Annotated in this window: 50 protein-coding genes and 5 pseudogenes (2 of these 55 running past the window's edge); 41 read left to right on the top strand and 14 right to left on the bottom strand. The window is 39.4% G+C overall.

Annotation, left to right across the window (positions count from 1 at the left end):
* A protein-coding gene (locus HW278_RS06545) for a hypothetical protein (protein WP_178977324.1) crosses the window boundary here: on the top strand, positions 1-386 show its 3' portion. The gene continues 238 nt to the left of window position 1, outside the view; the window shows 386 of its 624 coding nt (coding positions 239-624); its start codon lies beyond the left edge, outside the window; its stop codon occupies positions 384-386.
* 975 nt (positions 387-1,361) lie between these two features.
* On the opposite strand, the gene HW278_RS06540 is transcribed toward HW278_RS06545, so the two are convergent.
* Complete coding sequence (locus tag HW278_RS06540; RefSeq protein ID WP_178977323.1) at positions 1,362-1,742, bottom strand: helix-turn-helix domain-containing protein; 381 nt, start codon at positions 1,740-1,742, stop codon at positions 1,362-1,364.
* Between the two features lie 179 nt (positions 1,743-1,921).
* Here HW278_RS06540 and HW278_RS06535 point away from each other — a divergent pair, with 179 nt between their 5' ends.
* The 25 genes and pseudogenes from HW278_RS06535 to HW278_RS06415 all read left to right on the top strand — a co-directional run bounded on the left by HW278_RS06535 (position 1,922) and on the right by HW278_RS06415 (position 22,235).
* Positions 1,922-2,554 carry a hypothetical protein gene (locus HW278_RS06535; RefSeq protein ID WP_178977322.1) on the top strand — a complete coding sequence of 211 codons (633 nt, stop codon included), beginning with the start codon at positions 1,922-1,924 and terminating at the stop codon, positions 2,552-2,554.
* Position 2,555: 1 nt separating this feature from the next.
* Positions 2,556-3,080: a TlpA family protein disulfide reductase gene (locus HW278_RS06530; RefSeq protein WP_178977321.1), complete on the top strand. Its 525-nt coding sequence runs from the start codon at positions 2,556-2,558 to the stop codon at positions 3,078-3,080.
* Positions 3,081-3,176: 96 nt separating this feature from the next.
* On the top strand, positions 3,177-3,416 hold the full coding sequence (locus HW278_RS06525) for a hypothetical protein (protein WP_178977320.1): 240 nt from the start codon (positions 3,177-3,179) through the stop codon (positions 3,414-3,416).
* Between the two features lie 43 nt (positions 3,417-3,459).
* Positions 3,460-3,657: a hypothetical protein gene (locus tag HW278_RS06520; RefSeq protein WP_106096071.1), complete on the top strand. Its 198-nt coding sequence runs from the start codon at positions 3,460-3,462 to the stop codon at positions 3,655-3,657.
* An 11-nt stretch (positions 3,658-3,668) separates the two neighbouring features.
* Positions 3,669-3,848, top strand: coding sequence for a hypothetical protein (locus HW278_RS06515; RefSeq protein ID WP_178977319.1), 180 nt, complete (start codon positions 3,669-3,671; stop codon positions 3,846-3,848).
* Positions 3,849-4,056: 208 nt separating this feature from the next.
* Positions 4,057-4,479, top strand: a complete 423-nt coding sequence (locus HW278_RS06510; RefSeq protein WP_255493535.1) for a hypothetical protein — start codon at positions 4,057-4,059, stop codon at positions 4,477-4,479.
* Complete coding sequence (locus HW278_RS06505) at positions 4,476-4,931, top strand: hypothetical protein (protein ID WP_178977317.1); 456 nt, start codon at positions 4,476-4,478, stop codon at positions 4,929-4,931. Before HW278_RS06510 ends, HW278_RS06505 begins: the two co-directional genes overlap by 4 nt.
* Positions 4,932-4,949: 18 nt before the next feature.
* Entirely contained in the window at positions 4,950-5,339 is a 390-nt protein-coding gene (locus tag HW278_RS06500; protein ID WP_178977316.1) for a hypothetical protein, read from the top strand.
* Positions 5,340-5,345: 6 nt separating this feature from the next.
* Positions 5,346-5,567, top strand: a complete 222-nt coding sequence (locus HW278_RS06495; protein WP_178977315.1) for a hypothetical protein — start codon at positions 5,346-5,348, stop codon at positions 5,565-5,567.
* 73 nt (positions 5,568-5,640) lie between these two features.
* On the top strand, positions 5,641-5,826 hold the full coding sequence (locus tag HW278_RS06490; RefSeq protein ID WP_009421428.1) for a hypothetical protein: 186 nt from the start codon (positions 5,641-5,643) through the stop codon (positions 5,824-5,826).
* Positions 5,827-5,851: 25 nt separating this feature from the next.
* Positions 5,852-8,017, top strand: a complete 2,166-nt coding sequence (locus HW278_RS06485) for a peptidase domain-containing ABC transporter (RefSeq protein ID WP_178977314.1) — start codon at positions 5,852-5,854, stop codon at positions 8,015-8,017.
* 980 nt (positions 8,018-8,997) lie between these two features.
* A complete protein-coding gene (locus HW278_RS06480) occupies positions 8,998-10,386 on the top strand; it encodes a hypothetical protein (RefSeq protein WP_178977313.1) in 1,389 nt (462 codons plus the stop codon).
* A 58-nt stretch (positions 10,387-10,444) separates the two neighbouring features.
* Positions 10,445-12,702 (top strand): annotated as a pseudogene (locus tag HW278_RS06475) (hypothetical protein).
* Between the two features lie 95 nt (positions 12,703-12,797).
* Positions 12,798-14,390, top strand: coding sequence for a DUF5018 domain-containing protein (locus HW278_RS06470; RefSeq protein ID WP_178977312.1), 1,593 nt, complete (start codon positions 12,798-12,800; stop codon positions 14,388-14,390).
* A gap of 495 nt (positions 14,391-14,885) precedes the next feature.
* Positions 14,886-15,875, top strand: a complete 990-nt coding sequence (locus HW278_RS06465) for a DUF4837 family protein (RefSeq protein ID WP_009411523.1) — start codon at positions 14,886-14,888, stop codon at positions 15,873-15,875.
* 132 nt (positions 15,876-16,007) lie between these two features.
* Positions 16,008-16,220, top strand: a complete 213-nt coding sequence (tatA, locus tag HW278_RS06460) for a twin-arginine translocase TatA/TatE family subunit (RefSeq protein ID WP_009421490.1) — start codon at positions 16,008-16,010, stop codon at positions 16,218-16,220.
* Positions 16,221-16,243: 23 nt separating this feature from the next.
* Positions 16,244-16,625: pseudogene (locus HW278_RS06455) on the top strand (IS1595 family transposase); the annotation flags it as partial.
* A gap of 87 nt (positions 16,626-16,712) precedes the next feature.
* The gene (locus HW278_RS06450) at positions 16,713-17,147 is read left to right on the top strand and encodes a DUF417 family protein (RefSeq protein WP_106096079.1); all 435 of its coding nucleotides are present in this window, start codon (positions 16,713-16,715) and stop codon (positions 17,145-17,147) included.
* A 258-nt stretch (positions 17,148-17,405) separates the two neighbouring features.
* Positions 17,406-17,504 (top strand): annotated as a pseudogene (locus HW278_RS12525) (IS1595 family transposase); the annotation flags it as partial.
* Entirely contained in the window at positions 17,501-17,818 is a 318-nt protein-coding gene (locus tag HW278_RS06440) for a heavy metal-binding domain-containing protein (protein WP_178977311.1), read from the top strand. The pseudogene HW278_RS12525 and the gene HW278_RS06440, both read left to right, overlap by 4 nt.
* Positions 17,819-17,834: 16 nt before the next feature.
* Positions 17,835-18,854 carry an A/G-specific adenine glycosylase gene (gene mutY / locus HW278_RS06435; RefSeq protein ID WP_178977310.1) on the top strand — a complete coding sequence of 340 codons (1,020 nt, stop codon included), beginning with the start codon at positions 17,835-17,837 and terminating at the stop codon, positions 18,852-18,854.
* Positions 18,855-18,916: 62 nt separating this feature from the next.
* Entirely contained in the window at positions 18,917-19,339 is a 423-nt protein-coding gene (locus HW278_RS06430) for a single-stranded DNA-binding protein (RefSeq protein WP_002674608.1), read from the top strand.
* Positions 19,340-19,395: 56 nt separating this feature from the next.
* Positions 19,396-20,691 carry a gliding motility-associated protein GldE gene (gene gldE, locus HW278_RS06425; RefSeq protein WP_178977989.1) on the top strand — a complete coding sequence of 432 codons (1,296 nt, stop codon included), beginning with the start codon at positions 19,396-19,398 and terminating at the stop codon, positions 20,689-20,691.
* Positions 20,692-20,697: 6 nt separating this feature from the next.
* Positions 20,698-21,612 (top strand): glutaminase, encoded by a 915-nt coding sequence (locus HW278_RS06420; RefSeq protein ID WP_015782198.1) that lies wholly within the window; start codon positions 20,698-20,700, stop codon positions 21,610-21,612.
* 11 nt (positions 21,613-21,623) lie between these two features.
* Complete coding sequence (locus HW278_RS06415) at positions 21,624-22,235, top strand: DUF502 domain-containing protein (protein ID WP_178977309.1); 612 nt, start codon at positions 21,624-21,626, stop codon at positions 22,233-22,235.
* Between the two features lie 50 nt (positions 22,236-22,285).
* Here HW278_RS06415 and HW278_RS06410 read toward each other — a convergent pair whose 3' ends face one another.
* A complete protein-coding gene (locus tag HW278_RS06410) occupies positions 22,286-23,230 on the bottom strand; it encodes a cation diffusion facilitator family transporter (RefSeq protein ID WP_178977308.1) in 945 nt (314 codons plus the stop codon).
* Between the two features lie 132 nt (positions 23,231-23,362).
* Positions 23,363-23,925: pseudogene (locus HW278_RS06405) on the bottom strand (hypothetical protein).
* 212 nt (positions 23,926-24,137) lie between these two features.
* Between HW278_RS06405 and HW278_RS06400 the strand changes: the two are divergent.
* Positions 24,138-24,287 carry a hypothetical protein gene (locus tag HW278_RS06400; protein WP_178977307.1) on the top strand — a complete coding sequence of 50 codons (150 nt, stop codon included), beginning with the start codon at positions 24,138-24,140 and terminating at the stop codon, positions 24,285-24,287.
* A 108-nt stretch (positions 24,288-24,395) separates the two neighbouring features.
* Here the strand turns inward: HW278_RS06400 and HW278_RS06395 are convergent, their stop codons facing one another.
* Positions 24,396-26,084, bottom strand: a complete 1,689-nt coding sequence (locus HW278_RS06395) for a leucine-rich repeat domain-containing protein (protein ID WP_178977306.1) — start codon at positions 26,082-26,084, stop codon at positions 24,396-24,398.
* A 203-nt stretch (positions 26,085-26,287) separates the two neighbouring features.
* A complete protein-coding gene (locus tag HW278_RS06390; RefSeq protein WP_178977305.1) occupies positions 26,288-26,827 on the bottom strand; it encodes a hypothetical protein in 540 nt (179 codons plus the stop codon).
* Positions 26,828-27,366: 539 nt separating this feature from the next.
* On the opposite strand from HW278_RS06390, the gene HW278_RS06385 reads away from it, so the two are divergent.
* Positions 27,367-28,617 carry a hypothetical protein gene (locus tag HW278_RS06385; RefSeq protein WP_178977304.1) on the top strand — a complete coding sequence of 417 codons (1,251 nt, stop codon included), beginning with the start codon at positions 27,367-27,369 and terminating at the stop codon, positions 28,615-28,617.
* Between the two features lie 242 nt (positions 28,618-28,859).
* On the opposite strand, the gene HW278_RS06380 is transcribed toward HW278_RS06385, so the two are convergent.
* The 5 genes from HW278_RS06380 to HW278_RS06360 all read right to left on the bottom strand — a co-directional run bounded on the left by HW278_RS06380 (position 28,860) and on the right by HW278_RS06360 (position 37,346).
* The gene (locus HW278_RS06380) at positions 28,860-30,605 is read right to left on the bottom strand and encodes a thiamine pyrophosphate-dependent enzyme (protein WP_178977303.1); all 1,746 of its coding nucleotides are present in this window, start codon (positions 30,603-30,605) and stop codon (positions 28,860-28,862) included.
* Between the two features lie 747 nt (positions 30,606-31,352).
* Positions 31,353-31,526 (bottom strand): hypothetical protein, encoded by a 174-nt coding sequence (locus HW278_RS06375; protein ID WP_178976534.1) that lies wholly within the window; start codon positions 31,524-31,526, stop codon positions 31,353-31,355.
* Between the two features lie 62 nt (positions 31,527-31,588).
* The gene (locus tag HW278_RS06370; RefSeq protein ID WP_178977302.1) at positions 31,589-33,856 is read right to left on the bottom strand and encodes an aconitate hydratase; all 2,268 of its coding nucleotides are present in this window, start codon (positions 33,854-33,856) and stop codon (positions 31,589-31,591) included.
* A complete protein-coding gene (locus tag HW278_RS06365; RefSeq protein ID WP_178977301.1) occupies positions 33,853-36,060 on the bottom strand; it encodes an NADP-dependent isocitrate dehydrogenase in 2,208 nt (735 codons plus the stop codon). The genes HW278_RS06370 and HW278_RS06365 overlap by 4 nt, the downstream gene beginning before the upstream one ends.
* 2 nt (positions 36,061-36,062) lie before the next feature.
* On the bottom strand, positions 36,063-37,346 hold the full coding sequence (locus HW278_RS06360) for a citrate synthase (protein ID WP_048745588.1): 1,284 nt from the start codon (positions 37,344-37,346) through the stop codon (positions 36,063-36,065).
* Positions 37,347-38,172: 826 nt separating this feature from the next.
* Between HW278_RS06360 and HW278_RS06355 the strand changes: the two genes are divergently transcribed.
* From HW278_RS06355 to HW278_RS06345, 3 genes are read left to right on the top strand one after another with little or no spacing between them, the layout of a single operon-like run.
* Positions 38,173-41,481, top strand: coding sequence for a DUF2723 domain-containing protein (locus tag HW278_RS06355; protein WP_178977300.1), 3,309 nt, complete (start codon positions 38,173-38,175; stop codon positions 41,479-41,481).
* Complete coding sequence (locus HW278_RS06350; protein ID WP_178977299.1) at positions 41,478-42,245, top strand: glycosyltransferase family 2 protein; 768 nt, start codon at positions 41,478-41,480, stop codon at positions 42,243-42,245. The genes HW278_RS06355 and HW278_RS06350 overlap by 4 nt, the downstream gene beginning before the upstream one ends.
* Positions 42,202-43,194: a hypothetical protein gene (locus tag HW278_RS06345; RefSeq protein WP_178977298.1), complete on the top strand. Its 993-nt coding sequence runs from the start codon at positions 42,202-42,204 to the stop codon at positions 43,192-43,194. The genes HW278_RS06350 and HW278_RS06345 overlap by 44 nt, the downstream gene beginning before the upstream one ends.
* On the opposite strand, the gene HW278_RS06340 is transcribed toward HW278_RS06345, so the two are convergent.
* Genes HW278_RS06340 through HW278_RS06325 form a run of 4 tightly spaced genes read right to left on the bottom strand, consistent with a single transcriptional unit; the run spans position 43,191 to position 47,593 of the window.
* Entirely contained in the window at positions 43,191-44,543 is a 1,353-nt protein-coding gene (locus tag HW278_RS06340) for a hypothetical protein (protein ID WP_178977297.1), read from the bottom strand. The genes HW278_RS06345 and HW278_RS06340 overlap by 4 nt on opposite strands.
* Complete coding sequence (locus HW278_RS06335; protein WP_178977296.1) at positions 44,543-45,706, bottom strand: glycosyltransferase family 4 protein; 1,164 nt, start codon at positions 45,704-45,706, stop codon at positions 44,543-44,545. The genes HW278_RS06340 and HW278_RS06335 overlap by 1 nt, the downstream gene beginning before the upstream one ends.
* Complete coding sequence (locus tag HW278_RS06330) at positions 45,663-46,637, bottom strand: beta-1,6-N-acetylglucosaminyltransferase (RefSeq protein ID WP_178977295.1); 975 nt, start codon at positions 46,635-46,637, stop codon at positions 45,663-45,665. The genes HW278_RS06335 and HW278_RS06330 overlap by 44 nt, the downstream gene beginning before the upstream one ends.
* 14 nt (positions 46,638-46,651) lie before the next feature.
* Complete coding sequence (locus tag HW278_RS06325; RefSeq protein ID WP_178977294.1) at positions 46,652-47,593, bottom strand: beta-1,6-N-acetylglucosaminyltransferase; 942 nt, start codon at positions 47,591-47,593, stop codon at positions 46,652-46,654.
* Between the two features lie 226 nt (positions 47,594-47,819).
* Between HW278_RS06325 and HW278_RS06320 the strand changes: the two genes are divergently transcribed.
* The 10 genes and pseudogenes from HW278_RS06320 to HW278_RS06275 form a co-directional block, all read left to right on the top strand.
* The gene (locus HW278_RS06320) at positions 47,820-48,746 is read left to right on the top strand and encodes a PfkB family carbohydrate kinase (protein WP_178977293.1); all 927 of its coding nucleotides are present in this window, start codon (positions 47,820-47,822) and stop codon (positions 48,744-48,746) included.
* A gap of 61 nt (positions 48,747-48,807) precedes the next feature.
* Positions 48,808-50,093 (top strand): annotated as a pseudogene (gene hemL, locus HW278_RS06315) (glutamate-1-semialdehyde 2,1-aminomutase).
* A 510-nt stretch (positions 50,094-50,603) separates the two neighbouring features.
* The gene (locus HW278_RS06310) at positions 50,604-51,314 is read left to right on the top strand and encodes a porin family protein (RefSeq protein ID WP_178977292.1); all 711 of its coding nucleotides are present in this window, start codon (positions 50,604-50,606) and stop codon (positions 51,312-51,314) included.
* A gap of 1,277 nt (positions 51,315-52,591) precedes the next feature.
* Positions 52,592-53,011, top strand: coding sequence for a SufE family protein (locus HW278_RS06305; RefSeq protein WP_178977291.1), 420 nt, complete (start codon positions 52,592-52,594; stop codon positions 53,009-53,011).
* A 297-nt stretch (positions 53,012-53,308) separates the two neighbouring features.
* On the top strand, positions 53,309-53,632 hold the full coding sequence (locus tag HW278_RS06300) for an iron-sulfur cluster assembly protein (RefSeq protein ID WP_002674499.1): 324 nt from the start codon (positions 53,309-53,311) through the stop codon (positions 53,630-53,632).
* Between the two features lie 20 nt (positions 53,633-53,652).
* Positions 53,653-54,555 (top strand): DUF3078 domain-containing protein, encoded by a 903-nt coding sequence (locus tag HW278_RS06295; protein ID WP_178977290.1) that lies wholly within the window; start codon positions 53,653-53,655, stop codon positions 54,553-54,555.
* Positions 54,556-54,762: 207 nt separating this feature from the next.
* Complete coding sequence (locus HW278_RS06290; protein ID WP_178977289.1) at positions 54,763-55,323, top strand: Crp/Fnr family transcriptional regulator; 561 nt, start codon at positions 54,763-54,765, stop codon at positions 55,321-55,323.
* 75 nt (positions 55,324-55,398) lie between these two features.
* Entirely contained in the window at positions 55,399-56,073 is a 675-nt protein-coding gene (locus tag HW278_RS06285; protein WP_178977288.1) for an L-2-amino-thiazoline-4-carboxylic acid hydrolase, read from the top strand.
* Complete coding sequence (locus HW278_RS06280) at positions 56,070-56,597, top strand: Crp/Fnr family transcriptional regulator (protein ID WP_178977287.1); 528 nt, start codon at positions 56,070-56,072, stop codon at positions 56,595-56,597. The genes HW278_RS06285 and HW278_RS06280 overlap by 4 nt, the downstream gene beginning before the upstream one ends.
* A 491-nt stretch (positions 56,598-57,088) precedes the next feature.
* Positions 57,089-57,671: the beginning of a SusC/RagA family TonB-linked outer membrane protein gene (locus tag HW278_RS06275; protein WP_178977286.1), read on the top strand. It continues 2,456 nt past the right edge of the window; only the first 583 of its 3,039 coding nucleotides appear in the window; it begins with the start codon at positions 57,089-57,091; its stop codon lies beyond the right edge, outside the window.

Raw genomic sequence — 57,671 nt, 5'->3', positions numbered from 1 at the left:
TCTTGTACGGCTATATAGCAATGCTCTTAGGGGTAGCTTTTGGCATCACCCCCATCGACCCCTATCCTATCCTCTACTTCTACGTGATGAACTTAGCCATCAGCTGTTTTATAATTTTGTTTTTACATTTTCTGCGATTGCAAGTCAATATGTTTGCTATGGGAATGGGCGCGCTTACTACCTTCTCAGTATTGCTCAGTATTGCCGTAGAAAAAGATATGACCTACATAGTAGCCTTTTTCTTATTCCTCAGCGGAGCCTGTATTTCAGCACAAGCTTACCTCAACCAGAAGTCCTTATGGCTAATGTTTTTAAGTTGGCTCATTGGGGTTTTACCACAGCTCTCGCTACTGTTATTGTTCAGAAATCTAATTTTCGCAATGTAGCAAATTAGCTATTTAAGTCTTTAAACAAATTATCCCTATTATTCATTGCCTACCAATTACCTAAGTAGCACCATTTACCTCCTTAATAATTTACATATTATTCACGGATTTCCACCCCACCCCTCTTTTTCCCCCATCATCACATTCCCCCTTTGAAGGTAGCCAGCAATAGCTGGATATGTGTAAAGGGGGGGTGTCAGCTTTTCCAGCTTGTCCCCCTTCGGGGGTTCGGGGGCTTACCCAATAAATGACTCGCCACAGTTTCCCTCTTTTGGAGGTAGCCAGCGACAGCTGGGTATGTGAGAAGGGGGAAAGGTTTCCTTCACTTTTTTCGTCACTACATTCCCCCTTTTGAAGGGGGCTAGGGGGATGTTTCTATTACACGTTCCCATTTACTAATTTTCTAATTTGCTAATTCCCTAATTATCCCTTCTCCTTTCCGTCATACTCCCCCTAGTGCCTATGGCCTAAGACCTAGTGCCTCTTCCTCTTTCTTTCGCCTCGAAACCCCGTTTTTAACATTTTTAGCCTTGTTATATTATGCTATGAATCAACTATTTATATACCCTTCCTATACCAATCGTCCAAGATTCGTATAAGCTTCCTATAAGCTCTCTATAAGCTAACCCCACCCATCTTATACCCTTTTTTCATCAAAAATCCTTCCTCCACTCTTCCGAACTTCTCCGTTTCCTTCCGAATTCTCCTAACAGTCCCAACTATCGCTTTTTCATCTCAAACTTTGCCCAAGTTAATCGCCCGTCGTGCTACGACTGCCTGTACGGCTCGCACCTTTGCCAAAGTTGAACAAACTAACAATCCCTCTGCTGGTTTACAAGGCGTAGCCTTGATTTTGTTTAATTTTTTTTTGATTTCTGAGGCACAGCCTCATTCCTCTAATACAACCTCACACCCCATTTCCTCATTCTCTCATTTCCTCATTTCCTCATTTTCCTCGCCCGTCGTGCTACCGACCTACTTCTTCAAAAACCCTTTTAAAAAGGCTATTTGTTCGTCCTTTTCTTTCAGCCTTGCCTCATACGAAGCGATAAGTCTCTCTATCGTCTCTTTATTCTCTTGATAAAAGTGCTCTATTTTTTGAGCAGAAATATTAGAATCTTTATTATAGCTGTTATGTTGCACCCAACTCTCCCCTATGTCTAAAAGTTCACTTACAGGAATGCCCAAAACAGTGGAGATTTGGAACATTCTCTCCACCGAAAGTTTAGTCTCGCCTGTTTCTATTTTTCTATAAGCAGGAGGAGTAACCCCTAAATCATCAGCCATATTTTCATACGTATAGCCTTTTTTGCTTCTTTCTTTAGCAATTCTTTCTAATATTTTGTTTATTTCCATACCAAATATATACTATTAGTTTTCTTGGCAAAGGTAGGAAAAATACACTAATGCGCAATTTTTTTTAACTAAAAGTATATTTTTCATAAACCAATAGTTTATTTTTTCTTCTTAAAAGTATTGCGGAATTCAAAAAATACAGTATACCTTTGTAATGTGATTTAAAACCAATGCATTTTATGAAATGGAATAACAGCACTATCTTTATTGCTTTATCAGCTACTTATATAGCGCTTTCTTATATCTCATCGGCAGTGCTAAACCTAAACGGGGTAATGGCACATTCCTTATCCGAACAACTCACCGCCGAACAGATTAACGAAGTACTCTCATTTAAAGATAAATGGCAATGGGTAGGCTATGTGTTCGTTCCTATACTACTACTGATAAAAATAAGCGTTACCGCCCTGCTGATAGACATAGGTTGTCTGTTTTACAATGAGAAACTACCTTATAAACAGCTTTTTCGTATGTCGCTATTAGGCGAATGTATCTTTTTAGCCGTCCCTATTGTTAAGTTGTGTTGGTTTGCGTTCTTTCAGCCCAATTTTACTTTGGACGACGTGCAGTATTTCTATCCGCTTTCAGCACTGAATATCACAGGGTATAAAGGTATTGCTGTTTGGTTTATCTATCCTTTGCAAGTGCTGAATTTATTCGAAATAGCCTATTGGTTTTTTATGGCAGTACAACTGAATAAAGCTATCGGTAGCACCACCGGCAAAGGAATTAACATTATGGCAAGCGGTTATGGGGTAGGCTTACTCTTATGGGTAGTATGTGTGATGTTCTTTACCTTAAATATTTCGTAATATGAAGAAATCAGTCATAAAGAAACTCATTATAGCAGTCGTACTACTATTTCTAAGTTTTATGGGCTTTCAAATTGTACAAAAGCTACAATACAAAAAGCAAGTACAGCAAAAACTCAGCACTTTGCCCGAGTTTAGCTTTCAAACCTTAGAAGGGAGTGTTTTTACGAAAGCGAACCTTCCTAAAAATAACAAAGCAGTTTTTATCTATTTCAATACCGAATGTGGCTATTGTTTCTATGAAACCAAAGACATTAGCGAGCAGTTAGAACATTTTAAAGCAACCACATTACTACTCGTCTCAAACGAGAGCAAAGAAGCCATTAAAGCCTTTGCCATAAAGCAAAACTTACTGGGTAAAGACAAGGTAATATGCTTGCAAGACAGTGCTTATACTTTTGCCAAACAATTCGAAGCCAATAGTATACCCTATATATTGGCGTACGATGCGCAAGGCAAATTACTACTCAGGCATAAAGGACAACTAAGAGCCGAAAAACTATTACAGCTCTTAGGCGAAAAATAAAATCATCTGTTAAGGAGAGGAGCAAAAAAGCTAGCGTTTGTGGATACTTCTTTTAGATGATACTCACCAATTTATTAATTTAATACTTTTTAAGCTATGAAAAAGTTAGAAATCAAACAAATGGAAGAAATTCAAGGAGGAATTGACTGTACTCCTGAAGGAAAACTTTCTTATGTTGGAGGTGCTGCCCTTGGAGGAGCAATTTTCTTTGGAGGGTTAGGAGGGGCTGTTCTCTGTGCTTTTGGTATGATTGTATATGCAGAAACAAAGTGTAGAAATATCAGTCAAACATATTTGGTGCCCCAAAAGATAGAATTAATAGATTTAGAAAGTTAATTCTACTTTACTTTTGTTTAACTATAATTAAATATTTCATATTATGAAAAAATTAAATCTAATTGAAATGGAAAGCATAAAAGGAGGCGATCGTATCGAACAATTTTGTGCTGGTTTTGCAGGTGTAGCTGCTATTTATGAGATAGCTGTTATAGCAAATCTTTGGAACCCAGTGGGATGGGGAGCACAAATTGCAGGAGCTGCAATAGGATTAGGTTGTGCTGGTTATGCTTTAAGATAGATGTTAAAGCTATGAAAAAATCAGTACGTTATACCTTGCTTGTTATAACACTTATAGCAGCTGTTCCTGTTTTTATGAGACTTTTCACCGATTATGAAATAAACAAATGGGTGATAGCTTCATCATATGTAATAATATTTGGTAGTGGGTTAATTACTACCTATTTATTAAAAAAGAAAAAAGAGCATTAGCTTGCTTTAGTGTATATTTTTAACCTTAACAACCCTCATTTAGGGTTTCTTAAATGAGGGTTGTTAAAACCTTTTGTTTTTGAGGCACAAGCTAAAAAAATAATTACAGCTTATTATGCGCATTTTTGGCAATTTATTTAGGCTTTTTATAGTAGCTATTACTATCGTATTATTCTATCTTGTAGATAAGACAGAAGGGAATATCGTTTTGTACAACATTGTATTAAATATTTTTTCTTTATCTATTTTTATTCCTTTAGATAACTTTAAAGAAAATAAATACATTACTTTCAAAGAGCAAAGTTTATATATCCCTAATTGGGTAGTATTGTTGTTGCCTTTACTAATGGGGCTCTTTTATAAAATAGAAAACACTTTTTCTATCCTTGAAACAGTAGTATTAGTTGTAGCTTTGCTTATCTTGGCAACAGTTATTGTTAAACTAAGTTTATATCTTTTAAAATTCAAGAGGTATTACTATATTTATATATGTATTATGGGGATACTTCTCCAAAACTATATAGCTTTTTTTAGCGATACATTTTTTAAAAATATATCCTTTATCTTAGCCTTAAGTGTAGCAGGAGCAGGCTTCTTGTATGAAGAAAAGAGAAAAGAACAATCTGTATGAAAAGAGAAGATTTATCTAAAATATTTATAGCTTTATACGCTGTATTATTAACCCTCTACATAATAGTCATTGTATTTGCTTTTGAGAAAGAACATTTCACCGAAGCCTTTTTAATGGACTCAGTAGTGTTCATCTCCTTGCATTTGGTTATCCCTTTCATATATCCCGAAAAGTATAAAGAAGGGAAGGTGCTGGCTAATGTAGGTCAGTTGCTCAAAAATCCTTTCTTTATAGGGTATTTTGTATTAAGCAGTGTATATCTTTGCAAAAATATCATAGGCTATCAGTGGTACGAAGTGCTTTTAGCACATATAGTAACTGTTCTTGTAGTGCTTCTTGTTTTAGAGGCTTTAAGGCAGTACATAGCTAAACACTATAAAAAGGAATATTATATTCCTATTTGTTATTTTATACTATTTCTTATCATTCTCGCCAAACTCATTTGGTTTTAAAGTAAAGAAACATTTTTTATGGTTCTCAAAAGAAGTATATTCCCGTTATGCAATATCACAGTGGCTATAAATGGTGAAAAGGTGAAACTTTCTCCAGCAAAAAAGGTAGTAATACCCCTTAAAGAAGCTGAAAGCTACTGTATAGGAGTAACAATGCCTCTCCTTTTCAAAAAGGATCTTAAAACAGTATCTCATTTGTCAGAAAATACCGTTATAAACATCAAAAGTCGTCTTTCTGATAAATATTATTTATTAGCAGGAAGTTTTACTTTAATAGTTTGTTTCTTGCTTTTCTTTGGAAAGATACCTATGTTATTTTTTAGTGTAGTTTTACTTTTGTACATTATCCCTATATCGTATTATAGTTTTCTTAAAACAGATAGGTATTTTGTAATTGAAATTAATTGATACTATATGAAACCTTACTTAAGAAAGGATTTAAGAAGCGTTATATTTGTAGTTGCTTTTCTTACTGCAGGAGTTAGCATTGCTTACGTTGTAGTAACGAATCCTGAACCTAGAATATTTTGGTCTATGATGATCAATGTTTTTGTATGTGTATCCACTGGTATATCTGTTGGTATAGACATTTACAAAATACGAAAAGAAGAAGAAAAAGAACAACAAGAGCGTTAGCTTGCTTTATAAAATTTAACCTTAACAACCCCATTTAGGGTTTCTTAAATGAGGGGAGTAAAAATACTTAGTTATGAATCCCAGAAACCCTATTGTTATTATAGCAATGATACTCCTCGCTTTGGGTAATACTATCTATGCTGTAGTGGAATATTTCCATAATGAAGGAGGTATTGCCCAAATAGTATCGGGCATTCTATTCGTTATTACTTTTTTAGTAGTATATTTTGAGACCAAAAGGAAAAAAACTAAAAGCTAACTAACTTTATCAGCTCTTCTGTTATATGCCTCTCTCCCAAAAACTTATTCACAAAACCTTTGTACTTCAGCACGACCAAAGCGATTGCGGAGTGGCTTGCTTGTTGTCTCTTGTCCAATATTACAGTGGCGCGCACACCTTAGAAGAACTCCGCTCCCTTAGTGGTACTACCGTGCAAGGCACTACCCTATTAGGGCTTTACCAAGCCGCCAATTCCATAGGTTTTGAGGCAGAAGGCAACGAGGCTGATATAGAAGTTCTCAAAGCCTATAACGCTCCGCTTATACTGCATTTAACTATGGGCAACTTAGAGCATTATGTAGTGTGCTATGGCTTTGAAAAGGGTGTATTTATCATCGGAGACCCCGCCAAAGGTATTATAAAACTATCTCCCGAAGAATTAAACAGCCTTTGGCGCTCTAAAACTTGTCTAACACTCACCCCTACTCCGCAGTTTAAAAAGAAAACAACACAGCAAAAAGCACAGTTTAAATGGTTTTTAAACCTCATTCAAAAAGACGTACGCCTGCTTCTCATCAGCGGACTCTTAGGCACGGTTATAGCTGTTTTAGGTTTAGCTATGGCTATCTTCTCTCAAAAACTCATCGATAATATCCTCCCCTCAAAAGACGTCGGCAAACTCATTCAAGGCGTGCTATTGCTCACTTTCTTGTTATTGGCACGCATTGGTATTTCAGTAGTGAGAGAATATTTCTTACTCTTGCAAGCCAAAGACTTCAATACGCGTATCAATGAGCAGTTTTTTAGCAAACTCCTCTACTTGCCCAAATTCTTTTTCGATACACGCAAAATAGGCGAATTAGTAGCTCGCCTAAACGATACCCAGCGTATTCAACGGGTGATAAAAATGCTCGTGAGTGCTACGTTCATTGATATTTTGGTAGTGTTTATCACCTCTGCATTCTTGTTTTACTACTCTTGGCAAGTGGGCGTATTCACTTTGCTTTCCATTCCCATTTACTTTTTCGTCATTCATAAAAACAATGCTAAAATCGTTGCCTTACAACGCGAAGTAATGCAGAGTTACGCTTTGGTCGAAAGTCATTATATCAATACCTTTCAAGGCATTACCGATATAAAGATAGGTAATAAACAAGGGGTCTTTTCAAAAGTAAACAAGACTATTTTTCTATCTTCACAAGAGAAAGCTTTTCAGTTAGGTAAAGTAAATATCAAACTCTCTTGGATTTCAGGGGCGATAAGCGTCATTTTCTTAGTGAGCATACTCGTTTACAATGCCATACAAGTGCTAAACGGAACATTACTATTAGGCGAACTGATGGCTATCCTCTCAATGGTAGGTTCTTTATTGCCCTCTGTTCTCAATTTAGCCCTGATAAGCATTCCTATCAACGAAGCTAAAGTGGCTTTTGCTCGTATGTACAATTTCACAGCCATACCTCCTGAGCAAGAAGAAGGTGAAAATATCCACACTATCAATAGGATAACCATAGAAAACGTATCGTTTCGCTTTATAGGTAGAAAACCTATCTTGCACCATCTTTCTTTACAAATAAACAAAGGCGAAATAGTGGCTGTTATAGGTGAAAATGGTTGTGGTAAGAGTACGCTTGCCAATCTGTTATTACAGTTTTACCCTCCCGATGAAGGTGTTATTTACATCAATCAGCAATACCCTTTAAACACTATTGCTACAAAGAGCTATCGCAGTAAAGTAGCCTATATTCCTCAAGAAGTAGCTATTTTCAACGGAAATGTATTGGATAATATTTTATTAGGAACTCCTTGTAAAGCAGAAGACCTCTTGGCTTTTCTTAGTGAATATGGTTTTGACACTTACTTCAATCAGTTTCCACAAGGCTTAGCTACTCAGCTAGGAGAGAAAGGTGTAAATATCTCAGGCGGACAAAAACAACTTATTGCCTTTGCGCGAGCGCTGTTTAAGAAACCTCAATTGCTCATTTTAGACGAAGCTACCTCAGCAATGGATAGGCATACCGAAGCTTTTGTACATAGGATACTCAATCAAATTAAACGCGATAATCTTACACTCTTTATTTCTCATCGTTTGCATTCCTTGCAACACTTCGCCGACCGTATTTGTATTTTAGAAAACGGCACCGTAAGACATTCAGGCACTCACAACCACCTTATGCAAACCCAAAACTTCTACAGCGATTTCTTTCTAAGTAGTAAGCCTACCTATTAATCTCAGTTCAATATAATATATAACACTATTTTTCACCCGCCCGTCTTACTACGACCTTACATCCCCTTCGTCATTCGTCATTCGTCCCTCGTCATTTCTTCCCTTTTCCGTCATACTCACTCCTAGTGCCTATTGCCTAAGGCCTATCACCTATTCCCTTTTCTTTCGCCTCGAAACCCTCTTTTTGCCATTTTTAGCCTTGTTGTATTATATTATTAATCAACTTTTTACATACCCTTTCTATACCAATCGTCCAAGATTCGTATAAGCTTCCTATAAGCGCTCTATAAGCTAACCCCACCCTTCTTACAGCCTTTTTTCATCAAAAATCCTCCCTCCACTCTTCCGAATCTCTCCGATATCTTTCTATCTCCTTAGCTCTTCCCAATAAAGCCTTTAATCTCGTCTTGCTTCTGTCCGACAAATCTGAATCGTCCGAGAACTCCATTACTGCCCGTCGTGCTACGACTGCCTGTCGCTTCTCCCGCATTTCACAGGGCGCAGCCTTGATTTTGTTTAAATTTTGTTTGATTTCTGAGGCACAGCCTCATTCCTCTAGCTCGCATCCCATTTTCTCATTTCCTAATTTGCTAATTTTTTTCCTGCCCGTGTGGCTCACACTGCCTGTACGGCTCGCACCTTTGCCAAAGTTAATTATCAGTATTTCTGGTATTATTGACATTTACCCCATTTTCTAATTCTCTCATTTTCTCATTTCCTAATTTCCCCGCTTGTCGTGCTACAACCTCACACCGTCACTACATTCCCCCTTTGAACGGAAGTCCGCGATAGCGGAGTATGTAACAAGAGAATGTTTCTTTTCAACCAAGTAACCCTATTTGTGGCTTGTCCCCCTTCGGGGGTTCGGGGACTTTATACTAGCACAATAATCTTTTTTATCCACATTTCCGGCATCATTGCACTAATTTGGCACTATTTTCGTATACTTTCTCTTAGAAACACAAAAACTATATCCCAAAATGAAAAACATATCTTATTTTTTATTGTTATGCCTCGCCCTACTCATAGGAGCTTGTGGCAACCGAAACGCTTATAAACCCGTTGATCGTGGAAGCAGTACCACCGAATACCCATATGAAAGCTCTGCCACCGATTACCGAGAAGAAAACCGAGAAGAAAGTAGTGGCGAATTAGCCGAGATAGCCGTAGTTGGCTACGGCGAAAAGAGCGCTAAGAGAAAATCTTCTAAAATAACAGGCGATGTTAGCAGAAGTGACGAAAGTACGATGTCAGCTAAAATGTCGGTAGCAAAAGATGTAGCAACCAGCAAACCAGCGAAACGCACTGAACCTAAGCACCGCAAACATCGTCCCGAAAGCGACCCCCAACCTCAGTCCGGCTTGGTAACTGCCGGCGAGTGGAACGACCTCAATAGTTGGGATTTCTACCAAAAAACGCTCAATAAAAATGAATTTGCTTCTTTCCCCGAACATTGGCAAATGTACACCAATCACCGTATAGCGGTACTTGTAACCGCTAATGGTAAGCCTGCTGTGAATGTTACCGTTGCGCTCTATCGCAACAATACCCTGCTATGGACAGCTAAAACCGATAACACGGGTAAAGCTGAACTATGGGTGAGTGCCTTCCAAAAAGAAAAAGAGCTTAACACCGAGCATTTGCGCCTAAAAGTAAACGACCAATGGGTGAACACAGAAAAAGCAATTAGCGAAAGCACACTTAACCGTATTGCGCTTAAAAATGAAGTAAAAAAAGCATCAAACGAAGTACAAATTGCCTTTATGGTAGATGCTACGGGCTCAATGAGTGATGAGTTAGAGTTCCTAAAAATGGACTTGAAGAACGTAATCAGTAAGGTAGAAGAAGGAAATAAAAACCTCAAAATAAGTACAGCTACGGTCTTTTATCGCGACGAAGGCGATGAGTATGTAGTCAAACATTCTGATTTTACTAAGGATATCAATAAAACCATTCAGTTTATTAATAACCAAAAAGCTGATGGTGGAGGCGACTTCCCCGAAGCAGTACACTCAGCCCTCAACCAGCTCAACAAACTCCAATGGGACAACGAGGCACGCACACGTATTGCCTTTTTAGTACTCGATGCTCCTCCACATCACGAAGATAAGATACTCAAAAGCGTACAAGCATCAGTTAAAACCGCTGCCGAGAAAGGTATCAAACTCATTCCTATCGTAGCCAGTGGTATCGATAAGCCCACCGAGTTCTTAATGCGTTTTATGGCAATATATACCAATGGTACCTATGTCTTTATCACCGACGACAGCGGTATAGGTAACGCCCATTTAGAACCCAGTGTAGGGGAGTATCAAGTCGAAAAACTCAGCGACTTAATGATTCGCCTTATCAAAAAGTATACTGAATGATCTGGCTCACTTTTTGCTACACAAGTCTCAGCTTTTTAACTTTTAATTTTTTATTCAAATGAAAGCACTTCCCCTATTAGCACTATTTCCGCTATCTCTTATAGCCCAAAACCCTATTCCTGCTGGCTCTTACAAAGCCAGCTCTCTTGGCAATGCTTTGGAGCTTAGGATAGGTAATAACAACACTTACGAATTGGTAGGCGCTTCGGGCAACTATACCTTAAAGGACAAAAAATAGAGTTCTCTTCCGATGCGTCGTCTTTTTTGGTTGAGAAGAAACAGAGCAATAGCTCTCAGTTGCAAATTACCTTTAAAATAGGAACGGGACTCTTTGGCGACCCACATTTCTTATATGTAGGCTACGAAAACAACAAAGGTGAAGTGGAATATGTGTGTGTACATAACAAAATCACGTCATTAGAAAATGTAGAAAAAACAAAAGACAGCAATGGAGTTGGTTATTACGTATTAGAAAGTTTTGAAGTGCCACGTACTGAAAACCTTTACTTAGTGAATGCCCATTCAGTAGCTTTCAACAATAAATCCAAAGAAGTAATTATTGAGAAATATCCTATCGGAAAGACAACCAATGCCGTGGAAGTAGAATTTTTAGGAACCAATAATATGCTTAATTTAAAAGGCACTTACAACCCCGATAAAGGAACAATTTCTCTTACCGAAGGCGATTCCGATAACGCAATTCTGTTCAGTAACAAGGCAAGCACTCCTAATCCAGCAAAAGTAGCCCGTAGCAATAAGGAAAATGTAAAGAATTGGAAATATCTCATCGCTTTTGAGGAAGAACAGGATATCCCCGAATATAATCCTGAAAAAAGAGCTAAGCAGAAAAACCAAGCAGATATTTCACTACCCAAGAACTTGAAAACTGCCCTTGCTTCAGCCGATAAATATAGCCGTTTGGTAATAGTCTTCCAACAACCCGATAACAAAGAGGCTCAACAACAATTCGCTGCCCTTTTTGCCAAATATAAAGAAGAAGGCGGTAGCAATGGCTATCCGTATGAACTCTATTTGGCTACTACCAAAGATATGAAAACCCTCAAAGCCAAAGGCGTACCTACAGGTAACCAAATGGCTGTGCTTGACGTAGCCGGTAATCTGCTCTACAATCAGCCCTCTACTATCGAAGAGGTTGCCAATGACGAAATAGTAACAAGTGATACTTACGGACAGCAGTTCGGTACAATAGCAATGGCTCGTGCGCTCGACAAAGCTTTGGGTAACCCTAAACTCTCTGTAAAAGACCTACAAGCTATTTTTACCACTTTCCTCAAAAAGGACAGCCAGCGTGTGTATTTGTTAGCTAAAAATCGTCCCGTGCAAAAAACAGGCGATGCTAATGAGGAAGAAGCCTTCGACTATATAGCGCAAGAGCAAGAAGATTACTTCTCCGATTTCAAAAACCCCAAAGGCATCTACCAAATGCAAATTACCCCTGAGCAAGTAACTACCCAGTGGCAGCGCATCATAAACGCTCATAAAAACGATAGCAAACTCGATTCCGCATATGCTTTCTTGCTCGCTCTTAATAGCAATGATAGCGATTATTATTACCGAATTTTCAATGCCGAAAAGCCTGCTTCTCTTGCTGATGTAGATGCAATCGCTTATTTGGTGAAGTTCAGCGAGGAAATTAAAGCACATAACGAAAAACTCATTCCTAAAAACGATGACAATACAGACTATCAACAACGCTTAGAGAAAGGCGTAATAGAAGCAAACTATGGACACTTCAGTACTCTTCTCGACCGTCTTGTATTTAATGACAAAACTCTTTTTGAACCTGTAAAAGCCGTTTATATCGAAGGTGTCAAAAAGAACGTACTTACCGCTGATGATTACATCGATTTTCTCTATGAAAACAACGTAGAAGAAGCCAGTGCTTATTTCGGCGAATACTATAAAAGCCTATTGAAGAGAGATAGTAACCTCATTGTAGCACTCGATAAGGCTTTTTCCGAAAGCGATGAAGAAAACAGCTGGAAGTATTACAAAATGCGCTTTGCTAACCGCGCCAATAACATCGCTTGGAAAGTGTACGAAGAACATAAAAACGACCCTGCTAAATTAGCAGAACCCTATCAGTGGGCAAGCTCGGCAGTACAGTTAGAACCCGAAAATCCTTATTACTTAGATACCCTCGCTCACCTCTTGTACATACGCGGTGAAAAACAAGAAGCTATTAAGCTCGAAGAAAAAGCCGTAAAACTCCTTTCAAAAACTAATGATGAATTTGAGTCCCAACGCCAAGAGGTAAAAGCTAATCTCGAAAAGATGAAACGAGGAGAGATGTAGTGCCTCATTTTCTCATTCCCTTATTTGCTCATTTGCTAATTACGTCTTATCTTTGCACTTTCTAATAGCAAGCAATTCAAAAAAATTTATCTACAATGAAAAAATTGTACGTTTTATGCATCTTGCTCATCGCTTTTGCGTGCAAGAAAGACAATGATGAAACGCTCCCACTGAGCGCTGAAAAAGACATTCTTTCGTTTGTCTTTACCGTAGAGGGTAACACTTATAGTGGTACTATCAGCAATACCACTATCACCGCCCAATTACCTGAAGACACCGATGTCACCACCCTTACTCCTACCATCACGGTTTCTAAGGGCGCTACCGTAAGCCCCAATACAGGGGTAGCTCAAAACTTCTCTAAGGAAGTAACCTACACTGTAACCGCCGAAAACAAAAGTACTAAAACCTACAAAGTACTGGTTACCACCGAAAAAACCGAACAACCGCAAGTCCCAATAGAAATTGGGCACGTTCCTAATGAATATACGGTAAACAAAGCAGGAGGCGAGGTGATTTTCTTCGAGGTAAATACATTACCCGTCAAAAAAGAGCAAATAAAAGTAAAGCTCCTTAAATACAGAAGCGCTCTCTCTTACGACCTCAAAGTGCAAAAGATAGACAAAAAAGAAAGACGTGTATATGTGGTATTGCCCGCAACTTATAAAAACGGTCAATATCGCTTTAAAGCAACCTTCGACAAAGAAGAAGTGGAAAGTGGTGTTTTTACCTTAGATAGTAGTGAAATAGTAATGCAGGTTTTAGATAATTTCCCTATGAGTGGAAAGTCTGTTACCTCTTTAGCAACCACCGATGTGCAAACTTTTAAAACACTGATATATGCTAACGCCGAAGCTTTAAAGAAATACACTTATTACTTGCGCAGAAACGGACAAGATTACCCGCTTACTGTAAAAGATATCTCAGGTTATAACCTCGAATTTAAGATGTTCAATACTCCTACTGGAGCTTTCAGCGGAGGTAATGACTTTAAGTTTGTAGTAAAAGGGGGTGCTAAAGAGCAAATACTTCCTTTTGTAAACAGCGACGGACAAGCGATAAACATAGTGCCTACCTATGCCCCAGTAATCAAATCACTTTCGAAGACTTTCCTAAAAACAGGTGATAAATTAACCATAACAGGAGAAAACTTTGCCTATAGCAGTATGGATGATAATGATGATTACAAATCTTGCTCTTTACTATTGATGCAAAATGGAGAAGAAAAAGCAACGCTTTTTGCTAATCATAAAACACCTACTGAGGCTACTTTTATAATAGGAGACGATGTGCCTTCAGGTACTTATAAAGTAGTCTTCTCTTCACAAATAAAAAAGAAATCAGAGGTTTTTAGCCAAGAGATTACCGTTCAAAAAGTAGCTCCTGCTCCCACCTCACGCTTGAAAGTTAGAGATGCTACGATTTATGATAAAAATGCTGGTTGGTTAGCTAAGCAAGTGTTTGTTACTTTCACCGAAGAAATAGGCAATGCTAAAGTAAAAGCCATAGTGTTCCCTAAGTTGAGAATAGAAAAATTGGCTTACTTCCCTATCTCAGTAAGAAGTTTATCTGCACTACCAGATAATGATTATGAATACTTAGCAAACAACCTACCCAAAGGCTATGTACTCATCGAAGAAAACGGCAAAGAATACAAAGTAGAGTTTTCTTTGATAAAAGAGAATTAAAAGTCGTATAGCTTAACAGAAAATAAAAAGACTTTGCCAAGGGGTTAATAGCCTGTCGTGCTACGACCCTTTGGCAAAGTTGATTGTTTGGCACTATTGGCATTTCTGGTATTTTTGGCATTTACCTCATTCTATCATTTTCTAATTTACTAATTTCCTCATTTCCTCATTTTCCTCGCCCGTCGTGCTACAACCGCCCGTCGCTTCTCCCGCATTTCACAAGGCGCAGCCTTGATTTTGTTTAAAATTTGTTTAATTTCTGAGGCACAGCCTCATTCCTCTAATACAACCTCACACCCCATTTCCTCATTTCCTAATTTCCTAATTTAACAGCCCGTGCGGCTCGCACCTAATTTCCCCCTTCCCGTCGCTTCTCCCCCTATTGCCTGTGGCCTATGGCCTTATTGCTAATCTAACAATATTTTTTACCAAAAAAGTGATTTTGGAACGATTTTAGCTGTATTTTTTCTTATAAAGAAATAATCAGTTATTTTTATGAAACGCTTTCTATTTGCAAGCATCGCCTGCTCCTTGCTCCTATTGGGTTGTAACAATAGTAACAATAAAAACGGAGAAACTTACCTCCCCTCTTCAGTAGGGCAAATCAACACCCTCGCCGTGGTCATCGATAACGACCTCTGGGAAGGCGCCGTAGGCGATACCATTCGCCGTTACTTCGCCGCCCCTATCGATGGACTACCTACCGAAGAACCCATCTTTTCGTTACATCAAGTGCCCCCTCAAGTATTTGAAGGCAACACCCGTAACAGTCGCAATGTGCTCATTGTGCATCGCGGTAATAAAAACGAAGCAACTATCAGCGACGATGTATACGCCAAACCGCAAGTGGTATGCGAAGTACAAGGCAAACAAGTGCGCGATATAGCCTGTAAAGTCGAAGAATTTCACGACCAGTTTATCCTTGCGTTCAAGAACAACGACCTGAAAGAAACACGTCATCGTTTTAACAATGCCCTTAGCAAAGACAAACAAGTAGAACAAACCTTAGGCTTCAAATTCGTGATGCCCGCCGTGTACCAGGTGAGAAAATACGGCGACAATTTCTTCTGGATAGAACGCCCTATCAAAGGCGGGAGAGCAAGTATTATTCTTTACGAAATGCCTTTGGGAAGTATCCCTGCCGATGAAGAAGGGCGCGCTAAAACCATCGTAAAGATGCGCGATTCCATAGGCAAAAAATATATTCCAGGACCCAAAGAAGGTATGTATATGGTTACCGAAACCTATTTGGCTCCCAGCATCAGCGAAATGAAAATAAAAGGACGTAAAACCATTGAAAGCAAAGGCTTGTGGGAAGTAAAAGATTTCGCCCTTGGAGGTCCTTATATCAATTATATTATTGAAGACAAAGCCCATAACCGCCTGGTAGTAGCCGAAGGTTTTTTATATGCCCCAGGCGTTGCTAAACGCGATATGCTCTTTGAACTCGAAGCGATTATCAAGTCAATAGAATTTAGTCGTTAGAAAAAGATTGCCAATTCAAAAAAGTTTTGTAATTTTGCACTATTATTATTTCTTTGTTCAGAATCGTCCGTTAAGTTTGACAATTCCGACATACCTAATTCACTAATAACTAACAACTAAAATCTAATAACTATGCTAAGTATATTTTTAGGGGTAGTAGGCCCCTGGCAAGTAGTCATCATTGTAGCCCTTATATTATTGCTCTTTGGAGGCAAGAAAATTCCTGAATTAATGCGCGGTCTGGGCACAGGTATTCGCGAGTTCAAAGATGCTACCAAAGAGAATAACGATACCGACAAGAAAAAAGAAAATACCGAGAAATCAGAAATTGAGATGTCAAAATAATTTCATATATTTGCACTCTGAAAATTAATGCATTATGGGGATTATTTAATGGACAAAACCTCTTAGAGTTTACTGAACGCTTTAAAACTGACTTAGATTGCGAAGAATATTTAGCTTCTTCAAAATGGGAAGATGGATATTGCTGTCGCAAATGTGGTCATAAAAAATATCAAGTCAGAAAAGATTTTTATGGATTTGATACAGAAAGTCCTACTGCAGGAACACTATTTTATGCAAAAAGTTTGTGAAGCTATGAAATCCAGTGAATTGCACAAAATGAATGATAGAGTGTAGGTTGATGAATTTACCATAGGAGGAAAAAGAGGAAGGAAAACAGCACAAGTTACTACTGACCAATGGAAAGGATATAAACCTATAGAAGACTTTCATATAACTCAAATTCCTTAGTATTAGTATCTAACTAATAGGCACACCTCAGTAATTTTTTTACTTAAAAAAATCGTAACTTTGCAATATAATAAATCGCAAGAAATGAAAAATAGTAGTATCTCCCTATGTTACAAAATAGGGTATTACATCAGTCTTTTTGGAGTGGCAACTATTCTACTTTGGATAGGCGCATTCAAGTTTACACATGCTGAGGCAGAGGGAATTAAATCCTTGGTAGAACAAAGTTTCCTGCTATCATGGCTTTATAAAATTCTAAGTTTGCAAGGAGTTTCCAATCTCATAGGCGTAATAGAGATAGCTATAGCAGTAGCACTGATAATAGGGATATTCTCTCCCATAGTGCGTAAATTAGCCTTTGTAGGTTGTACAATTACTTTTCTTATTACTTTGAGTTTTCTTTTTACTTCTGCTAAAACCTATTACTATATAGAAGGAGTTCCCGTTACTGATTTCTTTATTTTAAAAGATATTCCTATGTTAGGCTTTGGAATGATAAGTATGAACAAGCCTAAGTAGCTTTTTTAAAATGGAAAGAAGGATATTGCTGTAGCAAATGTAGTCATAAAAATATTAAGTCAGAAAAGATTTTTATGGATTTGATACAGAAAGTCCTACTGCAGGAACACTATTTTATGCAAAAAGTCCGTGAAGCTATAAAATCCAATGAATTGCACAAATTGAATGATAGCGTTTAGGTTGATGAATTTACCATAGGAGGAAAAGAGAAAGGAAATACACCAAGAAAAGTCTTAGATACGAGGTATGTATTCTTGAGTATCAGAATTTAATATAGACCGATATTTAGCGGAATACAGTTTTAGAATTAATCGCTCACAAAATAAAGGTACTATCTTTAACAATTTAACACTATGATTTTAACAACAACCCCCACTATCGAAGGACAACCTATCAAACAGTATTTAGGTATCGTTACCGGTGAAACTATCATCGGAGCAAATGCTATTAAAGATTTTATGGCTGGACTTACCGACTTCTTTGGCGGACGCTCCTCTACCTACGAAAAAGTCCTTATCGAAGCTAAAGATTCTGCCCTTGCTGAACTCCAACAACGCGCTGCCCAAAAAGGCGCTAATGCGATCGTTGGTATCGACCTCGATTATGAAACCGTAGGCGCTAACGACGGTATGCTAATGGTTACTGTTAGCGGCACTGCCGTAGTTATCTAATTAGCAAATTGACAAATTGACAAATTGGCTCATCAACAAACTAACTTCTTGGTATAAAGTTGCGCAAAGGTCTTTGCCTTGGCGTGGCACCGCTAATCCCTATAAGGTGTGGCTCTCCGAAGTGATTTTACAGCAAACGCGCGTAGTGCAAGGTCTGCCTTACTACCAGCGTTTTATCAGTCGGTACCCTACCATCACCGATTTAGCCAATGCCCCCGAAGAAGAAGTGCTCAAACTATGGCAGGGCTTAGGCTATTACTCGCGCGCTAAGAATCTACACCACACAGCGCAATATATCGCTACTGAATTAGGAGGTGTCTTCCCCAAAACCTATAAAGAACTTGTAAAACTCAAAGGTATAGGCGATTATACAGCAAGTGCTATAGCTTCCTTTTGTTATAACGAACCTTGTGCCGTAGTCGATGGTAATGTATACCGTGTGCTCTCTCGTCTTTTTGGTATTGCAACACCTATTAACAGCCCGCAAGGTGCCAAAGAGTTCAAAGCATTAGCTTACGAATGTTTAGATAAGCACAACCCCGGCACTTATAACCAAGCCCTAATGGAGTTCGGTGCCTTGCAGTGCACTCCTCAGAGTCCCGATTGTGCAAATTGTGTATTACGTGACCACTGTTGGGCTTTTCATCATCAGCAAGTAGACGTCCTACCCGTAAAAATCAAGAAAATCACTATTAAAAAACGCTATTTCAACTATCTCGTATGGCTCAATCCTTACGGACAAACCCTTTTGCAAAAGCGCAAAGGCAAAGATATCTGGCACGGGCTCTATGAGTTTCCACTACTCGAAACTCACGCTCCTGCTACCGCCGAAGAAATAGCCTCTATCTTACCCTCTGCTACCGTGAGCTTGTACAACGAAATGCCTGTAATCCACAAACTCACCCACCAGCATATTTATACTTCTTTTTGGATAGTTACCACCACCGAACTCCTTGATAATAGCATACTTATCGCCAATATACACAGCTATCCCGTATCAGCTCTCACTGCAAATTTCATTACCAAATTTTGGTAGTTTTAAAATTTTGTCGTACTTTTGGAGAATATTTAGATTATCAACTTTATATTTATATATCAATGAACGGAACTTTAAATAAAGTTATTCTCATAGGTCGTATGGGAGATGTTGTGAAGCTTACCTATTTCAGCGAAGGTAACTGCATTGGTCAGTTCCCCTTAGCCACTGATGATGAGTATACCAATCGCGCTACCAACGAGCGCATTAGCAGTACCGAATGGCATACTGTTATCGTACGCAACAAGCTGGCAGAACTCGTAGAGAAATACACTCACAAAGGCGATCTTATCTATGTCGAAGGGCGCATCAAAACACGTAAATGGCAAACGGAAGACGGCGTGATGCGCCAAACAACTGAAATCCACGCTTCCGATGTAACTTTCCTACCAAATCCTAAACGTGATGGGCAACCTAAACCAGCTCTTAAAACAGCTGAACCTAAGGCTCCTGAACCGCCCGTAAGCACGGAGCCTCCTTTCTAAATGTGTAACGAAATAATAATATTTTGGAAACAGAACCTTTGTCGGTACTCTCATTAATGCCTTTCTTAAGCATTGACGTGGGTATCGTTATTCAATTTGCAGTGTTTATACTATTATTATTCTGCTCTGCTCTTATCTCAGGAGCCGAGGTAGCTCTCTTTTCGCTTACTCCTGCTGAGATTGAAACACTCAAAGAAGAAAAAACGCCTACCGGCAATATTATAGCCAAGCTCGCAGAGAATCCTAAAAAGCTATTGGCAACGGTACTTATTGCCAATAATTTGGCAAACATCACTATCGTACTCCTCTTCGCCGATTTAGGCGACTTCCTCTTCGGAGGAATTAAAACTCCTTGGGTGCGGGCAGTACTCGATGTAGGTCTGGTTACCTTTGTGCTTTTGCTCTGCGGTGAAATTCTGCCTAAAATCTACGCTAATCGCAACAATATTTTATTTTCACGGCGCATAGCTTACTTCATCTATTTCCTCGACACCTTCTTTACGCCCATCAGTATGCCGATGAAAAACTTTACCGTATGGATACAAAAGAAATTGGGCAAACAGAAAAGCAATATTTCAGTAGGACAACTCTCTCAAGCCTTAGAACTTGCCTCCGAAGAAGATACCACCAACGAGGAAAAGAAGATATTAGAGGGTATTGTCTCTTTTGGTAATACTGAAACCCGCGAAGTAATGGTACCCCGTGTAGATATCTTTGCTCTCAGCGAAGAGCTCTCATATCAGGAGTTGCTAAACGAAATCGTGGCGATAGGCTATTCACGCATTCCCGTATACCACGAGAATTTAGACCATATCACAGGGGTAATTTACATCAAAGATCTATTGCCACATTTAGACAAAACTGATTTCGACTGGAATAGTGTGAAACGCAATGCTTTCTTCGTTCCCGAAAACAAGAAATTAGACGATTTGTTGAGCGAGTTTCAAGAGAAGAAGATACACCTCGCTGTTGTAGTAGATGAGTACGGTGGTACTTGTGGAGTGATTACCTTAGAGGATATCATAGAAGAAATTGTGGGAAATATCAACGATGAGTTTGACGATGAAGATGTAACACACTTCAAAATCAATGATAATGTCTTTATTTTTGAAGGAAAAACGGTTTTGAAGGACTTCTATCGTATTCTTGAATTTACTGATGAAGAAGAGGCTCTATTTGATGAAAATCGCGGTGATGCCGAAACGCTTGCAGGCTTTCTCTTAGAGATTTCGGGCAACTTCCCTCAGAAAGGAACACCTATCCTCTTTGGCAACTATAAATTCATTGTAGAGGCTTTTGACAAGAAACGCATCAAGCAAATCAAAATCATTAGAACGAACAATCCACAATAAATACATATGAAATATTCTAAAATAATTGACACTATATATCAATCTGTTTTATCTGCTGATAATTTAGGTAAAGTTCCTACTTATATCCCAGAATTGGCACAAGTGAACCCCGATAAGTTTGGGGTATATTTTTATAGCCTCAACAAACAATCGTATGGAATTGGTGATTGCGATGAAAAGTTTTCAGCACAGAGTATTTCTAAGGTATTAGCGCTTTCGTTGGCGTATAGTATTATAGGCGACCAACTATGGCGACGTGTAGATGTAGAACCTTCGGGCACTTCATTCAACTCATTAATACAGTTAGAAGCCGATAACGGTATTCCACGTAACCCTCTTATCAATTCAGGGGCTATTGTAGTTTGTGATATTCTCCTCTCTATCTTGGAAGATGCTCAAGCCGATTTCTTAACTTTTGTAAGAGAATTAGCTAATGATGATAGTATTAATTACTCTATATTAGTAGCCGAATCGGAGAAATCAGTAGGATATCGCAATTTTGCCTTATGTTATTATATCAAATCATTAGGGAACATAGAGAATGACCCTATTGAGGTACTCAATTTCTACTTCAAGCTCTGTTCATTAGAGCTTACTTGCAAATCGATGGCATATATCTTCTCGTTTCTTGCCAACGATGGTATCCGTATGCACGATAGAGTTCAAATCCTTACTGAAACTTGTACTAAACGGGTAAACGCTTTGATGCAAACGTGCGGTTTCTATGATGAGTCGGGGGAGTTTGCTTTTAAGGTGGGACTACCAGGTAAAAGCGGTGTAGGAGGCGGCATTGTAGCTCTTTTGCCTAATCAATATAGCATTGCGGTATGGAGTCCGAAACTTAATAACAAAGGGAATTCGTATAGAGGAATGAAGTTCTTAGAAGAGTTTACCGCACAAACACATACTTCTATTTTTTAGTAATAAAATATATGTCAAAGAATTATTTCAGTACCTTTATCAAATACTTTTTTCAGGGGATACTTATCATAGGTCCGCTGAGTGCTACCATCTGGATTATTTGGTCGATTTTCAAGAGTGTAGATAACCTTGTGCCTGATATCTCAAAGGCTTACCCAGGGTTAGTTTTTGCTTTGGTTTTACTTGGTACTGCTATTATTGGTTTTATTGGTAGTCGACTGATTTTAGGGAAACTGTTCGTGGGACTATTAGATTATTTAGTAGCTCATATTCCCGGTGTAAAGGTTATTTATTCTTCTATTAAAGATATTTTAGCTTCTTTTGTAGGTGATAAACGCAAGCTTACTAATCCGGTATGGGTAAAAGTGAATGAAACGCCCGAAATATGGCGCATTGGGTTCCTTACCCAACCTTCTATGGATTTTGCTGAACTCAGCGAAATGGTAAGTGTTTATCTTCCGCATTCGTATGCTATTTCTGGTTGGGTGATTGTTACTTCTAAAGATAACATAAAGCCTGCTGAAGGTTTCTCTTCCCAAAAAGCGATGGAGTTTGCCCTTAGTGGCGGAATCCTTTCTAATACCAATAATGCCAATAATGCCAATAATACTGGTAATAAATAGTGATTTTATATAGTAGTTTATTCTTCGTTTAGGCTATTAACATTGTGGTATTAATTACATTTTTCTTCTTCGCAGTGGCAATTATCGGTGTCTATTTCAAAAGTGCTGTGGGTAATCCCTTCGTGTGAAAGCTTGTGCTTTAACTCGGCTTTAATATTCATAAATTCTTTAAGCGTAATACACTCTTTTAGTACAATATGAGCCGTAAGAGCATTCTGTGAGCTACTGAGCGCCCAAATATGCAAGTGATGTACACTCTCTATCATTGGGTGCTGTTCTATGAGGTGCTGTATATGCTCCTTATCGATGTCGTGAGGCACTCCATCTAAAATGAGTTTTACACTTTCTTTAAGTAATCCCCAAGTGGAGAACAGAATCACGATACCTACCATAAAACTACTGATAGGGTCGGCTAAGTTCCAACCGGTAAAATATACAATTGCCCCTGAGATAATTACCCCTACCGATACCAAAGCATCGAGCATTAGGTGCAGAAAAGCCCCTTTGACATTGATATCTGTCTTCTGTCCTTTGTAGAATAAGAATGCTGAAACTGCATTGATTATTACTCCTATAAAAGCTGTAAGCATAATTGCTGAACCGACCATTTCGGGCGGATTAGCAAGACGCTCGAAGGCTTCGATAAAGATTTTTATCACAATGTACATCAGTAGTACCGCATTGATGAGCGATGCAAGAATAGATGCTTTTTTGTAGCCATAGGTATAGAGCTGAGTAGCGGTGCGATGGGTGAGTTTCATACCGATAAGTGAAATCACTAAACTGGCAACATCGCTTAAATTATGACTTGCATCGGAGATAAGTGCTAAGGAATCGACGCGAAAGCCTACTACAAACTCAATAATTGTGTAGAGCAAATTCAACCCAATGCCTATGTAGAAGGCACGATTGAGAGTACTGAGGTCAGTTACGGTGTGATGATGGTGGTCGTGACCGTGGTGATGATGGTCGTGACCGTGGTGTGAATGTTCCATAATAATTTTTTTAGGTAAAAGGCAACAAGCGATGCAAAGGTACAAATTATTTTGTAATAAGGGTGATTATAAAGTAAAAGATAAAAGGTAAAGCCAGTAAAACTGGCTTTACCTTTCTTGTTGTTACTCGCTTTAAAGGATAAATTCCTTTGTGGTAACATTGGCAGGACGGTCGGTGGCTGTTACTATTACCTTATCGCCGGTAAGAGAAGCGTTTACCACAGTGGTGGTATACACCCACTTACCTTCTTGGAAGGTGGCATTCCCCTCTTCTACAAGTGTAGCATCGTGGTCGGTGATTTTCACTTTCACGCCTGTTACTTTAAAAGTGTCGGACACTTGTACGACAATCTTTTCTCCGGTAACGGAACCTGTATAGTTTGAGGTATCTACCGCGTCAATCACAGGAGCTTTAAGATAATCGGCAATTGCCATATTATAGGGGTGGTACCTGGACGCTTTTTAGCTTCCTCGGCATAGCTTTGCTTAAGTGCACTGTTTTGCAAAGCGCTTTTAGCATAGAAAGCTGCTCGAGCAAACCTTTGCTGATGTAGCTGTTGTGCTTGGCTTGCTTTCTGAGAGCGAACGGGGGCTTTCCCTACGATGGTTTGTCCTGCGCGTTGGCGGAATACGATTTGGCGAGCTAACATACCGCTCAATCCTTCGGTTACTACATTATTTCTACTTTTTGCCATAACAATTGATTTTTTAGATAAGAGGTCAAGAACTAAAAGATGGAAGGCGTCGACTTTATATTTACCTTTTGTCTTTGGGCTTTTCTCCTTATCAAGTTTTTACGGTGCAAAATTCTGGTGATAATTTTTTATGGGCAAATTCTTATTCAAGGATTGTAGGTTTTTAGGACAAGGGTTGTGCGTTTTAGGTACAAGGCTAAGAATTGAAGAAAATGAGGAAATTAGAAAATGAGGTAAATGCCAATAATGCCAGAAATGCCAATAATACCACCAAGGGGAATGAGCGGGAGGAAAATGAGAGAATGAGGAAATTAGGAAATTTGCTCATTAAGAAAGGTAAGGCAATAAAAAACCACCGCTGAGCGGGTAAATGCACAACGGTGTTTTTTGTTTGATTATCTCGTCTTTAGAGACATCAAAATAAAAAGAGTTTTTTCATTGGAATAAAATAGTTATTTGAGTGTTAGTAATTACTTAGCTTGAATTTTACTTGCAAATTTAGGAAAAGCTTTTTTATAGGTTTCTACACTACCTGCGGGGACATAGATTACAGAAACATTACTATCAAAAATAGTAGCGCTATTATTATAAAATCCTTTATCTCTTGAAGGGGTAATAATTTGTGGTGGATTTACGCTTTCTATAGTAATACTTTCTAACCCATTTTTTGAAGTAAGCAAACCTCTGTTGTAATCTTCTGTTGTAAAAGCTCCCTTCTCGATAATCTCTATACTACTTGGTAAAGTAAGTGTTTTTAATTGAGGACAGTTACTAAACATTCCCATAGGGATTTTATTAATTCCTATAGGTAAATTCACTGAAGACAATTTATTACACCCTAAAAACACTCCATATTCTTGATTTCCAGGCATTACTCTTGCTATATCATAGGGATTATTAGGATCTTTAGAAAATAAATGATATACATCCTCTCCTAGTTTACGGGTATTATTAGGTATACTAATTGAAACAATACCACTTTTAGCAAAAGCCCGATCTCCTATTTCAGAAATACTATTAGGGAGTGTTATATTAGTTAAAGCTGTACAACTATTAAAAGCGTCATTACAAATACTTGTTACTTTATTATGAAGTGTAATATTATTTAACATTTTACAGCCAAAAAAAGTACCCGCATATACTACTTTCATATTCTTAGGAAATATCACAGATGTTATTTTAGTTTCTGAAAGATCTAAATATTCTATTCCCTCAGGAAGATTAACAGAAGTAATACCTGTGCCAGAAAGATCTAAATATTTCAGCCCTTGAGGCAATACTACAGAAGTTAAGTTAGGACAACTCGTCAATTCTACCTCTATGGCACTTTGAGGGAGTGTAATAGATTTCAAATTCTGTATATTGTCAAAATATACATACTTAACTCCATTCTCAATTGTGATATTTTCTAATTCGCTATTGATAAAAGCATTATATTCAATATATTTTACTTTTTTAGGTATTTTTATTGAAGTAATTTTTGTACCTCTAAAAGCATTTTCTTCTATTTTTTCCAAATTATCAGGAAGTTCTATAGAAGTTAAATTATAAGGATCGTTGATTTGATTCCACTGATCAGTAGCAAAAGCTTCCTTACCAATTATAGTAACCTTACTAAGGATAGGGTCTGATTTCATATCTATGTGAGTAGTTTCTTTATTGAACCATTTTACTAATTTCCTTCCACTCAATTGATAATCGTAAGGTGATATATTTGAAGTATTGTTATTTGTAGTTTCAGACAAACTACCTTTAGCATTACCCCAACCTTTGGACGTTTTAGGTCCGTATAGTTTTTTAGTGGTAGTGTCTAAAAACCAATCGCCTTCATCACCTAAGTCATCAGAAGGTATACCTTCACCTGTAAGAATTTTTGAGCCATTTTTTCCAGGCTCTCCTTTTTCTCCTTTTTCACCTTTAAAAGCTTTTAAACTTATAGGTTTTCCCCAACCCTCTTTAGTTTTAGGCCCATAGAGTTCGGTAGTAGTTTCATCTAAGTAAAAATCACCTACTTTCCCTAAATCGGGAGCGGGGGCTCCTTTGCCTTTGAGAGTTTGTTTAGCAACTTTTGCTATTAGTTGTTCTTGTTGGTCTTTAGTGCAGCTATTAAAAGTAATAGCCGAAAATATTGCTACTGCGATAAAAAAGAGTTTTTTCATTAGAATAAAATAGTTATTTGAGTGTTAGTAATTACTTCCTTGCGTATGTAGAAAAAGTTTGTAAAGCTCTACACTTGTTACAAGGACACAGAGATTTCGATTGGGTATTAGAACTAATACAGAGATTTAAAAAATACATTAAATTTTAAATAATTATCACTAATGGATTTTTAAAACCGTATTTATAATATTATGTATATGAATTAGTCCTTTTCTACTGGTCTTTTAGTATCAATTTTTAAAAAAGCCTCAATAATTTTTTGAGAATATTTTTCATTCTTATCAAAAATATTGATTTGTTTCTTATCGATATATTGTTTTTGTAAAAATTTGGTTTTATAAATACATAAGATATTAGGATATTTTTCATCAATACTACGCATACCTAACATCTTATTAGAACTAATAGATTGAAAGAAACCTTCTTGTTTATTAAACATAAAAGTAAGAACTTCTTTACTATCATATGTAATATAGATAGTATAATCATCTCCAATTATTGATAATATCTCTTTAATTTTTTCATTTATAGCTTTATCGATTGAAGCATCTTTATTAGGATCTACTGGTTGAACATCTTCTGATTTACCCTTTGAGGTTCCATCATACTCAATCTTGTTAGGCTTCTTTAAACCATCTTGTTTATCTGAATCTTTTTGACAAGATACTCCAGTTAATGATAACATTATCATCATAGCTATTGCTAAAACTGCTTTCATTTGTTTTTTAATATTTGTTTTCATTGTTTTTATAATTTTATTTAATTGTTAATAATTTGATTTTGTTTTTACGATAGGAATAGTTGTGTTTTTGTACTTTTATATTACTTCTATTTAAAAATATTTTTGAGTACCCACCAAGCAAACATCAATGGAAAGAAAAACACCCAAAGAAAAATAGAGCCCCTTCCTTTTTTAGACCCTGATTTCGTTTGATCTTTATCTCGTGATTGTGATTTTTCATGTTCATCTCTACATTTACGAGAACAATAAGTTGAGTTATTAAATAGTTTAAAACCTCTTGAACGCACTTCTTTAGCATATTCAATTTTTTTTCCACACCAGTCGCAATTCATTATATTTATTATTTTTTTATTCTGCCTACTCTATCAGGTTTTCGGCTTCCCCTACATTCATTTTTTTCAGAGGCAAAAGTATAATCGCTCCAAAAAATATGAAAGTCCAATTTTGTACAATTCTGTATAAGATTTCTGTACAATTTTATACAGTTTGGTGTTTTTTGTGTATATTTGCACCCCTATTATAAATACTTGACGTGGAAAATGACAAATGATTTAGCTACTGATAACGCTTATAAACAACATATTAACCGCTTGCAAAACGAAGTAAACCGCTCCTTTGGAAAAACGGTTACTTCTATAGCTGACTTTGAAGAATTATCGGAAAAAACGCGTCTATCTACCCAAACCTTGCGCCGCTTCTTTGGAAAAATTGACAAGGATAAACAACTTAGCACTACAAGCTTAAACTTGCTGTGTAACTACATTGGTTTTGCCGACTGGCAGAGCTTTTGCAACAACACAACCCCTGCTACCCCTACACAACTGCGCGAGGTTATCAACTCTTTCTACGACACTATTGCTTTCTCGGACGCGAGTTTTTTCGATGCTAAACTGCGTGATACTCACGAGGCTTACGCTCCTATCATTTTGAACGATTTGCCTTATGCATATTCGTTTTTGGAACGCTATAAAAACACCCCAAAAATCACTCAGTCGCTTTACCCTTGGTTCCCATACTACGACTATATGGCACAAGCGAGTTATGTACACCTCATTGAAACCTATCTCGCTACTCAACCTTTGGAACACTTGAGAGTATGCCAAAATTCTTTTCTTGCTTATGGTGTGTTTTGCAGTACAAAATGGGGGGAAGGTGAAGCAGGTCTTGTAGAAAAATATACTAAAGAAGCTGATAAATACATTGAATCGGTATGGCGAGATTATCCTGATAGTTTCTTTCATTACCCTGAAACGCGCTATACCATAGCCAAAGTAGTATTGGCTTACTTGAACAACAACGAACAAGAAGCGATTCGTGTGGCTGAAGCTGCCTTACATCGCAACCTACGCGCCAAACCCTTACACGTGTTTGATGAGGAATTTAACACTCCTGATATCCTCATTTCTAAACTGTGTAATGCTCTTATATGGATGGGGAAAGTGGATTTTGCAATAGAGATTTATAGTACTTTTAGCGAAGAACTTTTTCTAACGAAAGATCCTGTAGAAAATATGTCGCAGCGTTTTGTATATGAGCGCGACACTCAATTTGCTGCCCAAACGGTGGATATGTTGCGTTTGTTTGACCCTTCTATTCCTGAGCTTGTTTCTAAACGTCAGCCACATTGGAAAACGAGGGTATATGAAGAAATTCAGCAACTTCTCATCGATTTGAAGGGCTGTAAAAAAGGAGAGTTGAGCAAACGTTTGACCTTAAAAGAGCGATTGCGCACCCTTGCTAAGCAAACAAACTTTGGGGTCATAGAAAATTTGATACAACTATTCCAATAAAAAAATGAATCTATCTGAAGAATTCTGTTTATAGGGGCGTTTTGCAAACGCCCCTATAATGTAACTAAAGATAATTGATTATCAAGCAAATTTTTGTGCAAGGGTTGTAGGTTTTTAGGACAAGGGTTGTGCGTTTTAGGTACAAGGCTAAGAATTGAAGAAAAGAGAGTAACACAGTAAATACAAGAAAAAAAGTCGCTAAGCATCTCGCTTAGCGACTTTTTTATTATCAAAATTAAAATCTAAAAAACGTCCTTGATGTGTTTCATACTGTTGGCAATACTGCCTTTGGCTTCTGCAAAGTCACCTTGACCTATTTTCTTGATGATGTTGGTTGCAAAGCCTTTCATCTGTTCAAAAGTGATATGAGGAGGCATCGCTAAGGTATCGCGATTGGTGTAGATATTCACCAAAGTAGGTCCGTCGTGCTCGAAAGCTGCTTTTACGGTGGCTTCGAGGTCTTCGGTTTTGCGTACTTCATAACCTTTGATGTTCATCAGGTCGGCGAGTTTATCGAAAGGTGGGTTTACCATATTGGTTTGCCAATCGAGGTAGCCGGATACTTCCATTTCGAGTTTTACCATTGCGAGCGAACGGTTGTTGAACACAAATATTTTCACAGGGTATTGGTATTGCATCAGGGTAGCCAAGTCGCCCAAGAGCATTGATAGACCGCCGTCGCCACACATTGCTACCACTTGTCTGCCTTTGGAGGAAGCTGCTGCGCCAATTGCCATTGGGAGGGCGTTTGCCATAGAACCGTGGTTGAAAGAACCGGTGAGATAACGTTTACCCGTACCTTTGATAAAGCGCGCTGCCCACACTACATTCATACCCGTATCGACGGTGAAAATAGCATCGTTGGCGGCGTATTTATCTAAGAGTTTAGCCGCATATTCGGGGTCTATTTGGTTCTCTTCTGTTTTCTTTTTGGTGTAATCGTCTAATGATTTTTCGAGATCCAAATACTCTTTGTGAATCTCTTTGAGGAAACTATCGTCGGTGCGAGGGGTGAGTTTAGGCAATAAAGCGGTAATCGTATCCTTCACATCGCCAGCAAAACCGTAATCTACTTTGGCACGACGACCAATGATATCGGGGCGTTCATCTATTTGGATAATGGTGTTTTTCTTAGGTAAGAACTCAGCATAAGGGAAATCGGTGCCGAGCATTACGAGCACATCGGCTTTGGCGCAAGCATCATAACCTGAACGGTGTCCGAGCAAGCCATTCATTCCCGCTATATAAGGGCTATCGGTGCGGTCGAAGAATATTTTGCCACGGAAAGAAGCGACGATAGGCGCTTTAAGGGTTTCGGCAAGCTGTTCTACTTCTTTCACCGCATACTGACAACCGTGACCGCAGTAAAGGGCTATTTTCTTGTTTTTGGTGTCGTTTAGTACGGCTGATAATTTGTCGAGTTCACTATCGGAAGGACGTACTACGGGTTTTGCTAAGAAGGTTTGTGTAGCGGAAGGCACTTCTTCGAGGTCGGCGCCTGCTACATCACCTGGGAGTCCCAACACCGCCACGCCTTTCTCGTTGATAGCCGTTTGTATGGCGCGTTGCATCATTGTGGTGAACTGTTTGGGGGTATTGGCTACATACACATATTTACTGCAATCTTGAAACAGCAAGAAGGGATTGGTTTCTTGGAACCAGTGGGTACCGAATTTATGGGTGGCGCAGGTGCTGGCAATAGCAATCACAGGGTTGCCTGAGCGGTTGGCATCGTAGAGTCCGTTGATAAGGTGCACGTGTCCAGGTCCTGAACTTCCCATACAACAGCCTATGCCGTTTAGTTCGGCGTCCATAGAGGCAGCATAAGCCGCTGATTCCTCGTGGCGGACGTGTATCCACTCAAGGCGACCATCGCGACGGATGGCGTCGTTCACAGGGTTGAGGCTATCGCCGGTAATGGCATAAACTCTTTTTACGCCTGCTTGTACTAACATTTCGACCAATTGGTCGGATACATTTTTGCTCATATGTTTTATTATTAATGTTTTTTTGTATGCAAAAATAATACCAATTAATACTTTTTTGAGTCGCACGGGCGAGAGAAATGAGAGAAATGAGGTGCGAGCCGCACAGGCGAGAAAAATGAGGAAATTAGGAAATGAGAAAATGAGGTGCGAGCTAGAGGAATGAGGCTACGCCCCAGAAATTAAACAAATTTTAAACAAAATCAAGGCTACGTTTTGTGAAATGCAGGAGAAGCAATAGGCGGTCGTAGCACGACGGGCGGGTGGAAAATGAGGTAAATATCAATAATACTACCAAAGGCAATGGACGGGTCGGACTTTTCAGACGGGAGGTTGGAGGATTCGGAAGGAAACGGAGAGTTTCGGAAGAGAGCTGAGAGAAAATTTGGTGAAAAAAGGGTGTAAGGAGGGTGGGGGTAGCTTATAGAGAGCTTATAGGAAGCTTATACGAATCTTGGACGATTGGTATAGAAAGGGTGTGTAAAAAATTGATTAATAGTATAATACAACAGCGCTAAAAATGTTAAAAACGGGGTTTCGAGGCGAAAGAAAGAGGAAGAGGTGATAAGCCTTAGTCCATAGGCACTAGGGGGGAGTACGACGGAAAAGGGGAATCTAGAGACAAAAAAAGTGAAGGTAATGTAGGGTCGTAGTATAACAGGAAATTAACTTTGGTAAAGTGTGTACGAGCTACAAGCTCGCACCAGCGAAGGGCACTAGGGGATAACATTCCCCCTATCACATACTCCGCTATCGCGGACTTCCGTTCAAAGGGGGAATGTAGCGACGGGAAGAAGAAGCTATCGGGGTAGGGTCGGAGAGGCTCAAAAGGGGAGAACCAAAGACAAAGATGGCTATATTAACTTTGCCAAAGGTGCGAGCCGCACAGGCAGTCGTAGCACGACGGGCGATTAACTTTGGCAAAGTGTAGCGACGCAAATACTATTTTGAGACTTTTTCGGACAGCTTCTTTTTCACTATTCATTTTATCTTTCACTTTTCTCTTTTAACTGGTTCAGTGCGCTTCCTGCCTTAAACCAACCTATTTGCTGAGCATTGTAGGTATGGTTGCAGGTAATCACGTCCTTACTGCCGTCTTTATGTACAAGTTCTAAGTGTAAAGGAGTGTTGGGCGCAAAGGCAGTGAGGTCGAGGAAGTTGATTACATCGTCTTCTTGAATCTTATCGTAATCGGCTTCATTAGCAAAGGTAAGGGCGAGCATTCCTTGTTTTTTAAGGTTGGTTTCGTGAATGCGCGCAAACGATTTTACCAATACCGCTCGTACGCCCAAATGACGAGGTTCCATAGCAGCGTGCTCACGTGAAGAGCCCTCGCCATAGTTGTGGTCGCCTACTACTATGGAAGGAATACCCGCGGCTTTATAGGCGCGCTGTACTTTAGGCACTTCGTCGTATTCGCCGGTAAGTTGGTTTTTCACGGAGTTAGTTTTACCGTTGAAAGCATTTACCGCCCCTATGAGCATATTGTTAGAAATATTGTCCAAATGTCCGCGGAAACGCAACCAAGCCCCTGCCATCGAAATATGGTCGGTGGTGCATTTGCCTTGCGCTTTGATGAGGAGTTTAGCCCCTGTGATATTCTCACCGTCCCAAGGAGCGAAAGGTGTGAGCAGTTGGAGACGGTTGGAGGTAGGCGATACCACCACCTCGATGTTGCTACCATCTTCGGCGGGAGCCTGATAGCCAGGGTCATCAACGACAAAACCTTTAGAGGGCAACTCTTCGCCATAAGGAGGGGTGAGCTTTACCGCTTCACCTTGGTCGTTAAGCAAGGTATCAGTGATAGGGTTAAAGTCTAACCTACCAGCAATAGCCAAAGCCGCAACGATTTCGGGGGAAGCAACAAAAGCGTGGGTATTAGGGTTACCGTCAGCACGTTTGGAGAAGTTACGGTTGAAAGAATGGACAATCGTATTTTTCTCTTGCTTCTCGGCACCTTCTCTGTCCCACTGACCAATGCAGGGACCACAAGCGTTGGTGAATACACGAGTGCCCAACTGCTCGAAGATGTCTATAATGCCGTCGCGCTCGGTAGTATAGCGTATTTGTTCAGAGCCTGGGTTGATACCAAAGGAAGCTTTAGGGGTAATTCTCTTTTCCAAGGCTTGTTTTACCACCGAAACCGCGCGGGTGAGGTCTTCGTAAGACGAGTTAGTACACGAACCGATGAGCCCCCATTGCACCTCCAAGGGCCAATCGTTGGCGCGAGCTACTTCCTTCATTTTGGATACAGGAGTGCCTCTATCAGGGGTAAAAGGACCATTGATATAAGGCTCTAAGGCAGAGAGGTCTATCTCGATGAGTTGGTCGAAATACTTTTCGGGGTCAGCATATACTTCGGGGTCGGCGGTGAGGTAAGGAGCGATCGCATCGGCAGCGAGAGCTACTTCTTCGCGCCCAGTAGCGAGCAGATAGCGACGCATTGCCTCATCATAGCCAAAAGTAGAGGTAGTAGCCCCTATTTCGGCACCCATATTACATATAGTTCCTTTCCCCGTACACGAAAGCGATTTAGCACCCTCGCCAAAGTATTCCACAATAGCGCCCGTACCCCCTTTTACGGTGAGTATATCGGCAACTTTAAGAATCACATCTTTGGGGGCAGTCCAACCGCTGAGTTTACCCGTGAGTTTTACGCCTATGAGCTTAGGAAATTTCAGTTCCCACGGCATTCCTGCCATCACATCTACGGCATCAGCCCCTCCTACACCAATAGCGAGCATTCCTAATCCGCCAGCGTTCACTGTATGCGAATCAGTGCCTATCATCATTCCGCCAGGGAAAGCGTAGTTTTCTAAGACTATTTGGTGAATAATCCCTGCACCAGGTTTCCAGAAACCAATACCATATTTGTTGGATACCGAAGAGAGGAAATCGAATACTTCTTTAGACTGTTCGGTAGCTACTTTTAGGTCGGTCGCCGCGCCTTCTTTGGCTTGTATCAGGTGGTCACAGTGTACGGTGGTAGGGACAGCCACTTTGCTTTTGCCCGCTTGCATAAACTGCAAGAGTGCCATTTGGGCGGTCGCATCTTGACAAGCGATGCGGTCGGGAGCGAAATCTACATAGTCTTTCCCACGCTCAAAAGCACGTGAAGGAGTGCCGTCCCATAAGTGGGTATACAATATTTTTTCAGCAAGGGTAAGGGGTCGTCCTACCACTTGGCGGGCTTTGTCTACGCGTTCAGGAAATTGGGCGTAGACCTTCTTTATCATTTCAATATCAAAAATCATAATATCTTTTTTAGTGTTTTACTTCCTTGCATTACTGTTGCTACTTTGGTGAAATCAGGGTGGTAATAACCTCCTAACTCTACCGGTGTACCTTGTATACGGGTGAGTTCTTCCACGATAGTCGCTTCGTTGTCTTTTAGGGCTTTGGCGATAGGAGCAAACTCTTTGGCAAGTGCGCTGTCTTGAGTTTGTTCCGCTAAGGTTTCTGCCCAGTAGAGTGCCAAATAGAAGTGACTTCCGCGATTGTCGAGCGTGCCTACTTTGGCTTGTGGCGATTTATCGTTGTTCAACAGCTTGCTCGTTGCCTCATCGAGCGTTTTGGCTAACACTAAGGCTTTGGGGTTCTCCTGTTTTTGCGCAAAATGCTCTAACGAAGCTCCTAAGGCGAGAAATTCTCCTAAGGAATCCCATTGAAGATGATTTTCGGCAAGAAACTGTTCGGTTAATTTAGGCGCCGAGCCCCCTGCACCCGTTTCAAAGAGTCCGCCACCGTTCATCAAAGGGACGATAGAGAGCACTTTGGCACTGGTACCCAATTCTAAGATAGGGAACAAGTCGGTGAGGTAATCGCGCAACACATTGCCCGTTACCGAAATAGTATCTTTGCCCTTGCGAGTACGCTCTAAGGAGAAGAGCATAGCCGTTTCGGGCGACATAATGCGGATATCTACCCCCTCGGTGTCGTGTGTTGCCAAATAGTGTTTTACCTTTTTGATGAGTTGCGCATCGTGAGCGCGGTGCTCGTCCAACCAAAAGACCGCTGGTGTTTTGCTGAGGCGTGCACGTGTTACCGCTAATTTTACCCAATCTTGTATCGCAGCATCTTTCGCAGTACACATACGCCAAATATCGCCTTTTTCTACCTTATGCGATAAGTACACTTTACCATCGGTGCCTACCACCTGTACACGTCCGCTATGAGGGATTTCGAAAGTCTTGTCGTGCGAGCCGTATTCCTCAGCTTTTTGCGCCATTAAGCCCACATTAGCAACGCTTCCCATCGTAGCAGGATTAAACGCCCCGTGTTTCTTACAGAAGTCAATCACCACTTGGTAGATACGCGCATAAGTACTATCAGGCAGTACCGCCAAAGTATCTTGAGCCTCGCCTTTAGCATTCCACATCTTGCCCCCATTGCGAATCATTGCTGGCATAGAAGCATCTACAATCACATCGTTAGGGAAATGCAGGTTGGTAATCCCCTTATCGGAATTTACCATTGCCAAGGCTGCTACTCGTGTAAGTGCTCCCTCGATATCGTGCTTTAAAGGTTCTTGTTCTTCAACAGGCAATTGCTCTATTTTGGCGAGGATATCCGAAAGACCGTTACGTGCATTCACCCCTAAGGCTTTCAGTTCACGCGGGTGTTTTTGGAACAAATTAGCAAAATACGTTTCGACGGCATAGCCAAAGAGAATGGGATCAGAAACCTTCATCATTGTAGCTTTTAGGTGCAAAGAGAGGAGTACTTCCTTGTTTTTAGCTTCGGCAAAGGCTTTTTTATAGAATTTGCAAAGCGCTTCCTTGCTCATAAAAGTAGCATCTATCACTTCACCTGCTTGCAAAGAAACATCAGCTTTGAGTACCTGTACCTCGTGTTTAGGGTTCACCAATTCTATGCGCACTACATCAGCTTTTTTGAGGGTTACCGATTGCTCGTTGTGGTAAAAATCGCCTGCTTGCATCGTTGCGACTTCCGTGAGACTCTCAGCACTCCACGCCCCCATTGAATGCGGGTGCGTTTGAGCGTATTGTTTTACCGATTTAGGTGCGCGCCTATCGGAATTACCCTCGCGCAAGACAGGGTTCACCGCACTGCCCTTCACCTTGTCATACCGCTGTTTGATAGCCGTTTCGGCTTCATTGACAGGATTTTCAGGGTAATCGGAGAGCGCATAGCCTTGTGATTGCAATTCGGCAATAGCCGCTTTCAGTTGGGGTACCGAAGCACTGATATTAGGCAACTTGATGATATTGGCTTCCGGAAGCGTTGCCAACGCCCCCAATTCGCTGAGGGCATCAGGCACCCGTTGTTCTGCTGTGAGAAAATCGGGGAAAGAGGCTAAGATACGCCCTGCCAATGAGATATCTTTGGCTTCAAAGTTTATACCCGAAGAGGCGCAAAAGCGTTTGATGATGGGCAATAGCGAATGCGTAGCCAAATAAGGCGACTCATCGGTAATGGTATAGATAATGTTTTTCATTTTTATCTTTTATTCAATTCAACAAAAGGTCTTTCGGTGGCACCTACGTATATTTGTCGTGGACGACCGATAGGCTCGCCTCCTTGGCGCATTTCCTTCCATTGAGCAATCCAACCAGGGAGACGACCGATAGCAAAAAGCACGGTGAACATCTCTAAGTGCATACCTAAGGCTTTGTAGATAATACCTGAATAGAAATCGACATTGGGATAGAGGTTGCGCGATTTGAAGTACTCGTCTTCCAAAGCTACCTTTTCGAGATGTTTAGCGATGCCAAAAATAGGATCGTCGATTCCCAAAGCGTTGAGCACCTCATCGGCAGCCACTTTGATGATTTTAGCCCGTGGATCGAAGTTTTTGTATACACGGTGCCCAAAGCCCATCAAGCGGAAAGGGTCATTTTTGTCTTTTGCTTTATTAATGAACTTATCGACATCGCCTCCGTCTTTATGAATTTCTTCGAGCATCTCAATCACCGCTTGGTTTGCCCCGCCGTGGAGACGACCCCAAAGGGCTGAAACCCCAGAGGAAATACTCGCAAACAGACCTGCCTCGGAAGACCCCACCAAACGCACGGTAGAAGTAGAGCAGTTCTGTTCGTGGTCGCCGTGGAGGATGAGCAGTTTGTTGAGAGCACTCACTACCGTAGGGTTGATTTTATATTCCTCAGTAGGGATTTCGAAGAAGAGGCGCAAAATGTTCTCAATATAGCCCTTGCTATTGTCGTAATAATTCAGCGGTAAGCCCTCGCGTTTGCGGTACACCCAAGAAGCGATGATAGTTACTTTGGCAATGGCTTTACAGACCGCTTGATACACGTTTTTAGGACAATGCACGTTTACCGGCACAGGATTAAAAGCGGTGAGTGCACTGGTAGCCGAAGCGAGTACTCCCATAGGGTGAGCCGAGCGCGGAAAACCGTCCATAATATGGCGCATATCCTCGTGAACAAGGGTATACTTGTGAATTGTTTTTTTGAAATCGTCATACTGTTCGGCAGTGGGGAGTTCTCCAAAAATAAGAAGATAGGCTACTTCGAGGAACTCGGCTTTAGCAGCTAAATCTTCGATATTATAGCCACGATAGCGCAAGATGCCCCGTTCGCCGTCGAGAAAGGTAATGGCACTCTTGCAAGAACCCGTGTTTTTGTAACCCGAATCCAAGGTTACCAAACCAGTGAGGGCACGCAATTTTTCGATATTAATCGCTTTTTCGTTTTCGGTGCCTACTACGATAGGAAATTCGTATTCTTTCCCTTCAAAAATCAGTTTTGCTGTGTTTTCCATAGTACAATTTGTTTTTTATTTTTGGGCAAAGTAAGAAAAATTATTTCACATTTACAAATAAAATAGCAATAAATCTATCTTATTTAACAATCTTTAACGTTTTATGATTAAAATATAAGACAAATATATCTATAACGAAAATAGAGATGGAAATAAAGGGATGCAAGTCGCACAGGTGAGAGAAATGAGAAAATTAGAAAATGGGAAAATGAGGTGTGAGCCACACGGGCAGTGTGAGCCACACAGGCAGGAAAAAAATTAGTAAATTAGAAAATGATAGAATGAGGTAAATACCAATAATACCACCAAAGGCAATGGACGGGTCGGACTTTTCAGACGGGAGGTTGGAGAATTTGGAAGAAAACGGAGGAATTCGGAAGGGAGGTGAGAGGGATTTTGATGAAAAAAGAGTGTAAGGAGGGTGGGGTTAGCTTATAGAGAGCTTATAGGAAGCTTATACGAATCTTGGACGATTGGTATAGAAAGGGTGTATAAGTGGTTGACTCATAGCATAATACGAAAAGGCTAAAAATGGTAAAAACGGGGTTTCGAGGCGAAAGAAAGAGGAAGAGGTGATAAGCCTTAGGGCATAGGCAATAGGGGGAGTGTGACGGAAAAGGAAAAGGATAATTAGGGAATTAGCAAATTAGAAAATTAGTAAATGGGGACGTGTGAGGTCTTAGGTCATAGGCAATAAGGGATAACATCCCCCTAGTCCCCTTCAAAGGGGGAATGTAGTGAGGGAGTGAGGGGGGTATATCTGATTGACAAATTTGCTCATTTGGTAATTGTTTCTTACCTTTGCACTTTGAAATATAAAGAACTGATGACAGATAATCAATTTAAGAAATATAACCTCATTGTGGGGTGGGCTGTTTTTGCCGTAGCTCTTATCACTTATGGGCTTACGGTAGAACCTACGGTTAGCTTTTGGGATTGTGGCGAGTATATTGCTACCTCAGCGAAATTGGAAGTGGGTCACCCTCCCGGAGCGCCTTTATTCCAAATGATGGGCGCTTTTATAGCTGCTTTTGCTCCGAACTCGGATAAGATTGCGCTGTTTGTGAATTATATGTCGGTTTTATCGAGTGCTTTTACGGTTCTTTTCTTGTACTTCATCATTGTAAATTTGACCAAGAAAATCGCTTTAAAGAAAACCGATTCTGTTGAAGAAAAAACGCCTGCTACGCTTATCCAAGGGCAGTTTATCGCTGTTTTGGGGAGTGGGGTTGTAGGGGCTCTTGCCTATACTTTCTCGGATAGTTTTTGGTTTAACGCGGTGGAAGCAGAAGTGTATGCAATGGCAATGCTATTTATGTCGGCTATGTTTTGGCTGGGCATCAAGTGGACGGACAGTTTGCACGAACCACGTGGCGACCGCTGGTTGTTACTGATTTCGCTAGTAGTGGGGCTTTCGTTTGGGGTGCACTTTATGGCTCTACTGACCATTCCTGCTATTGGTATGCTTTATTTCTTCAAGAGTAACTACAAGAAAACGGTAGTGAACTTCATCATTGCTAATGTAGTTTCTATCGCTATTTTGCTGTTGATATTTAAACTGATATTACCTTACACCTTGGCGTACTTTGGTTATTTGGAAGTATTTTTTGTGAATAGCTTCGGTATGCCGTTCAACTCAGGGACTATTATCGCGGGACTTTCGGTTATTGCGTTCTTCTATTTTACGCTGAACTACGCTTATAAGCAAAACAAAGTGCGCTTGCAAACAGGCATTTTATGCTTGTTGTTTGTGTTTATAGGGTTTTCGTCTTGGCTAATGATACCTATTCGCGCGAATGCTGATACGGTTATCAATGAGAACAGTCCGACTGATGCGCGTTTGCTATTAGCTTATTACAACCTTGAACAATACCCCGAAACGCATTTGTTCTACGGTCCTATGTATTCGGATAAATACGCTGGATTAGACGAAGAGAACCCGTATGAAGATGCGAAGCCAAAATACGAGCGCGATTATGCCTTAGGCAAATACATCATCGTGAATCAGTACAAAAACGCTCAGATGGCATCGAATAGCAAACAAGAGGGCGTTTTGCCGAGAATGTGGAGTGCGCAACACGCGGCGAATTATATGAAGCTCACAGGGCTACTTACGTTTAAAATAAAAGAAGAAGCGTATAACGAGCCAAAGCTCTATCAGTTCTTACAAGAAGTGCAAAGGCAAATGCAAATACAACCGCTTCCGCCTGAGCGTTACGACCAATTCCTTACTGAATATCGGGACTATATAGAAGTAGAGAAGCCAAGTTTTTGGAAGAATATGCACTACTTGTTCGAGTATCAGTTTGGGTATATGTACTTCCGCTATTTTGCTTGGAACTTCATAGGCAGGCAAGACGATGTGCAAGGTAAGATGGAGAATGACCACGGCAACTGGCTATCGGGTATTAAGCCTATTGATAGTTTCCGCCTTGGTTCGCAAGACAACCTTCCTGCCGATGTGCTGAACAATAAAGCTCGTAATACTTACTATTTCCTGCCTTTGCTCTTAGGACTCTTAGGGTTATTTTTTATGGCGACGAAGAGCGAACGCCAAACGTGGGTAGTGATGATGCTTTTCCTCTTTACGGGTTTGGCAATGAAAATATACCTCAACGAACGACCGTTTGAACCGCGAGAGCGAGATTATGCGTTAGTAGGTTCGTTCTACGCTTTTGCTATATGGATAGGAGTGGGTGTATATGCGTTATTCCACACACTTAAGAGGGTGCTTTCGCCCCGAATAGGGGCGCCTTTGGCAGTGGTAGCAAGTTTGCTTGCTGTACCTGTGCTGATGGCAAGTGAGAATTGGGACGACCACAACCGCTCGCAAAAGTATTCGGCAGAGTTTATTGCGGACGCTTATTTGAGCTCGGTAGTTAAAGATAAAGACGCTATGATATTCACCATTGGCGATAACGATACGTTCTTACTGTGGTATGCCCAAGAAATAGAAGGCTATCGCACCGATGTGCGGATAATTAATACCAGCTTGTTGCAAACGGATTGGTATATCGACCAAATGAAGCGCCAAGCGTACCAAAGTAGTCCTATCCCAGGTGAAATGGTGCACAAACAATATGCTCACGGGGTACGTGAAGGGGTGTATTTTCAAAAACGCACCGAAAACCGCTGGAACATTAAAGACTTTGTGAAATGGGTAACCAGCGATGACCCCAATACACAGCTCAGTAGCAGTAGTAGTGAAAGTAGAACCTTTAACTACTACCCTACAAACAAAATACGGATTCCTGTAAATAAAGAAAACGTACTAAAGAGCGGTATTGTAAGACCCGAAGATGCTGATAAAATAGTAGATTATATAGATATCACGCTCCCTAGCGCCATCGATAAAGCACGTATTGTGATGCTAGATATTTTGGCTTATAACGATTGGAAACGCCCGATATACTTCTCCGGAGGTAGTATGGACTCTGCTGAGTATATCTGGATGAAGGAGTACTTACAATTAGATGGACTGGTGTACAAACTTGTGCCTATTAAAACAGAAATCGATAAGAAGCACCCCTTTGATATGGGTCGTATAGACAGTAATTTGATGTACGACATCATAAAGAAATGGGATTGGGGCAATATGGGTAAAGCAGGTATTTACTTAGACCCCGAAACGCGTAAGAACAGTATTATCTTCCGCGGTAATTTGGCACGTCTTACCGAAAAACTGATAGAAGAAGGCAAATTAAATAAAGCCAAAGATATCTTGGACATCGGAATGAAGCATATGCCTTTGGAGGCTTATGGCTATTACTTCACTCTCGATCCTTTTGTACAAGGTTATTTTAAGGTAGGTGAGAAAGAAACCGCTCGTAAATTAGCCTTGCAGATATTTGGGAAATATCAAGAAGAACTGAATTATTACGCACACTTATCGCCAGATGAGCGATATGCTAATACTGCCAGAATACAGTATACCATAGACCGCTATGGAGAATTATTATTACTCATAGCGCCTTTGGATAGGGATTTTTACGAAAGGCAAGTAGAGGTGCTCAGAGCGAAGGCGAGTCCGTTTATGAAATCGCAAGAGCTTGATGAGTATATGAAGATGCTAATGGATGAGGAGGAGGATACACTTGTTCAGGCAGGAGCAGAGAAAGATAGTGTAGAAGAATGAAAATATCAGTAGTTATCAATACCTATAATGCCGAAAAGCATTTGGCTACTGTGCTGGAAACCACAAAACACTTCGATGAGGTAGTAGTGTGTGATATGCACAGCACCGATAATACTATTGCAATAGCCGAACAATACGGCTGTAAGATAGTATATTGCAAACTCTATCCGTATGTAGAGCCTGCACGTAACTTTGCTATTGCACAAGCTCAAAACGAATGGATATTAGTCATTGATGCCGATGAAACAGTGCCTGAAAAACTGAGAGAAGAGCTCTACAAACTCACTGAAGATCCTGATTTAGGAGGAGTTTATATTGCTTTTAAAAACTATTTTATCGATGAATATATGCGCTCCGCCTTCCCCGATTTCAAACTGCGATTTTTTAGAAAAGAAGGAGCCTATTGGCCAGAAGAGATACACTCAACCGTAAAAGTAAAAGGAAAGATAATCAAATTGCCAAGAAGCCGTAAGGATTTAGCTTCAGAACATTTAGCAAACGATTCGGTAGCTACCATTTTAAGTAAGAACAACAACTACAGTACCCAAGTAGCCGAGCGGCGCAAAGGCAAAAAAATAGGATGGATAAAACTATTGTTTTCACCTCTATTTTGGTTTATAAAATACTATTTTATTAAAAAAGGCTGTTTAGACGGTAAGCGTGGCTTTATTTTTGCAGTACTCAAAGCACAATATAAATTCTCTTGTTTAGCAAAAATCTATGAATTTCAGCAACAAAAAAATCATCTTGGTAATGCCTCCTGATTTTGGGGTTTACAAAATGCTCGAAGACCATTTGAAAAAAATGAACTTTAGTCAAGTTTCTGTGCTTGCCCCTACTTTCCGATACAAATTTAAAGACCGACTCTTAAACTTTATGCAAAAGAGCCTTTTTAAAAATCGAGCCTATAAAAAACAACTCATTGATATCTACTACAACATCGAAGTATCTAATACTCTTAGCTCTTTTGCTGAAGGTAGTGTGGATTATGCTATTGTAATACGCCCCGACAAACTAAATGCTGCAACTATATCCCGCTTGCACTCTGTGGCTAACAAAGTAATAGCTTATCAATGGGATGGTCTTGCTCGCTTCCCTAAGGTTTTTAAAGTAATTCCTCTTTTCAAACGTTTCTTTGTATTTGACCCCGAAGATTACCATCGTTATAAGTATCAATACCCTAACTTATTGCTTTGTACAAATTTCTATTTTGATACCTCCGAAGAAAAAACTCTTGTAAATAAAAATGAAGTAATGTATGTAGGGGTATATATACAAAACCGCATAGATTCTTTGTTGAAAATAGTAAATAAATTGAGTGAATATACACAACTAAGTCTTAATATAAATCTGTTCAACAGAGGTAAAGACCCTCTTCATCACCCTCTTATCACATTTTTCTCTAAAGGAATAAGTTACACCCAATACTTAAACATCACTAAAAAAGCCGCTATATTATTAGATATAAAAACTATAGAACACAGCGGACTCTCATTTAGAATATTCGAAGCTATCAAATACGAGAAAAAACTCATTACCGATAACCCCAGTGTGAAACAATATGATTTCTATCACCCTAATAACTTTTATGTGTTTGAAAACGATAATTTTGAGGGGCTTACCGAGTTTCTAGAAAATGAATATGTACCTTTAGTTAAAAATATTAAAGAAAAGTACAGCTTTGAAAATTGGGTAAAGTGTATATTGAGTTAGTTCTGCCAATACTTAAAGCGAGGAGCTAATAGTATAAAAATCATTAAAGGAACTAGTAGGTAACCACATTCAAAAGCGTGAAAAAGCACATCTGTGTTCATAATGGGTAAAGAAATGAGTAACAAATATTGTTTAAGAATATCTTTAGAGAAAATAATAGTTATCAACCATCCTATGAAAACCCCCAGCCCTACAAGTCCAGTGTCTATTATAATTGCTGCAAAATCATTGTGCACATAACCCAAAAAACCATCCATTATATATCGTTGGTAACCAGAACCATTACCTATCCATAAATTAGCTTCTTGAATTGCTTTAAAAACTCTACCATACATTTCATTGCGACCAGAATCAAAAAAGTAGGATGTGTGAGCAACTAAATACCATACCCCTATAATTGTTGTAAGTCCTACAAAAATAAACAGACTGTATTTCACAACTTTACTGAGATATTTCTCTATAAAAAGATACACAAAGAAAGCTACTACTATAAACCAACTAATAATAACTATTCGTGCTTGTACCATCAATGCAAAACAAAAAACTAATATGCCATAAGTTATAAGTTCTGGAGTGCTAATTAACTTCTTATCTTTTCTCCATAATAATCCTCCTAATCCTCCTATTGCTAAAATAATCCACGAAATAAAACTAAAATGCTTGAACTTAGACCAAAATAGTATTTCATAATAAGGAAAATAAGCTTTGTTTAAAGTTATAAAGTTAAAAAAGTGTTGATTCTTATCAGCACTAATAGCAAAAGAATAAAAGATTAGATTAGCTACTAACAAAAGTAAAAATCCTTTAAAACAAATAGTTATAAAACTCTCTTGCTGCTTTTTACTAACCGAAAAGCCTAATAGAACAATAGGAATAAGCAAAGAAAAGATAATGTTCTCACCTTCAAATAATGTTTTTACGCCATAATCAAAGTCTTTTGCCCAAAAAAGTCCTATGATTTTTATGAGTATAAAAAGCAAGAATAATAAGATAGAAAGGGAGGGTTTTATAAAATTACGATGAACAATTCCATATAAAGCACATAAGAAAAGTAATAAAATATCTAACCGAAAGGTGATTTTGTGCTTATATGTCCATAACAATACAATACCACTCCCTACAATGGTGATGATATTTCTGAGCCATTCTCCTCTCTCAAATAAAGAAGCGTGATGTAAGTATATCCAGCATAGTATTAGTGCTATGCTGTATAAAAAAACACTATAAAATAATGCTTTTTGAGTAGTTTCATTCCATATAGGAATGTTAATTTGTAAAAACAAAAAAGTTATTACTAGAGGAAGTCCAGAAAGTAATAAAAAATAGTTATTTTTTAATAAGTTTTTCATCAGTTATTTATAGTTTTTTGATAGTATAACAAGCTATTTTCAACTGTTTTTTCAAAATTGTATTGTGTGTGAATAGTTTGTCGAGCATTTTTAGCTATAGTTTTGTTTAGCACATCATCTTGAAAAAGTTTTACTATATATTCATAATATTCATCCTCTTTCTTCGCTATAAAACCATCTTTAGTATGCGTTATAATATCTCTAAATGAAGGAATATCAGCAGCTACTACAGCTTTACCGAGTTCCATTGCTTCACAAAGAGCAAGTCCAAAAGTTTCTCCTTGCGAAGGAAAAATAAATGTATCTGCTTCTTGTAAGATTATTTTGAGTTCTTCGCCCTGTAGATGTCCGTGGTTGATTACATTTTTCTGTTCGCCTAAATTATTTTCCTTCAAGTAGTTTTCATAATTTTTTCCTACAATATGCAAGGTAGCAGTAGGAAATTTTTGAAGTATTCTTTTAAAGACATTTAAAGCTATGTCAAAACCTTTTTTTGTAGTTACCGAACCAAAGAAAAACAGAGAAAAAGGGAGTGTTTCAGAAAGGTTTTGTGCAGTGGTGGTTACCCCATTGGTGATGATTGTTCCTTTATTACCAAAAGTTTCTTCGTACATTCTTTGAGAATTTTTAGAAACACAAATTAGATGAGAAGCTTTCTTTAAAGCCTCAGTTTCTATCACTTCTACTCCTAAAGAAGCCTTATAACCAAAATATTTCTTCAATATTCTATAACAGCCGTGAGCTCTTACTACATAGGGAGTTTTTAGCTCATCTAAGAATAGAGAAGCTCCCTCCCAATCGTGAGTTTCTATCACATCGGGATAAATATCCTCTTTTTGTAAAAAGTTTTGAAGTTGTTGTGTAAGATTTTTTATTTCTTTTTTTAAAAAATAGGCTTCTAACGAAGCTATCTTGAGTCGTTTTCCTAACGAACGAAATAACTCTTGTACAAAATGCTTTTTAAAATAGTTTCTCTTTGTGAAATGAAGGTGTAAATTATCTTGGCGCTCATTTAAATCTACATTGTTATCACCAAAAACTATTACCTTATAACCCCTTTCTAAAAGAGCAGTTACATATTTTTTGTAAAAAGAACCTGTTCCTCCTGCTGCCGAAAGCTTAGGGTGTGCATATTCTCTTGTGAATATTAGTATGGTTTTCATTATCTAATTTATTTAGTATTTCAACATCTACCTTAGTATCAAACTTCCGTGCAAAAAACTTTTCTTTTTGAGAGGTGAGTTCCTCAAAATCATTTTCCTTAAAAAGCACAGGTAATTCAACACCTTCTCTTTCCCAATTTACATAAGTAATTGAAGGTTTTATTTTTATATCTTTATAGGTTGTTTGTAAGTTTACAAGAACAGACTGAAAATAAATCTCATCGGGGCAAGAGGTATATTGAAAATAGTCATCTAATATCTGTCGGTTTTCTTGAATATAAGTTAGTAAAGTATAAAAAGTTTTTTCACAGAAAGCCCACCATTGGCTACCTGCATATTGTTGGATAAAAGGAGCTTTTCTTTCTTGAGCTTTATAAATAATCTTAAAGTTTTTCTTTGAAATTCTCCTTTTGAGCAAATGCCATAGAATAGTAATTTTTTGTCCAATAGAACTACGAAAAAAAGGAGGATAGCAATCACTATTACCTCTTCTTTCAGAATGTAATATTTGGTAATGTTTCAACTTATCTTTTACCATTTTGCTACTCCAATTTCCCCAAACTTCCAAAGGTAAAAAACTCATAAAATCATATTCCTTATTTTTTTGCAAAAAAGCATCTAATTCTGTGATAGGTTTTATAGGATAATCTTGCCCACTCATCAAGATAAAAAAACCTTTACTATGTGCTTTTGCAGCAGCCTCCATTAAATAAATAGTAGCAATAACTATAGAAAAACCTCCCCATACACAACGCTCTCTTTGAGGTATAAATACAATATGTTCGCCTTGTAATTGTGCTGCAAAAGGTTCTATAGGAGTTTTAGCATCTAAGTGAATAAAAAACTTAGAGTTACCATCGTCTAAAGCCTTTATCATTCGGCAAAGTTGTTCAGGATTTCTATGGGCAAGTATCAAGTAATTTTTCTGCATAAATAAGGTAAAAGTTATTTGATTTGTAAATTATCTAACTTGTCTAAAATAGTTGTATCCACCTTGGTATCAAACTTCCGTGCAAAAAACTTTTCTTTTTGAGAGGTGAGTTCCTCTAAATCACTTCCCTTAAAAAGTACAGGTAATTGCACTTCTTTACGTTCCCAATTTACATAAGTAAGTGAAGATTTTAGTTCTAACTTTCTACTCTCTTCCTTCAAATTCAACAATATTGAATGAAAATACACTTCATCTGGAGAAGAGGTGTATTGGTAATACAATTGCAATTCTTTGTGATGTTTCTGTATATAAGAGAGTACATCGTAGAAAGTATTTTCACTAAATGCCCAAAACTGACTACCGGCATACTGCTGAACAAAAGGAGCTTCTCGCTGAGGGAGCTGGCATAATTTTTTAAAGTTTTGTAAGGAAAGCCTACCTTTGAGCAAATGCCATAGTGTCCTGCCTTTTTGAAATAAAGAACTATGTGAGAAAGGAGCATAACAATTGCTATCGCCTCTTGTCTCGGAGTGTAGAATGTGATAATGAGCTAACTTATCCTTTACCATTTTGGGCTTCCACTTGTGCTCTAAGGGAAGATAATCTATAAAATCACAATGAGCGTTTTCTTCTAAAAAAGCATCTAACTCACCCATAGGTTTAATGAGGTAATCTTGTCCGCTAAGTAGTATAAAAAAACCTTTGCTCTGCGCTTTGGCAGCAGCTTCCATCAAGTGAATAGTAGCAAGCACAATCGAAAAATCCCCCCATATACAACGCACTCTTTGAGGTATAAATACAATATGTTCATCTTGTAACTGTGCTGTAAAAGGTTCTATAGGAGTTTTAGCATCTAAGTGAATAAAAAACTTAGAATTACCATCATCTAAAGCCTTTATCATTCGAGTGAGTTGCTGTGGATTTTTATGAGCGAGTATCAAATAATTCTTCTGCATAGAAAATAAAAATAAAGATTCTTCTTCTGCAAAAGTATAACATCTTGATGAGATAACCAAAAATAGTTCCTCTTCCTCCCCTCATCTTTTGTTTAAAACACTACCCACCTACACTCTTTCCCAACTTTTTTTGCCTTTCCCTTCTCTCTATCCACTTTTTTCACTACCTTTGCCCCCGAAATCTATTACTCACAGATCCAGTGTTTACTGGTTTTACCTATTTTAAATGAATAAACTACTCATTCTCGGAAGTATCGCTTTCGACCAAATAGAAACTCCTTTCGGAAAAAGCAACGCTATTATGGGGGGCTCGGCTAACTATATAGCCCTTGCTGCCGCTCAGTTCGAAGTCCCCTCAGCTGTCGTCTCTATTGTAGGCGACGACTATCCACAAGACTACTTAAACCTCCTCGCCCAGCGCCATATCGACATATCGGGCATTGAGATAGTGCACGGAGGAAAAACGCTCTTTTGGAGTGGCAAGTATCGTAACGATATGAACCAACGCGACACCCTCGACACCCAACTGAACGTGCTTGCCAATTTCAAGCCCGTAGTACCCGAAGCCTTCCGCAATGCCGAAGTGCTCTTACTCGGCAACCTCCACCCTACTCTGCAAATGGACGTACTCGACCAGATGCTATCACGCCCCAAATTAGTGGTGATGGACACAATGAACTACTGGATGAACCACACTTGGGACTTGCTAATGGAAGTAATCACCCGCGTAGATATGATTACAATCAACGATGAAGAAGCACGCCAACTTACCAAAGAGTATTCGCTCGTGAAAGCCGCCCAGCGCATTATGGCAATGGGAGTGAAGTTCGTGGTGATTAAAAAAGGCGAACACGGGGCGCTATTATTCCACGACGACAAAGTGTTTTTTGCGCCAGCACTCCCCTTAGCCGAAGTATTCGACCCCACAGGTGCCGGTGATGCTTTTGCTGGCGGACTCGTAGGCTATCTCACCAAAACCCGCGACTATTCGTTCAGCAATCTAAAAAATGCTATTGTTCACGGCTCGAACATCGCCTCGTTTTGCATCGAGAAATTTGGAGCTGAGCGCCTGCTTACCCTTACCCAAGACGAGCGTCTCACCCGTTTACAACAATTCCGTGACCTTACTCAATTTGACATTCAACTTAAGTAAGAGATAAGAAGTAAAAGTGTTATCTATTGCCTCTTATCTCTTACCTCTTACCTAAATAGATATGCTTTACAAAAGAAGTAGCGAACTATTCGCAGCCGCACAACAAGTACTCCCTGGCGGAGTCAATTCACCCGTACGCGCTTTCAATGCCGTAGGGGACACCCTATTTTCATCAAAGAAGCCCAAGGCGCTTACCTCACCGACGAGGACAACCGCAAGTACATCGATTATATCGCCTCTTGGGGACCACTCATCTTAGGACACGCCTACCCTCCGGTAATTGAGGCAGTAACCGAGCGCGCCAAAAAAGGTACTTCTTTCGGTATTCCTACTGAAGTCGAAGTCCAAATCGCCGAATTAGCGGTCTCGATGGTGCCTCATATCGATAAAATCCGCTTTGTGAATAGCGGAACTGAGGCTTGTATGAGCGCTATACGCTTGGCTCGTGGCTATACTGGTCGTGAGAAGATTATCAAGTTTGCCGGTTGTTACCACGGACATTCCGATGCTTTCCTTATCGAGGCTGGTAGTGGTGGCGCAACTTTTGGTAGTCCCAATAGTCCTGGCGTGACTCAAGGCACGGCTAAAGATACGCTTTTAGCAAACTACAACGATTTAGCCTCCGTAAAAACCCTCTTTGAAGCCAATCCACAGCAAATCGCTTGCGTAATTATCGAACCCGTAGCCGGAAATATGGGCTGTGTACCTCCTGCCGAAGGTTTCTTGGAAGGATTGAGAGAACTCTGTACCGAAAACGGGGCGCTTTTGATATTCGATGAAGTGATGACCGGCTTCCGTTTGGCAAAAGGCGGAGCGCAAGAGGTCTTTGGTATCAAAGCCGATATCGTTACCTTCGGAAAAGTGATTGGTGGCGGACTCCCAGTAGGAGCTTTTGCCGGTAGCAAAGAGGTGATGAGCTATTTAGCTCCCGAAGGTCCCGTGTATCAAGCGGGGACTCTTAGCGGAAATCCTTTGGCGATGAGTGCTGGATTGGCAATGCTCACAGCGCTGAATGAACAACCTGAGGTATTCGACAGTTTAGCGAAAAAGACAGCTTACTTGCACGAAGGCTTCGACAACGTACTGAAACGCGCAGGGTTCCCTTACCAAATCAATAGCTTTGGTTCGATGTTTACCCTCTTCTTTGCCGAAGAACCCGTAACCGATTTCGCCAGCTCAGCTAAGAGCGATACAGCACGTTTCCGCAAGTATTTTCACGGAATGCTACGCGAAGGTATCTACTTACCTCCAAGCGCTTTTGAAAGTTATTTCCTCAACGACGCCCTTACTTACGAAGATTTAGATAAGACCATCGGAGCTCTCAACAGAGTAATTATGGAATTGTAACACTCATAGTTAGCGTCATACTACACTTTGTCAAAGTCTCTAACCGCACGTACTGCTACGATACTTTTTGACAAAGTGTTTTTTTATTATAGCTTATCAAAATTGGTTTGCGAATTTTCGTTTTACACTTTGAAAAGAAACATTCTCTTGTTACATATCCAGCTGTGAGTCTTCGTTGGCTACCTTCAAAGGGGGAGTGTAGTGACGGAAAAGCGACAAGCGGGGAAATTAGTAAATTAGGAAATGAGAGAATTGGAAAATGAGTAAGTGGAGAAAATAGTTCTTTGAGCTGTAGGATTAGTGAGACAGGTAGGACAAGAGTATTGAACAAGTGGAACTTGTGGGACGAGTTTGAGGGTTTAATTTTAGGCAGAAGCTTTGGTAACGGTTGTGGTAAATAGACTGATAATCAGGGGTAGTATTATATTTAACATAAACTTTAACATTATTTTAACATATGGGGGGGGTAAATTCGTACTTTTGCTCTAAATTAATTTATAAAAGAAAAAAATGTACAGAATTATTACCACTATTGCAGTGGCGTTTGCTACTATTACAGCGGTTAACGCCCAAGAGTTTAAAGTAGGTGCTAAAGCAGGATTACTTTTCCCTACGGTTTCTAATATTAAAACTACTTTTACCAATTCTGAAGGGATAACAGCCATTGAATATAAAACAGGCTTTAAGACAGGCTTTCATTTTGGAGGTTTTATAGAATACGGCTTTAACGACCATTTATTTGTAGAAGGAGGTATAGACTATTCTTTTCAAGGAGCTAAAGTGAAATCACTTGAAGCTACTACCATAGATAACAATGGTAAGATTGACATTCAAAAGGAAGATATTCAAAAGGGGAAATGGAATACGCAACAGCTTAACATTCCTCTTTGGGTGAAGTATGATATTGCTGGTTTTCGCCCTAAAGTAGGGGTAAACTTAGGTTACTTAACTAAAATAGAGATAAAAGGAGAAGGAGATAACCAAAAAGAAGAGACTCAATCACTTCCTCCTAAGAAAAGGTTTGACTTTGGTTTAGGTTTGGGTGCTGAATACAACTTGCCTTTTGGCTTATTCTTCGACGCTACTTTCAATTTAGGACTTACTAACTTATCTAACGAAAGTAAAACAGAATTAGACAATCAAGGAAGAGTTTCTTCCTTCCGTCCTTCTGCAGAATTTAAAAACCGCGTAATCCAAATAGGCGTAGGGTATAAGTTTTAAAAGAATATTATTACTTAAAAGAAAAGACTGCTGTAAAAAGCAGTCTTTTTTTGTTAAAGTAGCTATCAAGAGTTGAACAATTTGATTGTAAATATAATTCTTTACTCGGTTATAGATTTCCGACTCACTTATGAGCCTCCGAAGGGAGACAAGCCAATATAGTTTTTGTGTTTCTAAGAGAAAGTATACGAAAATAATGCCAAATTAGTGCAATGATGCCGGAAATGTGGATAAAAAAGATTATTGTGTTAGAATAAGGCCCCCGAACCCCCGAAGGGGGACAAGCCACAAATAGGGTTACTTGGTTAAAAAAAACATTCTCTTGTTACATACTCCGCTATCGCGGACTTCCGTTCAAAGGGGGAATGTAGTGACGGTGTGAGGTTGTAGCACGACAAGCGGGGAAATTAGGAAATGAGAAAATGAGAAAATGGAGTAAATGCCAATAATACCAGAAATGCCAGAAATACTGATAATTAACTTTGGCAAAGGTGCGAGCCACACAGGCAGTCGTAGCACGACGGGCAGTAATGGAGTTCTCGGACGATTCAGACTTGTCGGACAGAAGTAAGACAAGATTAAAGGCTTTATTGGGAAGAGCTAAGGAGGTAGAAAGATATCGGAGAGATTCGGAAGAGTGGAGGGAGGATTTTTGATGAAAAAAGGGTGTAAGAAGGGTGGGGTTAGCTTATAGAGAGCTTATAGGAAGCTTATACGAATCTTGGACGATTGGTATAGGAAGGGTATATAAGTAATTGACTCATAATATAATACAGCGACACAAAAAACGGTAAAAAGAGGGTTTCGAGGCGAAAGAAAGGGAAAAGGCACTAGGCCTTAGGCCTTAGGCACTAGGGGGAGTGTGACGGAAAAAAGAAGGGATAATTAGGAAATTAGCAAATTAGAAAATTAGTAAATGGGGAAGTGTGAGGTCTTAGGTCATAGGCAATAGGGGATAACATCCTCCTTTACACATACCCAGCTGTCGCTGGCTACCTCTCTGAGGGGGAAACTGTGGCGAGTCGTTTATTGGGTAAGCCCCCGAACCCCCGAAGGGGGACAAGCTGGAAAAGCTGACACCCCCCCCCTTTTACACATACCCAGCTGTCGCTGGCTACCTTCAAAGGGGGAATTAGGGAGGAAAACATATTCCTTTAAAGGGGGAATGTAGCGATGTGACAAGAGGCTGTATGGAGCGTTAAAAGAGCGTTAAAATATTTGCTATTAGTTGTCAGTTATTATTTGTTTTATATCTTTGCGCCCTAAAAGTAACATAAATGACTATTCAACAGATTCAGAATGAGCTTATTGAAGACTTTTCACTGTTTGATGATTGGACGCAACGTTACGAATATCTGATAGAATTAGGCAAGTCGTTACCTCTTATCGACGAAAAGTATAAGACGGAGGAGTACCTCATTAAAGGCTGTCAGAGTCAGGTGTGGTTACACGCCGAAGAGGAAGATGGCAAGCTTATCTTTACTGCCGATAGCGATGCAATTATCACCAAAGGGATTGTTGCTTTATTAGTGAAAGTGTTCTCTCACCAAACGGCTGAGGATATCCTAAAAGCGGATATGAGTTTTATTGATAAAATAGGACTGAAAGACCATCTATCACCTACTCGTGCGAATGGGTTGGTGAGTATGATAGAGCAAATGAGGGGATATGCTGCTAAGGTGTTAGGGAATAGATAAGAAGGAATACACCTGGCGGTGTAGAAATTAAACAAGTCTATTCAAATCAAACAGATATATCTTTATTAGATTTCTGAGGCGTTAGACTTATCTCTTTAAAAAGAGAAAAATTAAATGACTGAAGAAAGGGTGAGTATGATAGGGCAGATGAGGGGATATGCTGCTAAGGTGTTAGGGAATAGATAAGAAGAAATACACCTGGCGGTGTAGAAATTAAACAAGTCTATTCAAATCAAACAGATATATTTTATTAGATTTCTGAGGCGTTAGACTTATCTCTTTAAAAAGAAAAATTAAATGACTGAAGAAAGAAAGATAGAGCAATTGGGCGAGAAAATCGTTGAGGTGCTCAAAACGATATACGACCCTGAAATACCCGTAGATATTTACGAATTGGGGCTTGTCTATGACGTGTTTGTGAACGAGGACTTCGATGTAAAAATATTAATGACTCTCACTTCGCCTAACTGCCCCGTGGCAGAGTCTCTCCCAATGGAGGTGAAGGAAAAGGTACAAAGTATTGACGAAGTGCACGAAACGATTGTAGAACTCACTTTTGACCCGCCGTGGAATCAGGATATGATGAGTGAGGTGGCGAAACTTGAATTAGGATTTTTGTAAAAATTATAAATAAATCACTTATGAAAAGACTTTTATTTTCAACTTTACTATTGTCTTCAGTAGCTGTATTTGCTCAGGAAGACCAAACGAATGACGGTGTAGCACAAGACCCTACGGCAGCTCCAACAGAGGAAGCTCCTGCTCCTCGATGGACAAAGGGAGGTAACGCTTCACTGATGTTCTCGCAAGCCGCCTTCAACCACGATTGGACAGGAGGGGGAACTAACAACGTAGCAGCAAGCCTTGCGGTGAGCTATGCTTTTAACTACAAGAAAGACAAATGGGCGTGGGATAACAACGTATTTGTTGATTACGGGATTACTAAACTTGAAGGCGATGACTATTCAAGAAAAACCACTGACCGTTTTGAGGTGAACTCAGTACTCGGTTACCAATTGAACAACCCACAGTGGTACTATTCATTCTTCTTCAACTTCAAAACACAAATGACCGATGGTTACAAATATGAGAGCACAGGTCGTACGCTCATAAACCAAATGCTTTCACCTGGATATTTACAATTTGGTCCTGGTATGTTGTGGAAGAAGAGCGATAACCTAAAAGTGAACTTGGCTCCTGCAACTTCTAAAATCACGACTGCTAAAAGCCGTTGGACAGAAACAGGTCCTTTCTACGGTGTTGAACAAGGAAAGAACATTCGTTATGAACTCGGTTTCTACTTGAACGGTTATGCTAAGTTTACTGTGATGGACAATGTGTCTTTCGAGAATATCCTCAGCTTGTACAGCAACTATCTCGACAAACCACAAAACGTAGACTTGGATTATACTGCAAACATTGTGATGACTATCAACAAGTACTTATCAGCTAACTTTACTTTCCAAGCTATCTACGACGACGACGCTGCTAAAGCCTTCCAAATTCGTGAAGTATTGGGCTTAGGAGTAAACTACAAGTTTTAGTGTGAGATGCGAGTCGCACACACAATTGTAGCTCGTTAGCAATTAGTAAAAAAATAGAGAAGGGACTACCTTAAATGGTAGTCCTTTTTTGTTTTATTGTTGGGTGGTTGTGGATTATTCAGAGGAAGCATTTGTAAGAGCTAAGATTGGTATTTAGAAAAATAGTAGTACCTTTGCCTCACACATTATTGCTGAATTGGAGAAGAATTGGAAAAACTAATTGCATACATACAAAAAACCGTTCCTGAGCTAAAAATACAGGAACAGACGCTTAGAGGGGCTTTCCAAAAAGAGAGCGTTGCTAAAGATGCCTTGCTGTTAGACTTCGGACAAGTGTGTGAGCATTATTACTTTGTAAACAAAGGGGCTCTTAGAATATTCTTTTACGATGAAGGAGAGGAATACACGAGCTGGATAGCTTTTGAAGATTACTTTTTTACAGAGCAAAATAGTTATATAAATTGTTTACCTTCTCGTTATGCTATTACTGCTATTGAAGAGACTGAAGTGCTGAAAATACATAAACAACAAATGCATTCACTTCTACAAAATAGCTATGAGTGGCAACAGTTCTTCATACAAAATGAGCAACAAACAATATTACGGCTGATGGAAACTATTGAACTCTTTCAAAGACAATCGGCTAAAGAGCGATATGAAGCTTTGTTCAGCTTTCCTGCCTTTATACAAAAAGTGAAACAAAAAGACCTTGCTACAATGCTCGGAATGACTAAATATTCTATCAGTAGGCTAAAATCTTACAAGTAAAGAGAGGAAGTTGCCAAATAGCAACTTTTTTGTGTATTGCTATGCGTAATTTTGCATTTATAAAACAAATGTAAAATGAACCAAGAAGAACAATACAGTTTTAGTCCGCTGGATAGCTATCAGTGGATAAAGAAAGAGGCTTTCGCTTATATAAAAGCCCAACAATGGATAGATGAAACATTGTTTGAAGACTTTTTAAACGCTTTTGAAGATTATTTTAAGCACTCATTACAAAAAGTATCTCATCTTATCAAGAATGAGTTGGACGAAGGGAATGTGCAATTTGCGGTTTTAGTAGTAGCTTTGTATGAAGTTTTTGTGAAGATAGGCAAGGAAGATAAAGAGGCTTTCAAATGTGTGTGCCTTGCTATCAATGAGCCGATAGCCCCCTTTATGGAGCAAAACACAGAGGCTTTCTTAACAGCTTCGGAGTACCCTTTTAAGGCGATAGTGGAGATATCAAAAGCACGAGAAGCGTTTTATTTTGGCAAGAGTTTTGGCTTTGAACGCCTTATAGACAATGATTACGGTTATGTTCTGCAAATTAAAAAGTGCTTGTTTCACGAAGTACTAAAAGCCCTTGAACATACTTTTTTGCAAAGAATTATATGCCAAGTAGACTGCGGTTGGATAAAAGGCATTAAAACAGAACTACACAACTTACATTTTGCGCGACCCACTACTTTTGCTACGGGCAATACCTGCCAAATGTGGTTTGTAAAAGAAGAAAAAACAGAAGATATACAATGACCCTAAACCTCGATTTCCTCAGTCAGTATTTTACCGAAGTGCATTTCGATAAAGATGCCCTCATCACCCGTGCAGGCGAGGTAGAGCACTCACTCTATTACCTCAGCGAGGGCATCGTGCGCTTTTTCTACTACAACCCCACAACCGACAAGGAAACGACGGTGGATATTCTCTTTGCTGAGCAGTTTTTTATGTCGTATGCCTCGTTTGTAAAGCGTGAACCTTCACTCTTCTCTATTCAAGCACTGAAAGACGTTACTGCCTATAAAATAGGGCGGGAACACCTTGAACACCTCATAGAACAGCAAGAATACTTACAAATAAAAGCTGATATCTTGGAACATCTGCTGATTGAGAAGATGCAACGAGAGGCGCAGTTCTTATTGCAATCACCCGAAGAGATTTACTGCAATCTATTGGAGAAAGACCCTAAACTCATCCAAAATATTCCGCTGAAATATATTGCTTCTTATATTGGCATCACCCCCCAAGCGCTGAGCAGAATTAGGAAAAGAATATTTTAATGGTTAATTATCGTTATTTTATTTTAATAAAGTATAGCGTTACTAAGCTATTTTGGCTTTGTGTGCTGTAGGAGAACTTGGTGTTATTATCTGAAAGAACAAACGGCAAGTCTACTTAGTTTTGAGGATTGGTAACGTTATAATATTTGCCACCCTTTTTTGCCTAGTAAAATGAATAAAGTTGTGGCAAGGAGCGCTGAAAAAATAAGTTTTTTCATAGAATTGTTATTTTAATGTGCCACACACACATAACAAATTATCCTTTGTCAAATGTTCTTTGTTAATTACTTTTACATTCTTTCTATATTTTTCGTTACCACTTTCTTTTTATTTTGTTGTTTATCAAACAGCTACATTTTTACTTATCTATATTTTCACTATCCAATGTTTTTAGTATATCTTTAACGTTTTATCTTTGCGGCAGAATCAGGTATTAGGGGATAGGTGTCAGGTGTCAGGCACAAACTCTTACCTCTTAACTTTTAACTAAGATGAAAGGAAAACAAAGAACTTTATTAAACAGTATTGGCAAGCTCGCCTTGCTACTACTTTTTAGCTTGCTTTCTACCGCCCTTTCTGCCCAAAACAAAAAGATTAGCGGAAAGGTAATCGATGAAAAACACCAGCCCGTGCTGGGGGCATCGGTGGTGGTGAAAGGCACTACTAAGGGTACTACTACCGATTTCGATGGGAATTTCACGATAGAAGTACCTGCTAAAGCCACGCTATCGGTTTCATTTATAGGGTATCACACCCAAAATGTAGCGGTAGGCAACCAAAACCAACTCACTATCGTGCTCAAAGAAGAACAAGAGCAGTTAGACGAAGTGGTGGTGGTAGGTTATGGTACCGTCCGCAAGAAAGACCTTACGGGGGCTGTCTCTTCGGTGTCTAACAAAGCCCTCAAGGAGAAACCTATTGCCAACGCTGGGGAAGCGCTCCAAGGGCGTGCTGCTGGGGTGCAAGTAACCTCGGCGGGAAAACCTGGTGACAACGTCTCGTTTCGCATTCGCGGTATCAGCACGATTAACAACAGCGAACCACTACTCGTTATTGATGGGGTACCTACCGACC

It is taken from the genome of Capnocytophaga sp. oral taxon 902 (genome assembly GCF_013394735.1).
Classification (GTDB): Bacteria; Bacteroidota; Bacteroidia; order Flavobacteriales; family Flavobacteriaceae; genus Capnocytophaga; species Capnocytophaga ochracea.
The sequence above is the reverse complement of the archived record's forward strand: the minus strand, read 5'-3'. Positions and strand labels throughout refer to the sequence as shown.

Bases quoted from the DNA above. Each gene is read 5' to 3' on its own strand.
- HW278_RS06395 (WP_178977306.1), bottom strand. From the start codon at position 26,084: ATGAAAAAACTCTTTTTTATCGCAGTAGCAATATTTTCGGCTATTACT.
- HW278_RS06310 (WP_178977292.1), top strand. From the start codon at position 50,604: ATGTACAGAATTATTACCACTATTGCAGTGGCGTTTGCTACTATTACA.
- HW278_RS06300 (WP_002674499.1), top strand. From the start codon at position 53,309: ATGACTGAAGAAAGAAAGATAGAGCAATTGGGCGAGAAAATCGTTGAG.
- HW278_RS06535 (WP_178977322.1), top strand. From the start codon at position 1,922: ATGAAATGGAATAACAGCACTATCTTTATTGCTTTATCAGCTACTTAT.
- HW278_RS06355 (WP_178977300.1), top strand. From the start codon at position 38,173: ATGACAGATAATCAATTTAAGAAATATAACCTCATTGTGGGGTGGGCT.
- HW278_RS06540 (WP_178977323.1), bottom strand. From the start codon at position 1,742: ATGGAAATAAACAAAATATTAGAAAGAATTGCTAAAGAAAGAAGCAAA.
- HW278_RS06490 (WP_009421428.1), top strand. From the start codon at position 5,641: ATGAATCCCAGAAACCCTATTGTTATTATAGCAATGATACTCCTCGCT.
- HW278_RS06360 (WP_048745588.1), bottom strand. From the start codon at position 37,346: ATGGAAAACACAGCAAAACTGATTTTTGAAGGGAAAGAATACGAATTT.
- HW278_RS06350 (WP_178977299.1), top strand. From the start codon at position 41,478: ATGAAAATATCAGTAGTTATCAATACCTATAATGCCGAAAAGCATTTG.
- HW278_RS06525 (WP_178977320.1), top strand. From the start codon at position 3,177: ATGAAAAAGTTAGAAATCAAACAAATGGAAGAAATTCAAGGAGGAATT.
- HW278_RS06465 (WP_009411523.1), top strand. From the start codon at position 14,886: ATGAAACGCTTTCTATTTGCAAGCATCGCCTGCTCCTTGCTCCTATTG.
- HW278_RS06480 (WP_178977313.1), top strand. From the start codon at position 8,998: ATGAAAAACATATCTTATTTTTTATTGTTATGCCTCGCCCTACTCATA.
- HW278_RS06500 (WP_178977316.1), top strand. From the start codon at position 4,950: ATGGTTCTCAAAAGAAGTATATTCCCGTTATGCAATATCACAGTGGCT.
- HW278_RS06400 (WP_178977307.1), top strand. From the start codon at position 24,138: ATGAGGAAATTAGAAAATGAGGTAAATGCCAATAATGCCAGAAATGCC.
- HW278_RS06520 (WP_106096071.1), top strand. From the start codon at position 3,460: ATGAAAAAATTAAATCTAATTGAAATGGAAAGCATAAAAGGAGGCGAT.
- HW278_RS06470 (WP_178977312.1), top strand. From the start codon at position 12,798: ATGAAAAAATTGTACGTTTTATGCATCTTGCTCATCGCTTTTGCGTGC.
- HW278_RS06330 (WP_178977295.1), bottom strand. From the start codon at position 46,637: ATGCAGAAAAATTACTTGATACTTGCCCATAGAAATCCTGAACAACTT.
- HW278_RS06450 (WP_106096079.1), top strand. From the start codon at position 16,713: ATGAAAAATAGTAGTATCTCCCTATGTTACAAAATAGGGTATTACATC.
- HW278_RS06505 (WP_178977317.1), top strand. From the start codon at position 4,476: ATGAAAAGAGAAGATTTATCTAAAATATTTATAGCTTTATACGCTGTA.
- HW278_RS06340 (WP_178977297.1), bottom strand. From the start codon at position 44,543: ATGAAAAACTTATTAAAAAATAACTATTTTTTATTACTTTCTGGACTT.
- HW278_RS06440 (WP_178977311.1), top strand. From the start codon at position 17,501: ATGATTTTAACAACAACCCCCACTATCGAAGGACAACCTATCAAACAG.
- HW278_RS06385 (WP_178977304.1), top strand. From the start codon at position 27,367: ATGACAAATGATTTAGCTACTGATAACGCTTATAAACAACATATTAAC.
- HW278_RS06345 (WP_178977298.1), top strand. From the start codon at position 42,202: ATGAATTTCAGCAACAAAAAAATCATCTTGGTAATGCCTCCTGATTTT.
- HW278_RS06285 (WP_178977288.1), top strand. From the start codon at position 55,399: ATGAACCAAGAAGAACAATACAGTTTTAGTCCGCTGGATAGCTATCAG.
- HW278_RS06485 (WP_178977314.1), top strand. From the start codon at position 5,852: ATGCCTCTCTCCCAAAAACTTATTCACAAAACCTTTGTACTTCAGCAC.
- HW278_RS06305 (WP_178977291.1), top strand. From the start codon at position 52,592: ATGACTATTCAACAGATTCAGAATGAGCTTATTGAAGACTTTTCACTG.
- HW278_RS06380 (WP_178977303.1), bottom strand. From the start codon at position 30,605: ATGAGCAAAAATGTATCCGACCAATTGGTCGAAATGTTAGTACAAGCA.
- HW278_RS06370 (WP_178977302.1), bottom strand. From the start codon at position 33,856: ATGATTTTTGATATTGAAATGATAAAGAAGGTCTACGCCCAATTTCCT.
- tatA (WP_009421490.1), top strand. From the start codon at position 16,008: ATGCTAAGTATATTTTTAGGGGTAGTAGGCCCCTGGCAAGTAGTCATC.
- HW278_RS06530 (WP_178977321.1), top strand. From the start codon at position 2,556: ATGAAGAAATCAGTCATAAAGAAACTCATTATAGCAGTCGTACTACTA.
- HW278_RS06495 (WP_178977315.1), top strand. From the start codon at position 5,346: ATGAAACCTTACTTAAGAAAGGATTTAAGAAGCGTTATATTTGTAGTT.
- HW278_RS06515 (WP_178977319.1), top strand. From the start codon at position 3,669: ATGAAAAAATCAGTACGTTATACCTTGCTTGTTATAACACTTATAGCA.
- HW278_RS06410 (WP_178977308.1), bottom strand. From the start codon at position 23,230: ATGGAACATTCACACCACGGTCACGACCATCATCACCACGGTCACGAC.
- HW278_RS06335 (WP_178977296.1), bottom strand. From the start codon at position 45,706: ATGAAAACCATACTAATATTCACAAGAGAATATGCACACCCTAAGCTT.
- HW278_RS06365 (WP_178977301.1), bottom strand. From the start codon at position 36,060: ATGAAAAACATTATCTATACCATTACCGATGAGTCGCCTTATTTGGCT.
- HW278_RS06390 (WP_178977305.1), bottom strand. From the start codon at position 26,827: ATGAAAACAAATATTAAAAAACAAATGAAAGCAGTTTTAGCAATAGCT.
- HW278_RS06420 (WP_015782198.1), top strand. From the start codon at position 20,698: ATGAAATATTCTAAAATAATTGACACTATATATCAATCTGTTTTATCT.
- HW278_RS06320 (WP_178977293.1), top strand. From the start codon at position 47,820: ATGAATAAACTACTCATTCTCGGAAGTATCGCTTTCGACCAAATAGAA.
- HW278_RS06325 (WP_178977294.1), bottom strand. From the start codon at position 47,593: ATGCAGAAGAATTATTTGATACTCGCTCATAAAAATCCACAGCAACTC.
- HW278_RS06430 (WP_002674608.1), top strand. From the start codon at position 18,917: ATGAACGGAACTTTAAATAAAGTTATTCTCATAGGTCGTATGGGAGAT.
- HW278_RS06295 (WP_178977290.1), top strand. From the start codon at position 53,653: ATGAAAAGACTTTTATTTTCAACTTTACTATTGTCTTCAGTAGCTGTA.
- HW278_RS06415 (WP_178977309.1), top strand. From the start codon at position 21,624: ATGTCAAAGAATTATTTCAGTACCTTTATCAAATACTTTTTTCAGGGG.
- HW278_RS06280 (WP_178977287.1), top strand. From the start codon at position 56,070: ATGACCCTAAACCTCGATTTCCTCAGTCAGTATTTTACCGAAGTGCAT.
- gldE (WP_178977989.1), top strand. From the start codon at position 19,396: ATGCCTTTCTTAAGCATTGACGTGGGTATCGTTATTCAATTTGCAGTG.